Source organism: Rhodococcus sp. OK519, assembly GCF_003051005.1.
Taxonomy (GTDB): Bacteria; Actinomycetota; Actinomycetes; order Mycobacteriales; family Mycobacteriaceae; genus Prescottella.
The window spans coordinates 455,648-513,318 of the sequence record NZ_QAOW01000003.1; the positions used below are offsets into that span (position 1 = coordinate 455,648).

55 protein-coding genes and 1 riboswitch (2 of these 56 running past the window's edge) are annotated in these 57,671 nt (G+C 67.4%); of the genes, 16 read left to right on the top strand and 39 right to left on the bottom strand.

Going from position 1 to position 57,671, the window contains the following annotated elements; translation table 11 throughout:
• The 8 genes from C8K36_RS12155 to C8K36_RS12190 form a co-directional block, all read right to left on the bottom strand.
• Nucleotides 1-2,178, bottom strand: partial view of an ATP-dependent Clp protease ATP-binding subunit gene (locus C8K36_RS12155; RefSeq protein WP_107984720.1) — the 5' portion only. Its footprint begins 375 nt before the window's first position; only the first 2,178 of its 2,553 coding nucleotides appear in the window; it begins with the start codon at nt 2,176-2,178; its stop codon lies off the left edge, out of view.
• 268 nt (nt 2,179-2,446) lie between these two features.
• The gene (locus tag C8K36_RS12160) at nt 2,447-3,700 is read right to left on the bottom strand and encodes an acyltransferase family protein (RefSeq protein WP_107984721.1); all 1,254 of its coding nucleotides are present in this window, start codon (nt 3,698-3,700) and stop codon (nt 2,447-2,449) included.
• The gene (locus C8K36_RS12165; RefSeq protein ID WP_107984722.1) at nt 3,697-5,547 is read right to left on the bottom strand and encodes a hypothetical protein; all 1,851 of its coding nucleotides are present in this window, start codon (nt 5,545-5,547) and stop codon (nt 3,697-3,699) included. The genes C8K36_RS12160 and C8K36_RS12165 overlap by 4 nt, the downstream gene beginning before the upstream one ends.
• A 96-nt stretch (nt 5,548-5,643) precedes the next feature.
• Nucleotides 5,644-6,591: an esterase/lipase family protein gene (locus C8K36_RS12170; protein ID WP_420910874.1), complete on the bottom strand. Its 948-nt coding sequence runs from the start codon at nt 6,589-6,591 to the stop codon at nt 5,644-5,646.
• A 67-nt stretch (nt 6,592-6,658) separates the two neighbouring features.
• On the bottom strand, nt 6,659-7,012 hold the full coding sequence (locus tag C8K36_RS12175; RefSeq protein ID WP_107984723.1) for a histone-like nucleoid-structuring protein Lsr2: 354 nt from the start codon (nt 7,010-7,012) through the stop codon (nt 6,659-6,661).
• Nucleotides 7,013-7,140: 128 nt separating this feature from the next.
• Nucleotides 7,141-8,652 carry a lysine--tRNA ligase gene (gene lysS, locus C8K36_RS12180; RefSeq protein ID WP_107984820.1) on the bottom strand — a complete coding sequence of 504 codons (1,512 nt, stop codon included), beginning with the start codon at nt 8,650-8,652 and terminating at the stop codon, nt 7,141-7,143.
• An 11-nt stretch (nt 8,653-8,663) separates the two neighbouring features.
• A complete protein-coding gene (locus C8K36_RS12185; RefSeq protein WP_107984724.1) occupies nt 8,664-9,167 on the bottom strand; it encodes an anthrone oxygenase family protein in 504 nt (167 codons plus the stop codon).
• Nucleotides 9,164-9,997 (bottom strand): NmrA family transcriptional regulator, encoded by an 834-nt coding sequence (locus C8K36_RS12190; protein WP_107984821.1) that lies wholly within the window; start codon nt 9,995-9,997, stop codon nt 9,164-9,166. Before C8K36_RS12190 ends, C8K36_RS12185 begins: the two co-directional genes overlap by 4 nt.
• Before the next feature lie 80 nt (nt 9,998-10,077).
• Here C8K36_RS12190 and C8K36_RS12195 point away from each other — a divergent pair, with 80 nt between their 5' ends.
• The gene (locus C8K36_RS12195; protein WP_107984725.1) at nt 10,078-11,043 is read left to right on the top strand and encodes an AraC family transcriptional regulator; all 966 of its coding nucleotides are present in this window, start codon (nt 10,078-10,080) and stop codon (nt 11,041-11,043) included.
• Here C8K36_RS12195 and C8K36_RS12200 read toward each other — a convergent pair.
• From C8K36_RS12200 to C8K36_RS12265, 14 genes are all read right to left on the bottom strand, one after another.
• Nucleotides 11,004-11,426, bottom strand: a complete 423-nt coding sequence (locus C8K36_RS12200) for a rhodanese-like domain-containing protein (protein WP_107984726.1) — start codon at nt 11,424-11,426, stop codon at nt 11,004-11,006. The two genes, C8K36_RS12195 and C8K36_RS12200, sit on opposite strands and share 40 nt — an antisense overlap.
• Nucleotides 11,423-12,010 carry a cysteine dioxygenase gene (locus C8K36_RS12205; protein ID WP_258195386.1) on the bottom strand — a complete coding sequence of 196 codons (588 nt, stop codon included), beginning with the start codon at nt 12,008-12,010 and terminating at the stop codon, nt 11,423-11,425. Before C8K36_RS12205 ends, C8K36_RS12200 begins: the two co-directional genes overlap by 4 nt.
• 152 nt (nt 12,011-12,162) lie before the next feature.
• Complete coding sequence (locus C8K36_RS12210) at nt 12,163-12,975, bottom strand: type III pantothenate kinase (protein ID WP_107984727.1); 813 nt, start codon at nt 12,973-12,975, stop codon at nt 12,163-12,165.
• Between the two features lie 4 nt (nt 12,976-12,979).
• A complete protein-coding gene (gene panD, locus C8K36_RS12215; protein WP_107984728.1) occupies nt 12,980-13,402 on the bottom strand; it encodes an aspartate 1-decarboxylase in 423 nt (140 codons plus the stop codon).
• A gap of 33 nt (nt 13,403-13,435) precedes the next feature.
• Nucleotides 13,436-14,371, bottom strand: coding sequence for a pantoate--beta-alanine ligase (gene panC / locus C8K36_RS12220; protein ID WP_181319517.1), 936 nt, complete (start codon nt 14,369-14,371; stop codon nt 13,436-13,438).
• Between the two features lie 5 nt (nt 14,372-14,376).
• A complete protein-coding gene (locus C8K36_RS12225; RefSeq protein WP_107984730.1) occupies nt 14,377-15,303 on the bottom strand; it encodes a Rossmann-like and DUF2520 domain-containing protein in 927 nt (308 codons plus the stop codon).
• A 123-nt stretch (nt 15,304-15,426) separates the two neighbouring features.
• Entirely contained in the window at nt 15,427-16,449 is a 1,023-nt protein-coding gene (locus tag C8K36_RS12230; RefSeq protein WP_107984731.1) for a DUF6779 domain-containing protein, read from the bottom strand.
• 93 nt (nt 16,450-16,542) lie between these two features.
• Nucleotides 16,543-17,010, bottom strand: coding sequence for a DUF3180 domain-containing protein (locus C8K36_RS12235; RefSeq protein ID WP_107984732.1), 468 nt, complete (start codon nt 17,008-17,010; stop codon nt 16,543-16,545).
• A complete protein-coding gene (folK, locus tag C8K36_RS12240; protein WP_107984733.1) occupies nt 17,010-17,522 on the bottom strand; it encodes a 2-amino-4-hydroxy-6-hydroxymethyldihydropteridine diphosphokinase in 513 nt (170 codons plus the stop codon). Before folK ends, C8K36_RS12235 begins: the two co-directional genes overlap by 1 nt.
• Complete coding sequence (gene folB / locus C8K36_RS12245) at nt 17,519-17,911, bottom strand: dihydroneopterin aldolase (protein ID WP_107984823.1); 393 nt, start codon at nt 17,909-17,911, stop codon at nt 17,519-17,521. Before folB ends, folK begins: the two co-directional genes overlap by 4 nt.
• 25 nt (nt 17,912-17,936) lie before the next feature.
• On the bottom strand, nt 17,937-18,761 hold the full coding sequence (gene folP, locus C8K36_RS12250) for a dihydropteroate synthase (RefSeq protein WP_181319528.1): 825 nt from the start codon (nt 18,759-18,761) through the stop codon (nt 17,937-17,939).
• A gap of 32 nt (nt 18,762-18,793) precedes the next feature.
• Nucleotides 18,794-19,411: a GTP cyclohydrolase I FolE gene (gene folE / locus C8K36_RS12255; RefSeq protein ID WP_107984735.1), complete on the bottom strand. Its 618-nt coding sequence runs from the start codon at nt 19,409-19,411 to the stop codon at nt 18,794-18,796.
• An 84-nt stretch (nt 19,412-19,495) separates the two neighbouring features.
• Nucleotides 19,496-21,841, bottom strand: coding sequence for an ATP-dependent zinc metalloprotease FtsH (gene ftsH, locus C8K36_RS12260; RefSeq protein ID WP_107984736.1), 2,346 nt, complete (start codon nt 21,839-21,841; stop codon nt 19,496-19,498).
• 261 nt (nt 21,842-22,102) lie between these two features.
• The gene (locus C8K36_RS12265) at nt 22,103-23,461 is read right to left on the bottom strand and encodes an amidase family protein (RefSeq protein ID WP_258195387.1); all 1,359 of its coding nucleotides are present in this window, start codon (nt 23,459-23,461) and stop codon (nt 22,103-22,105) included.
• Between the two features lie 153 nt (nt 23,462-23,614).
• On the opposite strand from C8K36_RS12265, the gene C8K36_RS12270 reads away from it, so the two are divergent.
• Nucleotides 23,615-25,903 carry a serine/threonine-protein kinase gene (locus C8K36_RS12270; protein WP_107984824.1) on the top strand — a complete coding sequence of 763 codons (2,289 nt, stop codon included), beginning with the start codon at nt 23,615-23,617 and terminating at the stop codon, nt 25,901-25,903.
• Here the strand turns inward: C8K36_RS12270 and hpt are convergent.
• Genes hpt through dacB form a run of 4 tightly spaced genes read right to left on the bottom strand, consistent with a single transcriptional unit; the run spans nt 25,864 to nt 29,900 of the window.
• The gene (gene hpt / locus C8K36_RS12275; protein ID WP_107984738.1) at nt 25,864-26,418 is read right to left on the bottom strand and encodes a hypoxanthine phosphoribosyltransferase; all 555 of its coding nucleotides are present in this window, start codon (nt 26,416-26,418) and stop codon (nt 25,864-25,866) included. The two genes, C8K36_RS12270 and hpt, sit on opposite strands and share 40 nt — an antisense overlap.
• A 12-nt stretch (nt 26,419-26,430) precedes the next feature.
• Nucleotides 26,431-27,411: a tRNA lysidine(34) synthetase TilS gene (gene tilS, locus C8K36_RS12280; protein ID WP_107984739.1), complete on the bottom strand. Its 981-nt coding sequence runs from the start codon at nt 27,409-27,411 to the stop codon at nt 26,431-26,433.
• The gene (locus tag C8K36_RS12285; RefSeq protein WP_107984740.1) at nt 27,408-28,460 is read right to left on the bottom strand and encodes a zinc-dependent metalloprotease; all 1,053 of its coding nucleotides are present in this window, start codon (nt 28,458-28,460) and stop codon (nt 27,408-27,410) included. The genes tilS and C8K36_RS12285 overlap by 4 nt, the downstream gene beginning before the upstream one ends.
• A gap of 33 nt (nt 28,461-28,493) precedes the next feature.
• Nucleotides 28,494-29,900, bottom strand: a complete 1,407-nt coding sequence (dacB, locus tag C8K36_RS12290) for a D-alanyl-D-alanine carboxypeptidase/D-alanyl-D-alanine endopeptidase (RefSeq protein WP_107984741.1) — start codon at nt 29,898-29,900, stop codon at nt 28,494-28,496.
• A 179-nt stretch (nt 29,901-30,079) separates the two neighbouring features.
• On the opposite strand from dacB, the gene C8K36_RS12295 reads away from it, so the two are divergent.
• Together C8K36_RS12295 and lexA are read left to right on the top strand one after the other, a co-directional pair.
• The gene (locus C8K36_RS12295; RefSeq protein ID WP_107984742.1) at nt 30,080-30,571 is read left to right on the top strand and encodes an inorganic diphosphatase; all 492 of its coding nucleotides are present in this window, start codon (nt 30,080-30,082) and stop codon (nt 30,569-30,571) included.
• 100 nt (nt 30,572-30,671) lie between these two features.
• Entirely contained in the window at nt 30,672-31,334 is a 663-nt protein-coding gene (lexA, locus tag C8K36_RS12300; RefSeq protein ID WP_107984743.1) for a transcriptional repressor LexA, read from the top strand.
• A 203-nt stretch (nt 31,335-31,537) separates the two neighbouring features.
• Here lexA and C8K36_RS12305 read toward each other — a convergent pair whose 3' ends face one another.
• Nucleotides 31,538-32,116 carry a hypothetical protein gene (locus tag C8K36_RS12305; protein ID WP_146176490.1) on the bottom strand — a complete coding sequence of 193 codons (579 nt, stop codon included), beginning with the start codon at nt 32,114-32,116 and terminating at the stop codon, nt 31,538-31,540.
• A 357-nt stretch (nt 32,117-32,473) separates the two neighbouring features.
• A complete protein-coding gene (locus C8K36_RS24545; RefSeq protein ID WP_146176491.1) occupies nt 32,474-32,980 on the bottom strand; it encodes a hypothetical protein in 507 nt (168 codons plus the stop codon).
• Nucleotides 32,981-33,202: 222 nt separating this feature from the next.
• On the opposite strand from C8K36_RS24545, the gene C8K36_RS12315 reads away from it, so the two are divergent.
• Nucleotides 33,203-34,804, top strand: a complete 1,602-nt coding sequence (locus tag C8K36_RS12315) for an ATP-dependent nuclease (protein WP_107984746.1) — start codon at nt 33,203-33,205, stop codon at nt 34,802-34,804.
• Nucleotides 34,801-35,883: a UvrD-helicase domain-containing protein gene (locus tag C8K36_RS12320; protein WP_107984747.1), complete on the top strand. Its 1,083-nt coding sequence runs from the start codon at nt 34,801-34,803 to the stop codon at nt 35,881-35,883. Before C8K36_RS12315 ends, C8K36_RS12320 begins: the two co-directional genes overlap by 4 nt.
• 52 nt (nt 35,884-35,935) lie before the next feature.
• Here C8K36_RS12320 and C8K36_RS12325 read toward each other — a convergent pair whose 3' ends face one another.
• From C8K36_RS12325 to C8K36_RS12340, 4 genes are read right to left on the bottom strand one after another with little or no spacing between them, the layout of a single operon-like run.
• Nucleotides 35,936-37,627, bottom strand: coding sequence for an MDR family MFS transporter (locus C8K36_RS12325; RefSeq protein ID WP_107984748.1), 1,692 nt, complete (start codon nt 37,625-37,627; stop codon nt 35,936-35,938).
• 32 nt (nt 37,628-37,659) lie between these two features.
• Nucleotides 37,660-38,490 (bottom strand): crotonase/enoyl-CoA hydratase family protein, encoded by an 831-nt coding sequence (locus C8K36_RS12330; RefSeq protein ID WP_107984749.1) that lies wholly within the window; start codon nt 38,488-38,490, stop codon nt 37,660-37,662.
• 38 nt (nt 38,491-38,528) lie between these two features.
• Nucleotides 38,529-38,966 (bottom strand): carboxymuconolactone decarboxylase family protein, encoded by a 438-nt coding sequence (locus C8K36_RS12335; protein WP_107984825.1) that lies wholly within the window; start codon nt 38,964-38,966, stop codon nt 38,529-38,531.
• A gap of 30 nt (nt 38,967-38,996) precedes the next feature.
• The gene (locus C8K36_RS12340) at nt 38,997-39,350 is read right to left on the bottom strand and encodes a VOC family protein (protein WP_181319518.1); all 354 of its coding nucleotides are present in this window, start codon (nt 39,348-39,350) and stop codon (nt 38,997-38,999) included.
• Nucleotides 39,351-39,646: 296 nt separating this feature from the next.
• On the opposite strand from C8K36_RS12340, the gene C8K36_RS12345 reads away from it, so the two are divergent.
• The gene (locus tag C8K36_RS12345) at nt 39,647-40,168 is read left to right on the top strand and encodes a 2-oxo-4-hydroxy-4-carboxy-5-ureidoimidazoline decarboxylase (RefSeq protein ID WP_107984751.1); all 522 of its coding nucleotides are present in this window, start codon (nt 39,647-39,649) and stop codon (nt 40,166-40,168) included.
• On the opposite strand, the gene C8K36_RS12350 is transcribed toward C8K36_RS12345, so the two are convergent.
• Nucleotides 40,162-40,770, bottom strand: coding sequence for a TetR/AcrR family transcriptional regulator (locus C8K36_RS12350; protein ID WP_107984752.1), 609 nt, complete (start codon nt 40,768-40,770; stop codon nt 40,162-40,164). The two genes, C8K36_RS12345 and C8K36_RS12350, sit on opposite strands and share 7 nt — an antisense overlap.
• Nucleotides 40,771-40,862: 92 nt before the next feature.
• On the opposite strand from C8K36_RS12350, the gene C8K36_RS12360 reads away from it, so the two are divergent.
• The 7 genes from C8K36_RS12360 to C8K36_RS12390 all read left to right on the top strand — a co-directional run bounded on the left by C8K36_RS12360 (nt 40,863) and on the right by C8K36_RS12390 (nt 47,027).
• Nucleotides 40,863-41,969, top strand: coding sequence for a hypothetical protein (locus tag C8K36_RS12360; protein WP_420910875.1), 1,107 nt, complete (start codon nt 40,863-40,865; stop codon nt 41,967-41,969).
• Between the two features lie 15 nt (nt 41,970-41,984).
• Complete coding sequence (locus C8K36_RS12365) at nt 41,985-42,458, top strand: YbaK/EbsC family protein (protein WP_107984753.1); 474 nt, start codon at nt 41,985-41,987, stop codon at nt 42,456-42,458.
• Between the two features lie 121 nt (nt 42,459-42,579).
• Nucleotides 42,580-43,134: a flavin reductase family protein gene (locus C8K36_RS12370; RefSeq protein ID WP_107984754.1), complete on the top strand. Its 555-nt coding sequence runs from the start codon at nt 42,580-42,582 to the stop codon at nt 43,132-43,134.
• Between the two features lie 79 nt (nt 43,135-43,213).
• Complete coding sequence (locus C8K36_RS12375) at nt 43,214-43,999, top strand: alpha/beta hydrolase (protein ID WP_107984755.1); 786 nt, start codon at nt 43,214-43,216, stop codon at nt 43,997-43,999.
• 80 nt (nt 44,000-44,079) lie between these two features.
• Nucleotides 44,080-45,381 carry a serine hydrolase domain-containing protein gene (locus C8K36_RS12380; RefSeq protein ID WP_107984756.1) on the top strand — a complete coding sequence of 434 codons (1,302 nt, stop codon included), beginning with the start codon at nt 44,080-44,082 and terminating at the stop codon, nt 45,379-45,381.
• A gap of 65 nt (nt 45,382-45,446) precedes the next feature.
• Complete coding sequence (locus tag C8K36_RS12385; RefSeq protein WP_107984757.1) at nt 45,447-46,232, top strand: oxidoreductase; 786 nt, start codon at nt 45,447-45,449, stop codon at nt 46,230-46,232.
• A gap of 36 nt (nt 46,233-46,268) precedes the next feature.
• A complete protein-coding gene (locus tag C8K36_RS12390; protein WP_107984758.1) occupies nt 46,269-47,027 on the top strand; it encodes a methyltransferase domain-containing protein in 759 nt (252 codons plus the stop codon).
• A gap of 15 nt (nt 47,028-47,042) precedes the next feature.
• On the opposite strand, the gene C8K36_RS12395 is transcribed toward C8K36_RS12390, so the two are convergent.
• The 4 genes from C8K36_RS12395 to C8K36_RS12405 form a co-directional block, all read right to left on the bottom strand.
• Nucleotides 47,043-47,678 (bottom strand): LLM class flavin-dependent oxidoreductase, encoded by a 636-nt coding sequence (locus C8K36_RS12395; protein WP_107984759.1) that lies wholly within the window; start codon nt 47,676-47,678, stop codon nt 47,043-47,045.
• Nucleotides 47,679-47,723: 45 nt separating this feature from the next.
• The gene (locus C8K36_RS25440) at nt 47,724-47,807 is read right to left on the bottom strand and encodes a putative leader peptide (RefSeq protein ID WP_420910879.1); all 84 of its coding nucleotides are present in this window, start codon (nt 47,805-47,807) and stop codon (nt 47,724-47,726) included.
• A gap of 74 nt (nt 47,808-47,881) precedes the next feature.
• Nucleotides 47,882-49,195 (bottom strand): aminotransferase class V-fold PLP-dependent enzyme, encoded by a 1,314-nt coding sequence (locus tag C8K36_RS12400; protein WP_107984760.1) that lies wholly within the window; start codon nt 49,193-49,195, stop codon nt 47,882-47,884.
• 54 nt (nt 49,196-49,249) lie between these two features.
• Nucleotides 49,250-49,364: riboswitch (SAM riboswitch) on the bottom strand.
• 253 nt (nt 49,365-49,617) lie between these two features.
• A complete protein-coding gene (locus tag C8K36_RS12405; protein WP_107984761.1) occupies nt 49,618-50,322 on the bottom strand; it encodes a YciI family protein in 705 nt (234 codons plus the stop codon).
• A 215-nt stretch (nt 50,323-50,537) separates the two neighbouring features.
• Between C8K36_RS12405 and C8K36_RS12410 the strand changes: the two genes are divergently transcribed.
• Complete coding sequence (locus C8K36_RS12410) at nt 50,538-54,458, top strand: Pls/PosA family non-ribosomal peptide synthetase (RefSeq protein WP_107984762.1); 3,921 nt, start codon at nt 50,538-50,540, stop codon at nt 54,456-54,458.
• A complete protein-coding gene (locus C8K36_RS12415) occupies nt 54,455-55,771 on the top strand; it encodes a M1 family metallopeptidase (RefSeq protein WP_107984763.1) in 1,317 nt (438 codons plus the stop codon). Before C8K36_RS12410 ends, C8K36_RS12415 begins: the two co-directional genes overlap by 4 nt.
• On the opposite strand, the gene C8K36_RS12420 is transcribed toward C8K36_RS12415, so the two are convergent.
• Complete coding sequence (locus C8K36_RS12420; protein WP_107984764.1) at nt 55,757-57,025, bottom strand: MFS transporter; 1,269 nt, start codon at nt 57,023-57,025, stop codon at nt 55,757-55,759. The two genes, C8K36_RS12415 and C8K36_RS12420, sit on opposite strands and share 15 nt — an antisense overlap.
• Nucleotides 57,022-57,671, bottom strand: the 3' portion of a protein-coding gene (locus tag C8K36_RS12425) for a GntR family transcriptional regulator (RefSeq protein WP_107984765.1). It continues 4 nt past the right edge of the window; the window shows 650 of its 654 coding nt (coding positions 5-654); the start codon falls outside the window, past its right edge — the gene reads right to left on this strand; its stop codon occupies nt 57,022-57,024. Before C8K36_RS12425 ends, C8K36_RS12420 begins: the two co-directional genes overlap by 4 nt.

Consider the following 57,671-nt stretch of genomic DNA (forward strand, 5'->3'; position numbering starts at 1 on the left):
GATCTCGTCGCGAGACAGCTGGTGGAAGACGATGATGTCGTCGATGCGGTTGAGGAACTCGGGGCGGAAATGCTTCTTGAGCTCGTCGTGGACCTTGAGCTTCATGCGCTCGTAGTTCGACTCGGTGCCGGTTCCCGAGGTGAAGCCCAGGCCGACAGCCTTCGAGATATCCGAAGTACCGAGGTTCGAGGTGAAGATCAGCACCGTGTTCTTGAAGTCAACCGTGCGACCCTGACCGTCGGTGAGACGACCGTCCTCGAGCACCTGCAGGAGGGTGTTGTAGATCTCCTGGTGTGCCTTCTCGATCTCGTCGAACAGGACCACCGAGAACGGCTTGCGGCGCACCTTCTCGGTGAGCTGACCGCCCTCTTCGTAGCCGACGTAGCCGGGAGGGGCACCGAACAGACGCGACGCGGTGAACCGGTCGTGGAACTCGCCCATGTCGATCTGGATGAGTGCGTCGTCGTCACCGAACAGGAAGTTGGCGAGCGCCTTGGACAGCTCGGTCTTACCGACACCGGACGGGCCGGCGAAGATGAACGAGCCGGACGGACGCTTCGGATCCTTCAGGCCGGCGCGGGTGCGGCGGATCGCCTTGGAGACGGCCTTGACGGCGTCTTCCTGGCCGATGATCCGCTTGTGCAGTTCCTCCTCCATGCGGAGCAGACGCGTGGTCTCCTCCTCGGTGAGCTTGAAGACCGGGATACCGGTCCAGTTGCCCAGCACCTCGGCGATCTGCTCGTCGTCGACCTCGGCGATGACGTCCAGGTCACCGGAACGCCACTGCTTCTCGCGCTCGGCACGCTGCGCGACGAGGGTCTTCTCCTTGTCGCGGAGGTTCGCGGCCTTCTCGAAGTCCTGCGCGTCGATCGCAGATTCCTTCTCGCGGCGGGCGTCGGCGATCTTGTCGTCGAACTCGCGCAGGTCCGGCGGAGCGGTCATCCGGCGGATGCGCATTCGGGCGCCGGCCTCGTCGATGAGGTCGATGGCCTTGTCCGGCAGGAAGCGGTCGTTGATGTACCGGTCGGCCAGTGTGGCCGCCGCAACCAGCGCGCTGTCGGTGATCGAGACGCGGTGGTGCGCCTCGTAGCGATCGCGCAGGCCCTTGAGGATCTCGATGGTGTGCTCGACCGTCGGCTCGCCGACCTGCACCGGCTGGAACCGGCGCTCGAGGGCGGCATCCTTCTCGATGTACTTGCGGTACTCGTCGAGGGTCGTGGCACCGATGGTCTGCAGCTCACCGCGAGCCAGCTTCGGCTTGAGGATCGAGGCCGCGTCGATGGCGCCCTCGGCCGCGCCCGCACCGACGAGGGTGTGCAACTCGTCGATGAACAGGATGATGTCGCCGCGGGTGTTGATCTCCTTGAGCACCTTCTTCAGGCGCTCCTCGAAATCACCGCGGTAGCGGCTGCCGGCAACCAGCGAACCCAGGTCCAGCGTGTAGAGCTGCTTGTCCTTGAGGGTCTCCGGGACCTCACCGTTGACGATGGCCTGCGCGAGGCCCTCGACGACGGCCGTCTTACCGACGCCCGGTTCACCGATGAGGACAGGGTTGTTCTTGGTGCGGCGGCTCAGCACCTGCATGACGCGCTCGATCTCCTTCGAGCGGCCGATGACCGGGTCGAGCTTGCCCTCGAGGGCGGCCTGCGTGAGGTTGCGGCCGAACTGATCGAGAACCAGCGACGTCGACGGGGTACCGGCCTCGCCACGGGTGCCGCCCGCTTCGGCGGGCTCCTTGCCCTGGTAGCCCGACAACAGCTGGATGACCTGCTGACGCACACGGTTGAGGTCGGCGCCGAGCTTGACGAGCACCTGAGCGGCGACGCCCTCGCCCTCACGGATCAGACCGAGGAGGATGTGCTCGGTGCCGATGTAGTTGTGGCCGAGCTGCAGCGCCTCACGGAGGCTGAGCTCGAGGACCTTCTTGGCACGCGGAGTGAAGGGAATATGACCGGACGGGGCCTGCTGGCCCTGGCCGATAATCTCCTCGACCTGGCTGCGGACACCTTCGAGGGAGATACCCAACGACTCCAGCGACTTCGCCGCCACGCCTTCACCCTCGTGGATGAGGCCCAGCAGGATGTGTTCCGTGCCGATGTAGTTGTGGTTGAGCATCCTGGCTTCTTCTTGGGCCAGGACGACGACGCGCCGCGCGCGATCGGTGAACCTCTCGAACATCGCTCTCCCTCACACTCTCCGGCAAACAGTTCCGAGACCTGCGTCTCGACACTCCCCGCCGCGTTTCGCTCCGGCACAACAGGCTGACGGCCCCCGGAACCGATGAAGGTTCCACGACCCCACCTCATACTCTAGTGGGCTGCCTTCGGACCTGCCGCTCCTCCACCCGTCAAATCGGTGGACCGGACCTGCTCGAAGTGTTCAACGCCGCAGGTCGCGGATTCGTTTCCCGCGCGCTGTACGCCTGAAGCGAACACTCCCGCGCGCGTCACCGTCGCAGATCTGCAACCTTCGCCGACGACCCCGGGTCGTGCGGGTTCCTCCGATCACGGCTCGGCTCGGGCATCCCGGCATCGTCGGCGACCCCCGCGTCGCGCGAGGCGATCGTCATCGCCCGCCGTTCCTCGCGCGGGCCGGTGGGCAGCAGCCGTTCCGACGTCCGGTGCAGCGCCCACGCGATCGGGACGGAGAAAGCCACGGTGACCACGAAGACTCCGACGGTCGAACCCTGGAACGTGCGGTAGCCGAGCATCTCGACGACGAACTCCATCACCACCAGATGCACGAGGAACACCTCGTAGGAGATCTCCCCGAGCCACACCACCGGCGCCGACGAACACAGGCGTCCGAGCGGGCCGGGACGATCGCCGATCACGAGCGGTGCCATCAGCGCCGTCGCGAACAGCAGGTAGAGCATGGATTTCGTCGATGCGGCGACAGCGTCCGCCGGGACGATCGTCGCCTCCCCCGCCAGCGGCGTGCAGGCGAGCAGCAGGAAGTAGATCGCCAGCAGTCCCATCCCGTACGGATTGCAGCGCTTCACCGTGACCGAGGCCAGCGCGAGGAGCATGCCGCCCGCGAACCACGCGACGAAACCGGGCAGCCACAACCGGGCGGTGAAGGTGATGTCGGTGTGGTGGGTGATCAGCGTCCACAGCGGGCTGATCGCGACGAGGACGAGCAACGCGACCGCCAACCGGACCGGATGCCAACGTCGGCGGCACACGACCACCACCACGAACCAACCGATCAGCGGCAGCAGCAGGTAGAACGTCGCCTCGACCGCGAGACTCCACATCTGCGTCAGGCCCGTGTGCAGGTGACCGGCCCCGTAGATCTGGGTCAGCGTCATGTTGCGCGCGAACCCCGACCAGCCGAGACCCGTCTCACCCGCATCGTCCCGGAACAGGTAGATCACGTACGTCACAATGACGGTGATCCAATACGCGGGCAGGATGCGTCGCACCCGATGCCACAGGTAGGTCCGGGTCGACGGCAGTTCCCGCTGACCCGCCGCCGTCCGCAGCCACGGACGGAACAGCAGAAATCCGGACAGGACGAAGAACACCGCGACGCCGATCTCGAGCCGGGAGAACGCGCCGCCCGCGAGATCCGGCGTGTACCGGCCCGTCCAGAAGGCTGCGTGGGCGCCGATCACGAGCAGCGCCGCGACCGCGCGGAGACCGGTCAGCGCGGGGAGATAGCCGACCTCCGCGCGACTGGAGGGCCGAGTGTCCCTCACGATCCCGCCTTCGGCGCCCCGACGACGGATCCGATGGGCCCGGCGCCCACACACAGTTCCAGCCCCGGAGTTCCGGGCGTGACGCGAAGCGCCTCGCCTGCGCCGTACAAACGCACGAACACCTGGCCCAGCCCGGCCTCGACGGGCACCGTCACGGTGTCGTCGCTCCGGTCGAGGCCCACCTCGACGACACCGTCGGCGCTCGCGAAGTAGTTGAGCTGGGCCGTCCATTCCCAGTCGATGAGCGGACCGTCGAGCGGCACCTCCGCGCCTCCGCCCTCGATCCGGTACCCGCAGCCCGGCTCCGGGCCCTGCCCGATATTTCGGGTCGCGGTCACGGCTGCGGGGATCAGGCGTCCCGAATCGTCGAGCAACTGAAGGTAGTCGGTGTGCCTGGCGAACTCGGGACGGTCACGCAGCGGACCGAAGAGGTGACTGGTCGTGTTGTGCGGGTACGCGACCGGCAGGAGCACCCAGATCGATACCGGCTGATCGAGCAGCGGTGTGTCCGGGTTGGCGGCCAGCGACTGCCTGGCATGCGCGAGATAGTCGACCGTCGGGTTGTCGCGCCAGCGTTGGACGAACGTGATCGTCGACCACAGGCTGCTCGCGACGAACAGCACGACCAGCGCGGCCACCACCACCGGAGGGACCTTCGACAGCGGTCGGACGTGTTCGCGACGCGGAGCCCGCACGATCAGCGCCCAGCCGATCGCGAGCACGACTCCGCTGTCGGCGACGTACCGAAGCGTCTGGGCCAGTTCGTAGGCGGTGTCCGGACCGGACCTGGTCAGCACCATCGCGGCCTCTGAGGCCGCGACGTACGCGACCATCGACAGCCACACCACACCGGTGCGTTTCCGGTAGCGCAGCGACCACCCGAGCGCCGCCGCGACCGCCACCCAGCCCAGCACGACCAGCACTGTCGGCGGCGTCGTCCACGGCGGACTCGGCGGCCAGCGATCCCAACCCCACGGCCCACCGAGCAGCGTCGGGATCAGGCCAAGCGACGTGCCGTGGTGCACCAGTCCGACGGTTTGCGTCGCACTGGGCAGCACGAAGCGCGACTCGGTGAACACGAGGTACGACGCCGCCCAGCACGCGACGACGGCGACGAGCGGAATCCACAACGCCCGACCCTTCGACAGCGCCGAGCGGACCGGCCGCGCCACCCCGTCGACGCGGTACATCAGCACCACGACGGCGAATGCGACGAGCGGGACCAGCACCGACTTCTCGAAGAACGCCAACGACAGTGCGGCGACGACGGCGCCGGACACGGCGAACCTCGGTCGTCCGGTCCGGCACAGGCGGATCGCGTCACCCGCCACCCACGCGAGACCGATCTGCATCGGCAGCGAGTTCAGGCCGGCCGCCCACCACGCGAACGACGGCAGCGTCAACGGCGAGAATAGGTAGAACGTGAGCGGCAGCAACAGGACGGCGCGGGTCCCCATCAGCAGACGCAGCACCCGCAGCACCGCGAGCGAGGCCCCTGCCTGCAATACGAGCAGCATGATCGCCGGCACCGCCCAGTTCAGCGGCGCCACCGTCGTCGCGATCCAGGCCGCGAGGAAGGCGGCCGGCATGAAGTGTCCGTCGTGGTCGTAGAAAAGGAAGGCACCCGACGGCATCGAGGCCTGGCCGGAGCGGCTGACGAGGATCAGATCGTCCCAGTAGAAGTCCCCCGCGAAGGCGACGACACCGCGCACCACCAGTTGCAGCGCGACGAGCGCGACGGCGAGAGCGAGCACGTGCCGCGGGGAGAGTGGCCACCACCGGTTGCGCGATGAGCCGACCGACGTTTCCGTCGCGTCGCCCGTGCCTGCCTCCGGAACCGCTCGCACGCACACACTCCTTCCCGCCGGCCCGATCGCCGGAGCGGAACCTTACCCATGCAAATTAATGGGTCTCTGAGGGTCCGCGAGAGGCCCGGTGCGGCGTCAGCCTCCCGTGATCGGCGCGACGAACACACACGGCACCGGACGCGGATGATCCGGATCCAAGGCATTGAGGACGTGAGCGGCGGCGACCGGTTCGGCGGCAATGGCCGCGTGCTCACCGTAGTTGGAACTGCATTCGTCCTGCACGACGACGTTGGTCGCATTCGGCGCCTCGAGGAACCCACTCGTATGGGGCACGACCAGTTCGTCGTAGCGCGTCATGATGTTCGTGTAGGTGATCTTGGATGCGTAGATCCCGTCCGCCTGCAGTGCATTCAGAAAATCGGACCCGGTCACCATTTGCGGGCACGCCTGGCAAACGGCACCGATGCCTTCGTCGATCAAAGCCCCGGCACCGAGCGTTCGGGCCCCCTCGACGAGTTGGGCCGCGCCGAATGCGTCGGTCCCGTTCCACAGCGGCGCCAGCGACACATACTTGTCGACCTTGTCCCCACCACCGAGATGTTTGACGTAATAGGTCGGCATCAGCGTGCCCTGTGAATGGCCCACGAGATCGACTCGGTGGGCGCCGGTCGCAGCGAGAACGCGGTCCACGAAATCGCGCAGTTGTCCGGCGCTCTGCACGATCGTCTTCATACCGCCGACAGCGGATATCGGCCACGGCAGATCGTCGAAAGCACCGTAGGTCAGCGAGAAGACGCAATATCCCTCGTTGGCCAACAGCGGAGCATACGTGCCCCAATTGTCCTGGCGGTTGCCACCGGTGCCGTGAACCAGGACAACAGGATTCGGATGCCGGTCCGGCGGTTTACATGCCCAATCGTTCGATCCCGGCGCAGACCCACCCGGATTGCCCAATTCCAACGGTATTCCCGCAAGGAAGTTATAGGAAACCGGACGGTTTTCTTGTGCTGCTCCCGGCCCCGCCGCACAAACCAGCGGGATTACCGACAGCACCACGCCCGCAAAGATTCGCCTCAGCCGCACATCGCGGACGCTATCAGCGAGTCTTTACGGGCGTACCCGATTCGACGGAGCCGTGCTCCTGCCGTAATCAGTGGGCCTTGTTGTAGGCCTCGGTGATTTCCGCAGAGATGCGTCCGCGCGAGGACACCGTGAACCCGTTGCGGCGCGCCCATTCACGAATCGCCGCACTCTGCTCACGATCGACAGACGGCCGCGACGACGTGGTAGCGGCGCCGGCAGCGCCCTTTCCTGCACGACGACGATTGGTCACCTTGCGCGCATGCGAAACCCACACCTCGAGTTGCTCGCGCAGTTTTGCGGCATTATCCGAGGAGAGATCGATCTCGTACAGAACCCCATCCAGGCCGAACTCGACGGTTTCATCGGCAGTCGCGTCCTGATCGACGTCGTCGATGAGCGTAACAGTGACCTTCTTTGCCATGGGGTCAATTCCTTCCGAATCCCGCGCCTTACTAGGACGCGAAGCGCCCGATCGGCAACTCGAAAGCAATAGTACCCCGAATCATCGAATTCGATGACTCGGCAAAAGAAGTATTACGAAACCGCCGGTCAGCGCACAGAAGGTCGGACAATTGGGAACAGGATCGTTTCCCGGATTCCCAATCCGGTGAGCGCCATGAGTAGACGGTCGATTCCCATACCTGTTCCGGTGGTCGGCGGCATACCCTGTTCCATTGCCGCCAGGAACTCTTCGTCGAGAACCATGGCCTCGTCGTCACCGGCCGACGCCAAGCGTGCCTGGTCGACGAAACGCTCACGCTGGATGATCGGATCCACCAACTCGGAGTAGCCCGTGGCCAATTCGAATCCGCGGACGTACAGATCCCACTTCTCCGTCACACCCGGCAGGCTGCGGTGCTGACGGGTCAGCGGTGACGTCTCGACCGGGAAATTCCGGACGAAGGTCGGCTCGAACAGCTGATCACCGCACTGGTGTTCCCACAGTTCCTCGACGAGCTTGCCGTGACCGTATCCCTTGTCCTTCGGGATCTCCAGACCCACCTGCGCGGCGAGCGCCAGCAGTTCCTCGACACCGGTGTCCGGGGTGACCTCGACGCCGATTGCGGCGGACAGCGACGGGTACATCTCCATCGTCTTCCACTCACCGCTGAGGTCGTACTCCGTCCCGTCGGCGAGGGTGACGACCTGCGTGCCGAAGGCCGCCTGCGCAACCTCCTGGATCAGCTCGCGGGTCATCTTCGCGGAGTCGTCGTACGTGCCGTAGGCCTCGTAGGTCTCGAGCATCGCGAATTCCGGCGAGTGCGTCGAATCGACACCCTCGTTGCGGAAGTTGCGGTTGATCTCGAAGACCTTCTCGATGCCGCCGACGACGCAGCGCTTGAGGAACAGCTCCGGCGCGATGCGCAGGAACAGGTCGATATCGAGTGCGTTCGAATGGGTGACGAACGGTCGCGCAGCGGCACCGCCGTGGAGCGTCTGCAGCATCGGCGTCTCGACCTCGAGGAAGCCACGGCGCTCGAGCGCGTTGCGCAGCTCGCGCACGACTGCCACACGCTTGCGGGCCGTCTCGCGGGCCTCCGGGCGAATGATGAGGTCTGCGTAGCGCTGACGCACGCGGGACTCTTCGCTCATCTCCTTGTGCGCGACCGGCAGCGGACGCAGTGACTTCGCCGCCATCTGCCACGCGTCGGCCATGACGCTCAGCTCACCGCGACGCGAGCTGATCACCTCGCCGTGCACGAACACGAAGTCGCCGAGGTCGACGTCCGACTTCCACGCGGCCAGCGCGTCCTCGCCGACGTTCGCGAGGCTCAGCATGGCCTGCAGCTGCGTACCGTCGCCCTCCTGGAGCGTCGCGAAGCACAGCTTGCCGGTGTTACGGACGAAGATGACGCGGCCGACGACGCCGACCTGCTCGCCGGTGCTCGTGTCGGGCTCGAGCTCGGGGTACTTCGCGCGGATCTCCGCGAGGCTGTGAGTGCGCGGAACGGAGACCGGGTACGGCTCCTGTCCCTGGGCGAGCAGACGCTCCCGCTTCTCGCGGCGGATCCGGAGCTGCTCGGGGGTGTCGTCTACTGGCTGCGCGGGTGCTTCACTCACGGGGTCCAAGACTATAGGGCGCCGTCTGCCGAGCGTGTCGCCGGTAGGACGGCAGCGACCGCGAGCACCGCGCCAGACGCGCAGTACAGGCCGACCCGCACGTGATTCCAGAGTGACCAGCCGGTTCGGTAACGGTGCCAAGCGGCCGCATCGGCCACGTCGGTGGACGCGAACGCGTTGTTGCGCGGAACGTGATAAATCACGGTGACCGCGAACGCCGCGAGCACACCGATGCAGCCGAGAACCGTCACCGCCCAGCCGTCGGCCCGCACGACCGAAGACCAGATTCCGGCGACGCATGCAGCGAGCGCCGACCCGACCAACGGCAACATCAACGCGCTGCGTGGCGCCTCGACATTGAACGCCTCCATCGACGCTATGGCGGCGCGCGCATCCACCGAGCGCAGGGCCGGCATCACCACGGCAGAGAATGCGAACAATGCGCCACCCGCGACGACCGCGCCGAACGCAGTCACCCCGACGACCGACTGCAGAACGATCTCGGAGCCCTTCACGACCAGGCCCCCGTTCGCGCGGCCTCGGCCGCAAAGACAGCGAAGTCGCGCGCAGGCCGTTCCAACACCTCTTCGACAACGCCGGTGACGAATCGATTTCGGCCGTCGAGAACCTCGGAGAACAGGTAGGAGAGAAGGTCGACCATCCCGTCGGGGACACCGCCTGCTGTCATCTCTTCGGAAAACTGCTCCAGCCCAATTGTTTCGAACGTCACGGCGCGGCCCGACGCCAGCGAGATCGCGGCGACCGCCTCGGCGAAGGACAGCGACCGTGGACCCGTCACCTCGAAGACTCGACCGAGAAGATCGGCACGTGTCAGGGCGGCGACCGCCACCTCGGAAAGGTCGTCGAGGTCGATGAAGGGTTCAGCCACGTCACCTACCGGAAGTGCCAGGTGCCGCGTACGAATCGGTTCGCGTAGATAGCCCTCACTGAAGTTCTGAGCGAACCAACTCGCGCGCACCACTGCCCATTCCAATCCGCTGCAGGACAGGGACTCCTCGGCCTTCTCCGCTGCCGGTTCACCCCGCCCGGACAGGAGCACGACCCTACGAACGCCCGCGGCCAGCGCGAGATCTGCGAACTCCGCAATGTGCGAACTCGATTCCGGAACAGCAAGATCCGGCGCGTACGTCACATACGCGGCGTCGACACCGGACAGAGCCGGCCCCCACGTCACGCGATCGTTCCAGTCGAAGACCGTCCCCGCGCTCCTCGACGCGATTCGGGTGCGCACCCCCTTCGCCGTCAACCCCCGTCCAACGCGCGCACCGGTCTTACCGGTACCACCGATCACTACCGCCGTCTGAATCTCACTTGTCGAGGTCATGTACCCATTCGAACGCCAGTCGTCGATACGATCCATAGTCGAAAGTCGCAGAAACATACGCCAGCGTCTAACTTCGTGTCATGGATGCACTGTCGATGATGCTCGCCGGATCGAGGGCGGAGGGCGCATTCCTTCTGCGCTCGCTGCTCGATCCCCCGTGGTCACTGCGCATCGAGGACCACGCTCCCGTCACCGTGCTGGTTCTTGTGCGCGGATCGGCAATCGTCGTCTCGGACACCGGTCAGAGCGAGTACCTCGAGGCAGGCGACGTCGCACTCCTTCGTGGACCCGACCCGTACACGGTCGCCGACCGGCCGGACACGCCGCCACACGTGATCATCGACGAGAGCCAGAACTGCCACGCTGCCGCCGGAGCACCCGCCCTGCGCATGACCGGCCTCGGCGTCCGGACGTGGGGCAACGCGTCCGGCGGATCGACCGCGATGCTGACCGGCACCTACCGATTCGACAGTGTTCTCAGCCGGCAACTGCTCGACAGCCTCACCCCGATCGCGGTGGTGCCCCGCAGCTCCGGCACCGAACCGATGATCGCCCTTCTGGCGCAACAGATCACGCTGGACAGGCCCGGCCAGGACGCCCTGCTCGATCGGCTACTGGATCTCGTCCTGATCGCATCGCTGCGGGAATGGTCGGCCCTCAACCCGTCACGGTCGCCGAACTGGATCACAGCCTACGACGACCCGATCCTCGGGAATGCCCTGAAGCTGATCCACAATCAGCCGGAGCGGCCGTGGACCGTCGAGAGCCTGGCCCGCGAATGCAATTGTTCCCGCGCCGCTTTCGCACGAAGGTTCTCCGAGCGCATGGGCATCGGGCCGGTCGGCTACCTCACCGAATGGCGCCTGTCCGTCGCCGCCGACCTGCTGTCGAACCCCGAACGGACCGTCTCGACGATCGCCACCGAGGTGGGCTACTCCAGCCCGTTCGCGCTCACTGCCGCGTTCACCAGACACCACGGGGTGAGCCCCCGGGAGTTCCGACGCCGTCAGTGCGCCGAGACCGCCGCGAGCTCGCGGGTGCAATGACGCTCACCCATGAGTGCGCCGAGCAGACCCGCAGCCTTGACGGCCTTGTAGCCGCCCACCAGGTCGGTGGCCTTGTGTAGCCCGAGCTGCCGCAACGATGCCGCAGCCAGGCTCGAGGTGTAGCCCTCGGAGCACACGATCACCCACTCGACATCGTGATCCACGGCCAACGCGAGGTTCGCGTTGCTGGTCGGATCGAGGCGCCACTCGAGGACGTTGCGCTCGATGGCGAGCGCACCGGGCAGCGTGCCCTCGATGGCGCGCTGCGCCTGGGGGCGGATGTCCACGAAGATCGCGCCGCGCCGGTAGGCCTCGGTCAGTTCGAAGACGTACATGCGGTCGATCTGCGAACGAGCGTCGTCGAGCATCTGGTCGATGGTCACTTGGATTCCCCTTCGGGCAGATCGGTCAGCTCGGTACGGGTGCGGCGCAGCGCACCGTGCTCGGTGACCTCGTAATAGGACATGGCGGCGAGCGGCGGCGAGTACGCGTGCACGCTCAGAGTGGGTTCGGAGATGTCGGTGACGGGTCCCGGTGCACGCATCACGTCGTGCACCCACCCGAGCGGGAAGGAAGCCTGATCGCCCGCGTCGAGCGTCCGACGACGCAGTTCGCCGCCCACCCAGCGGTATTCGGCCAGACTGCCGCTCAGCACCGTGAGTGCACCGAAAGACCCTGCATGGTCATGTAATTCGGTGGAGCGGTCGGGAACCCAGCTGATCAGCCAGACGTCGACGTCGTCGTCGGAGTGCAGGCGCGTGGACCAGCGCTCGGCCGTCGGGAAGGCTGCCGGCAACAGGTGATCGTGCCGACCCTCGATGACGTCGGCGGCACCCTGATCGGTGATCCGGAGCAGGTCGGCGGGGCGCAGGCGCGTCGGCAACGACGAACCGAGACGACGGACGTCGGGATGAGCGGCAAGATCGAGTGCAGACGTGGAAACGTCAATGGAATATGCAGAATGCATGAGCAAAGCTCCAAGAAGTGAAATTGGTCAAGGCAGCGTTCAGCCTCGACAACACTCCTGGGCGCTCATGCAACGGAACATGTCGAACAGTGTGACACAACATCGCCGGCGACGAAACCCCGAAGGCGCCGTGAGACCCGCGACTTCGACCCTCAGACCTCGCTGCGCCGCGCTCCGCGACGCGCAAGGTTACGTTCGTAGACCAGGCGCAGGCCCTCGAGCGTGAGTTCGGGTTCGTGGTGCTCGACGGTCTCGCACTCCGGCATGATCAGCAGCGCGCGGTCGCCGGTTGCGATGACGGCGACGTCGTTACCACCGAATGCCGTGAGCTCCGCACGAACTCGACGCACCAGACCGTCGACCAGGCCGGCGAAGCCGAACACGGCACCGGACTGCATGGCTTCGACGGTGTTCTTGCCGACCACCGACCGCGGGCGCACCAATTCGACCTTGCGCAGCGCCGCGGACTGTGACGCCAGCGCGTCCGTGGAGATCTCGAGTCCCGGAGCGATGGCGCCGCCCAGGAATTCCCCCTTCGCGGACACCACGTCGACACACGTCGACGTACCGAAGTCGACGATGATGCAGGCGCTGTCATAGAAGTGATGCGCGGCAAGGCTGTTGACGATGCGGTCGGCCCCGACCTCCTTGGGGTTGTCGACCAGCAGCGGCACCCCGGTACGCACGCCGGGCTCCACCACTACGTGTGGGACGTGGTCCCAGTAGCGCGCGAGCATCACCCGGATCTCGCGCAGCACCGACGGAACGGTCGACAAGGCCGAGACACCGGTGACCTGTTCGGCATTCGCACCCAGCAGACCCCGGAACGTGAGCGCCAACTCGTCGGCGGTCATCCGCGCATCGGTTCGCATCCGCCAGTCCTGCACCAACTTCGAGTGCGCACCGCTGCCGGTGAACAGTCCGAGAACGATGTTCGTGTTCCGGACGTCGACGGTGAGAAGCACCGCCCTACACCAGACTGGAGAGCATCCGCGGCGTGATCAGACCGGAACCCTCGGGCGCGTGCGCGGGGTCCGAACCGAGCTCGACCGGCTTGTTGTCACCGTCGACGAACACGACCCGTGGCGCATACTCGCGGATCTCCTGCTCGTTCATCACGCCGTACGCGATAAGAATGACGAGGTCTCCGGGATTCACCAGATGCGCTGCGGCACCGTTGATCCCGATGACACCCGAGCCTCGCTCGCCGGTGATCACGTATGTCTCGAGGCGAGCGCCGTTGTCGATGTCGACGATTGTGACCTGCTCACCCTCGAGCAGATCTGCCGCCTCCATCAGATCCTGGTCGACGGTCACCGACCCCACGTAGTGCAGGTCGGCGTGCGTGACCGTCGCCCGGTGGATCTTCGACTTCATCATGGTGCGCAACATGTTCGGCCCTTCGATATTTCCGTGGAGAGGAGGTCAGTAGATGTCTGCGACGGTCGGATCGCCTGCCTGCGCGTCGCGTTCGAGGAAGCCGGTGCCCACCGCGACGCCGACATTGTCGATCAGCCGGGTGGCGCCGATCCGGGCGGCGACGAGGAGGCGGCCGTCGCCGCGCTCGGGGGCAGGGCCGAGGTCGACGCCGCGGACCTCGAGGTAGTCCACCTCGACCTCGGGCACGGCCGCAAGGACCTGTCGCGCAGTCGCGAGGATCGCCTCGGCGCCACCGGATGCGGCATGCGCGCCCGCGACGAGCGCCGCCGACAGGGTGGTGGCGAGCTGACGCTGCTCCGCATCCAGGTACCGGTTGCGCGACGACAGCGCCAGCCCGTCCTGCTCGCGCACCGTCGGGACGCCGATGATCCGGACGTCGAAGTTGAGGTCGCGGACCATCTGCCGGATCAGCGTCAGCTGCTGGTAGTCCTTCTCCCCGAAGAATGCGCCGTTGGGCGCGGCGATCTGCAGCAGCTTCGCGACGACGGTGAGCATGCCGGCGAAGTGCGTCGGCCGGCTGCCGCCCTCGAGCTCGGCGCCCAGGGGGCCGGGCAACACCGTGGTGCGCGGGCCGTTCGGGTACATTGCGGCCACAGTGGGAGCGAACACCAACTCGACGCCCTCGGCACGCAGCAGCGCCAGATCCGCGTCGAGCGTGCGCGGGTACGCGTCGAGATCCTCGCCCGCACCGAACTGCAACGGATTGACGAAGATCGACACGATCACGACCGCACCGGTCAGCTTCGCCTGCCGCACCAGCTCGATGTGCCCGGCGTGCAGCGCACCCATCGTCGGGACGAGCGCCACCTGACGGCCGACGCCGCGCAGCGCCTTCGACACCCGCGTCACGATCGCAGGGTCGTGGTGCACGGTCAGTTCGCCGCGCTTGTATCCGCCCTGCAATGCAGAAGCTTCGGTCACAGTGCTCACCTTCGGTCCTCGAGTACTTCCATCAGTTCGGGCTTGGATCCCGTACGTTGTGCGGTCCGCAGCGACAGCGCGCGATAGCCGGCGGCCAGTTGCGGGTCGACGTCCTCGAGAACCTCGAGGTGCTTCGCGACGGCTGGTGCGTCCCCGCGGGCGACGGGTCCGGTCAGCGCCGCCTGTCCACGCCGCAGTGCGTTGTCGAGTGCCGCCGACAGCAGCGGTTGCAGGACACGCTCGGGCAGCCCGTTGGGGTCCTGCCCGATCAGTTCCTGTCCCAGCAGTTCCTGCCCTTCGAGCGCGACCCTCAGCGCCGCGACCGCGTCGACGACCAGAGTCACGAGGTGATTGCTGCCGTGCGCGAGGGCCGCGTGGTAGAGCGGACGGAGGTCCTCCCGGACGCGAACCGGCTCACCGCCGATCTCGAGGACGAGGGACTGGCCGATCGCGTAACCGATGTCGTCGGCCGCGGTGATCCCGAAGCACGCGTCGGACAGGCGCGCGGTGTCCTCGGCGTGGCCGGTGAAGGTCATCGCGGGATGGATCGCGAGCGGTACGACGCCCTGCGCGGTGAGAGGCTCGAGGATGCCGATGCCGTTGGCGCCGGAGGTGTGCACGACGATCGTGCCCGGCCGCACCGAATCCGTGGCGGCAAGGCCCTTGATCAGACCTGCGAGTTCGTCGTCGGGTACGGCGAGGACGAGCAGTTCCGCGCGGGCGGCCACCTCGGGCACCGACAGGATCTCGCTGTCCGGCAAGCGGGTCTCGGCGCGGTGGACGGAGGCGTCGGACACCGCGGAACAGGCGACGACGAGATGACCGACTCGCTCCAACGCGGAGCCTACGGCTGTTCCGACCCGCCCAGCGGAGACGATTCCTACCGTCAATCGCGCGGGCGCAGGTCCATTGGTGATCCCGAAAGAGGTCACACTTGTCCTCTCGTTCGTTCCAGTCCCGCTCGGCGGGTACCAGACGTCCTGCGGAGAGAATAGCGCCGCCGGAAGAGGCGACGCCACGGGCTGGCGACGTGATCTACAGCACGGGGTGAGTCGTCACTCTGCGCGGCGGCGCCGACGCGGCGCGCCGTCGCCGGCTTCGGCGGTCTTCATGTTGGCCATTATCTCGGCAACCGACAGTCCGCTCGAGTGTGCGCCGGCGCTCTCGGAATCCTCGGAGAGTCGTCGCGAGCGCCGCGACCCGGGAGTCGCCTCCTCGTCGACGGAAGTCGCCTCCTCGTCGATGGGGGTCGCCTCCGGTTCAGACACCTCCGGTTCAGGATTCTTCTCCGGTACCACCTGCACTACGGGCTGTTCCACGTCGTCGTCGTCGACCGCCTCGACATCGAGCGGTTCCGGCTGGACCGGTTCCGGCTGGACGATGGTCGTCTCGGCGGTCATCGGCTCGTCGTACGGGGTCGCGAGGGAGGGGCCGTGCGGCGCAGGGGTCTGTGTGCTGTTCCGGGCGGTGTCGTTCCGGCCCGAGCCGTTCCGGTCCGTGTCGTTCCGGCCCGTCTCGTTCCGGCCCGTGTCGTTCCGGCCGGGCTCGTTCCGGCCGGGCTGGGCCCCGGGGACGAACAGTCCCGATGCGGCCGGTTGGTAGCTGCCGGAAAGCTCCTGCACCCGAGTCGACTCGGCCCGCAGTGCGACCCGGTCCTCGGGCAGCAGTCCGTCGAACAGAACCTCGAGGTTCTTGCGCAGGGCAGCAAGCTCCTCGCGCAGCGCCGCGATGGTCTCGGCCTCGGCGCCCAGTTCGCCACGCACCCGCACCTCGACGCCGAGTTCGTACTCGCGGCGCGCAGAGATCTCGCGCTCCAACTGCAGCTCGTACACCTTCTGCAGGTCGCGGACCTTGGCCTTGTCGAGTGCGGACTCCCGGCGGAACTTCGTCATCGCGATCGCGCCGAGCGTCGCGGCCCACAGCGCGACGACCAACCCCACACGCAGGAGTTGGACGCTTTCACTGAAGATCAAGAGGAGCGACGCGACCACGGCGAGTACGACGAGGCCGGCGACGATCATCTGGCTCGCACTACGCCGGTTACGGCGTACTGACTTGGCGCGACCGGGAACCGTCATGCGATCAGGGTAACTGGACCGCAGAGGTTCCCCGGTTCGGACACAACGGTGGCCACAATCCGTTATGCCCGATTGGAGCGGGGCGGGTCGGGGTCAGTGCGCGGGTTCGTCCGGGTGGTCGTCGGGAGTCCGGCAGCAGTGCTCGAGCCACAGCGCGGCGGCCACCAGCAAAACGGCCGCAACCAACCCGACGATGACGCCCGGGCTGTCGGACACCGCCGCCCGCAGGTGCGATCGCTGCGGCCACAGGTACACGAGGAAGCCCGCCCAGACGCCGGCACTCGCGGCTCCGACCAGTGCTGACGCCTTCGCGAGTGCGACCGCGCGGGCGGCGGTGATCGGGTGCAACTGCCGCGGGCCGTCGCCGATGGCGTGCCCCCGCACCCGTGAACGGACAACGAACGCGAGAATCGTTTCGATGAGGGCAACCGGGTACAGCGACGCTCCGGCATAGACCGGAATCGGCGGGATCGAACCATAGGCGACCCGCAGCAGCAGCCACGTCGCCACTGCGGCCAGCAGAGCCAGCGACAGCAGGTCCCAGATCCGGGTCGGCTTCATCACAGTGACCGTAGTTCCAGTCGCTGCGCCGTCCGACGAACTCCGTCCCTTTCACTCACGTCCAATTTCGCGAGTGCGTCCTCCACCCGGACCGTTGTCCCGGCAACCGCGAGCGTCGCGTCGGGTTCGACGGCCAACCACGGCACCAGCACGAAGGCCCGCTCGTGCGCCCGCGGATGCGGCAGCGTCAGTTCCGGATCATCGCTGCGGATTCCGTCGCACACCACCACGTCGACGTCGAGTGTGCGCGGACCCCACCGCTGCTCGCGGACGCGATCGGCGGCCACCTCGAGTTCCTGCCCGCGGCGCAGCCATCCCAGCGCGTCCGTGTCGGGATCGTCGACGACGACGATCGCGTTGAGGAAGTCCTGCTGGTCGACGCCGCCCCACGGCGCCGTCGCGTACACCGGCGACACCGCCACCACCCAGTTCTGCAGACCGTCCACGACGCCCTGTAGGTGGGCCAGGCTGTCGCCGATATTGGACCCGATGGACAGGACGGCCCGACTCATCGCGGTATCCCCGAGCCGGAACGGGACCGCGTCGCCACCACCGCGACATCGGCGAAGGTCAGCGGAATGGGCGCGGAGGGCTTGTGCAGCACCACTTCCACGCCGCTTACCCGCTCGTCGAGCATCACGTCGTCCGCGATCTCCGCGGCCACGGTCTCGATGAGGTCGCGCACCGGACCGCCGACGATTTCGGCCGCGCGCTGCGCCAGATCGCCGTAGTCGAACGTGTCCTGCAGGTTGTCGGACGCGGCCGCCGGAGCGAGGTTCATCCACAGCGTCACATCGACGTAGAAGTCCTGCCCGTCCCGTTTCTCGTGGTCGAAGACCCCGTGGTTGCCACGGACCTTCAGTCCGCGCAACTCGATGCGATCGCCGCCGACATCACTCACCGCCACCTCCTGGCACGAAAGACAATCAACTCTGGGAAGTACGAGCCTGAGAGCCGCGGGCCCACGCCCCGGCGACCGCGATCGCGTCGAGCGACGCCTGAGCGTCGTGCACCCGCACCCCCCACGCGCCGTGGGAGGCCGCGAGCGCCGAGATCACGGCGGTCGCGGTCTCGCGTCCGGCGGGCGGACGCACCGTTCCGTCCGCGTCCGCCAGCAGCGATCCGAGGAACCGCTTGCGCGAGGCGCCGATCAGGACGGGGAAGCCGAGTTCGACCAACTCGGGAAGCCGGTGCAGCAACTGCCAGTTGTGGTCGGGGTCCTTGACGAAGCCGAGGCCCGGGTCGAGCACGAGGGCCGACGGGTTCACTCCCGCCGCGACCGCGGCGTCCACCTGGACCATCAGTTCGTCGCGCACGTCCCGGACGACGTCGCCGTAGTGCGTCGAGCCGCCGGCGTGGACGAATCCGTCAGCGGGCCGCCAGTGCATGAGCACCCAGGGCACTCCCGCATCCGCGACGACGCGGGCCATGTCCGGGTCCGCGCGCCCACCCGAGACGTCGTTGATGATGGCGACACCGGCCTCGATCGCGGCCTGGGCGACGGACGCCCGCATAGTGTCGACACTGACGGTCACGCCCTCGGCGACGAGCGCCGCGATCACGGGTGCGACCCGCGCGGCCTCGATCTCCGGTTCTACCCGCGCCGCGCCCGGCCGGGTGGACTCACCGCCGACATCGACGATGTCCACGCCGAGCCGATGCAGATGCACCCCGTGCGCGACGGCCGCGTCCCGGTCGAGAAACTGCCCGCCGTCGGAGAAGGAATCGGCGGTGACGTTGAGGACGCCCATCACGACGGGCCGACCGGGGCGCGGTAAGGCGATCACTTGCGCAGGATCAGATCCAGCGCCTCGGCGCGCGAAGCGGAGTTCGACTGGAACAGGCCCCGCACCGCCGACGTCGTCGTGCTGGCACCCGGCTTGCGGATCCCCCGCATCGCCATGCACAGGTGCTCTGCTTCGACGACCACGATGACGCCGCGCGGATCGAGCTTGGTCATCAACGCATCGGCGACCTGGGTGGTGAGCCGCTCCTGCACCTGCGGACGCTTGGCGTACAGATCGACCAGCCGGGCGAGCTTCGACAGACCGGTGACCCGGCCTTCGGCGCCCGGAATGTAGCCGACGTGCGCGACACCGTGGAACGAGACGAGGTGGTGTTCGCACGTGGAGTACATCGGAATGTCGCGCACCAGCACGAGTTCCTGATGTCCCTCGTCGAACGTCGTGTTCAGGACGTCGTCCGGGTTGGTGTACAGCCCCGCGAAGACTTCGCGGTAGGCGCGCGCCACACGGGCCGGGGTGTCCAACAGACCCGGGCGGTCGGGGTCCTCGCCCACCGCGATCAGCAGCTCACGGACAGCCGCTTCGGCACGTGCCTGATCGAAAGGCCTCCCCGTCATGAGGGCGACCGACTCACTCCCCAACTGATTCACCGACAACCGACCGCACCTCCAGTATCGGGGCTGACTGCCCTGGCCCACCCCGATAGGGGTGAGCCAGGGCCAAGCCTAGTTGCGAGCCGACTACTGCGAGCCGCTCGGCCCCTCCCAGGCCTGCGTCCGAGCATCGTCATCAGACCGTCCGGTCCCTTCATCCCCAGGTCGCTTACCGTGCGTACCCCCGGGCGCGCCCGGGTTCTGCTGCGGCGGTTCCCATTGCGGGTACTGCTGCCAGCCACCGTGCTGGGTCCGGTTGCGGTCCTCGGCGGTGTCCTTCGGCGGCCACCCCGGTGCCGACCACCCGGCTGGAGCGCCGTAGTCAGGAGTGGTGCCCTGCACGGGCGGCTGCGCCGGGGCGGCCGGGTAGGACGGCTGCGGCTGCGCGGCACGATTCGGTTCCGGGGTGTCGTACCCGTTGACCGGGGCAGCGGCGTCCAGTGAGTCCCGCTTCGCGAACGTCGGTTGCGGCATCGCCTGCGTCGGCTCGGTGGCCGGCGGCCACGTCTCGCCACGCTCGACGGCGAGTTCCCGGGGCGTCTTGATCGGCGGCTTGGTCGACGGCTTGCGATCCCCGAACACGTTGAACGCGGTGATGCGGGGGCGCTTCTCGACGCCCGTGAAGATCTGCTCGAGATCCTTCCGGGTGAGGGTCTCGCGTTCGAGCAGCTCGCGGGCCAGGATGTCGAGGACGTCGCGGTACTCGTCGAGGATCGACCAGGCCTCGGTGTGCGCGGCCTCGATCAGGTTGCGCACCTCCTCGTCGATCTCGCGAGCAACCTCGTGCGAGTAGTCGGAGTTCATACCCATCGACCGGCCCAGGAACGGGTCGCCCTGCTCCTGTCCGTAGCGGACCGCACCGAGCTTGGCACTCATGCCGTATTCGGTGACCATCGCGCGAGCGATCTTGGTGGCCTGGTCGATGTCCGAGGACGCGCCGGTCGTGGGCTCGTGGAAGACGAGTTCCTCGGCGGCACGGCCACCCATCGCCATCACCAGACGAGCGATCATCTCGGACCGCGTCATCAGGCCCTTGTCGTCCTCGGGCACAGTCATGGCGTGACCGCCGGTACGTCCGCGGGCCAGGATCGTGACCTTGTAGATCGGCTCGATGTCCGGCATCGCCCAAGCCGCGAGCGTGTGGCCACCCTCGTGGTACGCGGTGATCTTCTTCTCGTGCTCGGAAATGATCCGGCTCTTGCGGCGCGGACCACCGATCACACGGTCGACGGACTCCTCGAGCGCCGCCTCGTTGATCACCGTGCCGTTCTCGCGGGCCGTCAGCAGCGCGGCCTCGTTGATGACGTTCGCCAGGTCTGCACCGGACATACCGACGGTGCGCTTCGCGAGACCCTCGAGGTCTGCGTCCGGCGCGATCGGCTTGCCCTGCGAGTGGACCTTGAGGATCGCGCGGCGACCGGCGAGGTCGGGGGCGCCGACCGGGATCTGCCGATCGAAACGGCCCGGGCGCAGCAGCGCGGGATCGAGGATGTCGGGACGGTTGGTCGCGGCGATCAGGATGATGCCGGTGCGGTCGCCGAATCCGTCCATCTCGACCAGCAGCTGGTTGAGCGTCTGCTCGCGCTCGTCGTGGCCGCCGCCCAATCCGGCGCCACGCTGGCGGCCGACGGCGTCGATCTCGTCGACGAAGATGATGCAGGGACTGTTCTGCTTGGCCTGCTCGAACAGGTCGCGCACGCGGGACGCGCCGACGCCGACGAACATCTCGACGAAGTCCGAACCGGAGATGGTGAAGAACGGCACGCCGGCCTCGCCGGCAACGGCGCGGGCCAGCAGCGTCTTGCCCGTGCCGGGAGGGCCGTAGAGCAGCACGCCCTTGGGGATCTTGGCGCCGAGGGCCTGGTAGCGCGCGGGGTTCTGCAGGAAGTCCTTGATCTCGTAGAGTTCCTCGACCGCCTCGTCGGCACCCGCGACGTCCGCGAAGGTCGTCTTGGGCATGTCCTTCGACAGCTGTTTGGCCTTCGATTTACCGAAGCCCATCATTCCGCCGCGACCGCCGCCCTGCATGCGGTTCATGACGAAGAAGAAGATGCCGAGCAGGATGATCATCGGCAGCACGAACAGCAGGATCGACGTCAGCCAACTCTCCTGCGTCACGCTGGTGTTGTACTCCTGCGCGCCGGACGCGGCGACCTTGTCGAAGACCTGCTCGGAGGCCGCGCTCGGGTACTTGGCGAGGACCTCGGTCTTGCCGTCGGTGGCGTCACCGTTCTTGAGCCACAGGCGCACCTGCTGCTCGCGGTCGTCGATCTGCGCCTTGTCGACGTTCTTGGCGTCGAGTTGGGCGATCGCCACCGAGGTGTCGACCGACTTGAAGCCGCGTGTGTCGTTGCCGAAGTAGCTGAAGGCATAGATCACCAACAGGACGCCGGCGACTATCGCCAGGTTGCGGAACACAGTCTTGCGGTTCATACAGGTTCGGCCACGGCGGCCGGTCCTTTCGATAGTGCGGGCTACGCTCGTGCAGATTCACGGGTCTTCAGTCCAGCGAACCGGACAAATCGACTCCCGGCTGTCCGGACATCTCAGATTACCGCGAACGATGATGCTCGACGCCTGGTAGCAGCCATCCACTCCGAGAAGTGGCGTCATTGCGTTCAACGCACGACGGTGCCGTCCCGGTTCCCGATGCCCGCCGATCGACACCCACGGTCACCCGATTCGTGCCGCAACTCACACGTTCGCGTGCCGCGGCCAGCCCTGCCGACGTTCGAGTTCGGCGGCCACCGCGAGGATTGTCGCCTCACCCCCGGGGGGCGCGACGACCTGCACGGCGATCGGGGTTTCCGACCCGCTGTGTATACCGACCGGCACGCTCGCGGCGGGCCATCCGAGGACGTTCCAGAGCGCACTGAACGGTGCATATCGTACATTTGCGACCACGTTGGACGCCCAGGACTTCTCACTCCATGCGAGCGCGCGGATCGGTGGCTGCGCGAGCGACGGTGTCAGGATCACGTCGTGGTCGGCGAAGAATCCCCGCATCCGCGCGTCCAACCGGTCCACCTGGGACTGCCGGACCAGGCCCGCCCGCTCGATCACTCGGCCGATCGCGGCATGCCGTCGGGTCCGCGGCTGCAGCAGCGTCGGGTCCAGCCCGTCGGCGTCGGCCGCGGTGCCGGCGAGCCAGCGCACGAACGCCGCAGACATCAACGGCGGGTACGGCACCTTCACCGTGCGGGTGTGGTGGCCGCCTTCGCCGAGCAGCGCGGCCGTCTTCGCCACCCCGCGAGCCCATTCGCCGTCCAACGGCACGATCGGCGACGGCGTGTTCGTGTCCACGCCGATCCGCAGCGGCCGTGGAGTCGACAGAGACACCTCGGCCAGGTCCGGCCGCGCGGCCAGCACCGACAGCATCAGGGCCGCGTCCCGCACGGTCGACGCGATCGGTCCGTTCTCCGACATCCCGAACCACGAATGCACGCCGAGTTCGGCCGGGACCAGGCCGCGGCCGGGCTTGATACCGAAGACGCCGCAGGCCGCCGACGGGATCCGGATCGACCCCATTCCGTCGGCGGCCAGGGCGATCGGCACCATCGCGTCGGCGACCGCGGCCGCGGAACCACCCGACGAGCCGCCCGGCCCGTAGGACGTGTTCCAGGGATTCCGGGTGATCCGGCCCGGCGAGTCGACGGCGCCCCACACACACAGTTCGGGAACGGCGGTCAGACCGATCGGGATCGCGCCGGCGGCGCGCAGGCGCGCGACGGTCGGGTGATCGTGGGTGGAGGGCGACGGGTCCGTGGCCAGCGAACCGTCCCGCATCGGTTCACCGGCGACTTCGACGTTGTCCTTGATCGCGACGGGAACGCCGGCCAAGGGCAGGTCGGCCAGGTCCGGCCGCGCGGCCAGCGCCCGCGCCTCCTCGACGGCCCGATCCCGCATGACCCGCACGAACGCATTGATCCGCGGATCGCGCTCCTCGATCCGGCGCAACGCGTCCTCGACGGCGGTGACCGGCGACAGCTCGCCCGAGCGGACCCGGGTGGCGATCGACACGGCGGTGAACTCCTCGACCAGGTGATCTCGCACCTGACGAGTATCCGTCCGTCGGCGATAGTATTTCGAGTACCCCGAGGGGTGAGTTCCTTCCACCCTTCTGCACTCCCCCTCCTCGGACGGTGACGAGTGATGGACGGTTCAGTCGAATCGACCGCCGATGCCGCGAACTCCGCATCGACGGTCATGGGCGGGCCTTCGAACGACCTGGGCACGCAGACCGTGTCGTTCCTGGCCGACGTCGTGGCCCGGTTCGCCTCCGCTTGGGAGTCGGCGACCGACGGCACGACTCCGGACCTGGACACCTTCCTTCCCGGAGGCCTGCCGGTCGGTGACGCGTTGCGCCGCGCCGCGCTCGTCGAGTTGATCAAGGTGGATCTCGAGTACCGGTTGCTGCACACCGATCAGCCGAGGCCGCTGTCGTCGTACTGCGCACAGTTTCCGGAACTGCGGACGAAGCCGGTGCCGGCGGATCTCATCTACGAGGACTTCCATCTGCGTCGCCGCGGGGGGCACACCGTCGATGCCGTGGACTACGCGCGTGAGTTCCCCGAGCACGCGGGCCGGTTGGCGGATCTGCTCGACGGCACCGGCGACTATCGCAGCACGCTCGTGGCGCAGCCGGGCGCGCAGCACGCGCTCGACCAGGTGGACGTCGGCGACAGCATCGACGACTTCGACCTGCTCACCGGGCTGGGCCGCGGCTCGTTCGCCCGCGTGTTCCTGGCCCGGCAGCGTTCCATGCAGCGGTTGGTGGCAGTGAAGATCTCGCACGACCACGGCACCGAACCGCAGACCCTCGCCCAGCTGGACCACGACTACATCGTGCGGGTGTTCGACCAGCGACTGCTGGCCGACCGCGAACTCAAGCTGCTGTATATGCAGTACGTCCCGGGCGGCACCCTGCTGGACGTCCTGCGCCGCGTCCGCGAGCACCCGGCCGATCCCCAGCACCCGCTGTCGGGTCGCGTGCTACTCGAAGCGATCGACGCGGTCCTCGAACGCAAGGGCGAGATCCGGCCGTCGGATTCCAGCGTCCGCGACGAGATCGCGACGCTGAGTTGGCCGGAGACGGTCGCCTGGCTGGGCCGACGTCTGGCAGACGCTCTCGACTACGCGTACGAGCACGGCGTGCTGCACCGCGACATCAAGCCCGCGAATGTGCTGCTGACGTCGGAGGGTGTCCCCAAGCTCGCAGACTTCAACATCAGTTTCAGCGACCGGGTGGCCGGCACCAGTCCGGTCGCCTACTTCGGAGGGTCGCTCGCCTACATGTCGCCCGAGCAGTTGGAGGCGTGCCACCCGGAGCTGTCGGGCTCGGCGACCGACCTGGACGCCCGCAGCGATATCTACGCGCTCGGCGTGATGCTGTGGGAACTGCTCACCGGACGCCGGCCCTTCGAGGACGAGCAGGGAGCGGGCGAGTCGGCGACGTCGCTCGAGCGGATGCTCGCCCTGCGCCGCCGCAGCATCGACCCGCAGTTCCAGGAGGAATTGCCCGACGACTGCCCCGCGGCCCTGCGCCGCGTCCTGCTGACCTGCTTGGCCCCCGACCCGAGCGATCGGTGGACGACCGGGGCGGAGCTGGCGCAGCAGTTCGACCTGTGCCTCGACGCCCGTGCCCGTGACCTGGTCGATCCGCCGCCGACCAGCTGGCGGTACCGGCTGCGGCCGTGGATGATCCCGATCGTCGCGCTGGGTGTGGGTGTGCCGAACACGCTGGCCGCGATCTACAACTATCACCACAACAAGACGCTGATCATCAGCGAACTCTCCCCCGACGCCCAGCAGCGGTTCGTCCAGATCTCACAGGTGATCAACAGTGTCCTGTTCCCGTTGGGGTTCTTGTTGATCATCTACTTCTGCCGCTACGTCATCTCGGTGCCGCGCGGTCTACGGAAGGGCCGCAGCTACGACGCCGCGACCCTCGCTCGTGCCCGCGCCGACACCCTGCTGATGGGTGACCGGATCGTCGCGGTCGTCTTCGCGCTGTGGCTCTTCGCGGGGATCGCGTTCCCGGTCTCGATGCAGATCGCCGCGGGCAGCATCCCGCAAGGCGCGTACGTGCACTTCCTGGGGTCGCAGATCGTGTGCGGCGCGATCGCCGTCGCCTATCCGTTCTTCCTGGTCACGTTCTATGCGGTTCGATGCCTGTATCCGTCGCTACTCCCGCACGGCATCGCCAGCAGCAGCGACGAACGCCGACTCCGCGGACTGGACCGGCGCAGCACCATGTACCTGGCGGTGGCCGCCTCGGTGCCGCTGATCGGAGTCGCCGGGGTGACGTTCCTTTCCCCCGACGAGATCTCCGTCGTGATCTACGCGGTGCGGGTGCTCTGCGTCGGCGGCGTCATCGCGTTCGTGTTCGTGTACTGGCTGTTCCGCCTGCTCGAGGAGGACCTGCGGGCGCTCGAACGCGTCGTGTCCCAGGGGACCTATCCGCCGTACACCTTGGGGTCGAGGGTGCCGATGTAGGGCAGGTCGCGGTAGCGCTCCGCGTAGTCGAGGCCGTAGCCGACGACGAACTCGTTGGGGATGTCGAAACCGACGTGCGCGACCTCGACGTCGACCTTGACGGCGTCGGGCTTACGCAGCAGCGTGACGACCTCGAGCGACGCCGGGTTGCGGGTCCGGAGGTTGCGCATCAGCCACGACAGCGTCAGACCGGAGTCGATGATGTCCTCGACGATCAGCACGTGGCGGCCGGCGATGTCCTTGTCGAGGTCCTTGAGGATCCGCACGACACCGGACGACGACGTCGACGAGCCGTACGAGCTGACGGCCATGAACTCCATCTGGGTGGGGATAGGCAGCGCCCGCGCGAAGTCGGTCATGAAGAAGATCGCGCCCTTGAGGACACCCACGAGCAGCAGATCGTCCTGCATCGGTTCGTCGGCATAGCGGGCCGCGACGGCCTCGGCCAGTTCGGCCGTGCGCTCCTTGATCCCGTCCTCGGAGATCAGTACCGATGCGATGTCGCCCTCGTACACGGAGCATTCCCTTCAGTCGTTCACGAACCCCGCCGACAGCCTGCCACGCCGCCGGGAAGCAACCAACCTGACTCCCACCCTGCCGCCGCCGAGCGCGACGCCGCCTTGGCCCCGCCAGCGGCCGATCAGCTCGTCGACGGCACGTAACTGCTTGTCGGTCAATGCTTTCGCTCCACTGTCGAGCAGCCACAGCCGCAGCGCCCGTCGGCGCACAGCGACGGGGACGTCGACGAGGTACTCGATCACGAGGTCGTCTCCGTCACGTGCGGACGCGGCGGTCTGTTCCGCGAGGGCGTCGAGCACCTCGCCGTCCTCGCGGAGGTGCTCGGCGGTCCGCGCGAGGGCCGCGGCGACGCCGCCACCGAGGGCGGCCTCGAGCAGCGGCAGCACCTCGTGACGCAGGCGGACGCGGGTGAATGCGGGGTCCGAGTTGTGTGGGTCCTCGTGCGGCGCGAGGCCGAGTTCGGCGCACGCCCGGCGGGTCACATCGCGGCGCACCCCCAGCAGCGGGCGCCCCCACGGCGCGTCGTGGCCGGCCATTCCCCGGATCGACCGTCCGCCCGATCCGCGGGCCAGACCCAGCAGGACGGTCTCGGCCTGGTCGTCGAGGGTGTGACCGAGCAGCACCGGGTGCCCGGAGCGGGCGGCGTCCAGGGCGGCGTATCGCGCGGACCGGGCGGCTGCCTCGAGTCCCCCGGGCCCGCTGACGTCGACAGGCACGACGTCGGCGCCCGCGCAGCCGAGGTCGAGGGCCCGCGCGGCCGCAACCGCGGCAACCTTCCCGGACCCGTCCTGCAGTCGGTGGTCGACGACGACGGCGCGCACCGACGGCGCCTCGGCGACGGCCGCTGCGGTGAGGGCGAGCGAGTCGGCGCCGCCGGAGAGGGCCACGACGACAGCCCCGGCGGGGTGATGCCGCGACAGCCAGGCGCGCACCGCGTGCCGGACGTCGAGGATTGCGGGTTCCTCCGGGAGCACGACCCGCGCGGTCACCCCAGGACCCGGGTGATCCACAGGTCGGGATCGTCGATCTCCGCGGCGACGGGCATCGTGTCGGGGCCGGACCAGATCGCGTTGAACTGCTCCATCCCGACCTTCGCGACGACCGCGTCGACGAAGGCCTTGCCGCGCACGTACTGCGCCATCTTGGCGTCCATCCCGAGCAGCGCGCGGACGAGACGCTGGACGGGGTTGCTCTTGCGGTGGCGGCGCGCGTCGAACGCCTTGCGGATGCGGACCACCGACGGCACCACGTCGGGACCGACGGCGTCCATGACGTGGTCGGCGTGGCCTTCGAGGACGGTGCCCAGCATCAGCATCCGGTCCAGGGCCTGGCGCTGCGGTTCGGCCTGCGTCGCGCGCAGCAGTCCGACGACGCCCCGCTGGTCGGCGGGCAGGTCGTCGCCGCGGCGCCGCTCCCGCAGCGCGCCGGAGAGCCTGGTGACCATCTCGGTCATCGGTTCGTCGGTGGACTCTCCCAATGTCGCGACCGACTGCCGCATGTAGTCGCCCATCCACGGCGCCGACGAGAACTGCACGCGGTGCGTCACCTCGTGCAGGCACACCCACAGCCGGAAGTCGGAGGGCGGGACGCGCAGGGTGCGCTCGACCTGCAGCACGTTGGGCGCGACCAGGAGCAGTGCGCCGTGCTCGCCGGTGAAAGGGTCGTACTGGCCGAGGATGGCCGACGACAGGAACGCGAGCATCGCGCCTGCCTGCAAGCCGGCGGGCTTACCGGCCAGCAGTGTCCGCTGCCCGGGATCGAGTTCGGAGCCGGTGAGCTGCGCCATCGACTGCGCAGCCGCGTGAATCCAGCCGGCCCGGTCCAGTACCTGTGCCTCGGGGATCGGCAGGCCGTCCGCGAGTCGGGTGACGTCCCGGACCGGTCCCTCCGCCCGGATCGACGCCTGCGCGAGTTCCGCGACGACGGCCTCCGCGGTGTAGCGGGACGTGGCGGGTCCGGCCGGAGCCAGCCGCGCGCCGGCGCGCGCGGCGATACCCCAGTCCACCGTGTTCGCGAATCCGTGCTCAGATTCCGTCACGTCCCGACCCACCTCCGGTTGTTACCCGCTCATTCACCTGCATCCGCACAGACGCAGCGCGCCCGCCACCGCGTCGAGTGCGGGACGGCTCACCTCTGGCGGACGATCGTTCGACATCAGCGCGAACGTCAGTACCCGGCCGTCCACGTCGACGACGTACCCCGTCAACACGCTCGCGACGGAAAGAGTTCCCGTCTTGGCGCGCACCCAGCCCGCGCCTGAACGATCGCCCGACGCGTACCGGTCGGACAGCGTGCCGGTGGCACCGGCGACGGGCAGGTCGTCGAGCATGGGGCGCAGTTGCGGCTTGGTGTCGCCCGCCGCGGCGGTCAGGACGTCGGCGAGCAGTCGCGACGGGATGCGGTCGTCGACCGACAGCCCGCTGCCGTCGTGCAGGGTCAGCCCGTCCATCTTGAAGCCCGCGTCATACAGCGCTTGGCCGATGGAGGCGGTAGCACCCGCGAACGACTGTTCGGCGTTCTCGGCGACGGCGACCTCGCGGGCGATGGCCTCGGCGAGCACGTTGTCGGACCTGCGCATCATGACGCCGAGGCGGTCGCGCAGTGGCGCGGACAGCACGCTGGCGACGGGCGCGGCACCCGATTCGGCCTTGCCGACGGTGACGCGGGCGGGGTCGATGCCGAGGGCCTGCGCGAGGACGCGGCCGGTGTCGAGCGCGGGGGTGGCACTGCGCGGCGACTCGTCGGCGAAGGGGTCGATCCGCGCGCCGTCGATCATGAGCGACTCGATGGGCGCGATGTAGCCGGCGGCGACGTCCTCGGGCATCCAGCCCTGCGCCATCGTCGGGCCGGTGTAGGCGCTGGTGTCGACGACGATGCTGTCCACCTCGGTGCCGGCGCGGCGGATCTGTTCGACGAGGTCGGCGACGCGGGGCGCCCCCGGGTAGTAGCTGGGTTGCCCGACGGGCTGCGCCGTCAGGGTGGGATCTCCCCCGCCGACCAGCACGAGTTCGCCCGGACGCGAGCCCTGTACGACGCGCGTCTCGACGCGGTGCTCCGGGGCCAGGGACAGCATCGCGGCGGCCGCGGTGAGGATCTTGGCGGTGGACGCCGGCGTCATCGGGGCGTCGGGGTTCTGGCTCCACAGCGTCGTGCCGGTCTGCGCGTCGGCGACGACGCCGGTGAACGCACCGAGCGCCGGATTCGACACCAGCGGGGCGAGGACCGCACCGAGCGCCTCCCGCGTGGGCATCGGGGCGTCGTCGGGGACGGGCACTACCTGCGGTGTCGCGGTGACCGGCGACGGCTGCGCGGATGTCGCGGCGCCGTCGGAGGCGGTGGCGGTGTCCCGCTGGACGAGGACGATCGCCAGTCCGGCGACCGCGAGGATCAGCACGACGGCAAGCGAAATCAGGATCCGAACATTTCGGCGTCGGCGACCGGCCAGCGCGCCGATCCTCTTCTTTCCCTCGCCCGCCAACGTCCCTCCGAAATCTCTCGCCGCCGTTTCGACGGACTATCCAGATCGTCTCGAGCGAGGTCCCACAAGGTTCCGGCACCCGCATCACACAGTATCGCCGACCCGCTACCCTTTTCCCGAACCGTCTACCCAGGCGGCAGAGGCAGACAGCCAGAAGACCCAGACAGTGAGGACATGACGTGGAGTTCGACGTCACCATCGAAATCCCCAAGGGCCAGCGCAACAAGTACGAGGTCGACCACGAGACCGGCCGCGTGAAGCTGGATCGCTACCTCTACACCTCCTTCGGGTACCCGGCCGACTACGGCTACATCGAGAACACCCTCGGCGAGGACGGCGATCCGCTGGACGCGATGGTGCTGCTGCCCGAGTCGGTCTTCCCCGGTGTCCTCGTCGAGGCACGCCCGGTCGGCATGTTCAAGATGGTCGACGAGGCCGGCGGCGACGACAAGGTCCTGTGCGTTCCCGCGGGTGACCCGCGTTGGGATCACATCCAGGATCTCGCGGATGTCGCACAGTTCGAGCTGGACGCCATCCAGCACTTCTTCGTGCATTACAAGGATCTCGAGCCGAACAAGCACGTCACGGGCGCCGACTGGGTCGGTCGCGCCGAGGCCGAGAAGGTCATCACGGAGGCTGTCGAGCGCCTGAAGGCCAACGGCGGACACTGACGCTTTCCAGGTGAAGGGGTGGGACCACGATCGTGGTCCCACCCCTTCACTGTCGCTGCTGTTTTCGGGGCCGTCCGACTCCCCCACTACGATTTGCCGGGTGACCGGTTACGACGATCTCGACATGTTCGGCGGCCTCGACGCCTCCACCCTGCCGTCCCGCCAGCAGCGGATCCTGGTGACGATCCGCGACTGGGCGGACGCCCACGGGTGCCCGCCGAGTACCCGTGAGATCGCGGACACGGTGGGGTTGCGCTCGACGTCGTCGGTGTCGAAGCATCTGAAGAGCCTGGAGGACAAGGGGTTCCTGCGCCGCGGCGGCGCGATGACCCGACAGCTCGACGTCCGCCCGTTCCTCGCCGGTTCGGCCCCGGGCCGCGCGTCGGAGAACACGGTGACCGTTCCCGTCGTCGGCGACATCGCGGCCGGCGCACCGATCCTCGCGGAGGAGCACACCGACGAGGTGCTGGCGCTGCCGCGCGAACTCGTCGGCTCGGGCACCGTCTTCGCGCTGCGGGTGCGCGGCGAGTCGATGGTCGACGCCGCGATCTGCGACGGCGACACCGTCGTGGTGCGCCGCCAGGACGAGGCTCACTCTGGCGAGATCGTGGCCGCGATGATCGACGGCGAGGCCACTGTGAAGGTGCTGCGCCGACGAAACGGCCACGTGTTCCTCGAGCCCCGCAACCCCGCCTACGAGGTCATCGACGGCGACGAGGCCGTCATCCTCGGCAAGGTGGTCTCGGTGATGCGGCGGATCTGAGCGCGCCGCGTCCCCCTTCGAATGCTCGTTCCTCGGTTCGCGAGCCTGTCTACATCACATGGAGACCGTTAAACGGTACGGCGCAAAAAGGCGACTGGCAGATGATCACGAGAAAATGACGCACTACACTACGGCCACGTTCAACGACGATCCGCTTTGCGTCTTCAGTTCCGTGCATATTTGGTTTGAAGCCTCCTAACGTCTCACCCAGGTACCCGCCATGCCGTGACAGAGTCGCTTTCCGCAATTGGAGGCAATTTCGTGACCGTGAAGCCACCGCCACGGCCCCCCCTCCAAACACTGTATCGACGACCACGCTCGGTCTCGATAATGACCGGAAAGTTCCCCCTCCCCTCGCCCGCCCGCCGTATGGATACTATCGCCCTCTCTGGTAGCGGATACTCGTCCGTCAGCGCGTCAACGTACTCGCGGTAGCTGGACCCAGGGTCACTCAATTCAATGACAGCCTGAGCTGCCTGAGCCTGTCCCTGATCTAGACTTCCAATATCGGTGAGGATCGCGATCTGGGTCGCCAGCGCCTCGATCTTGTCGTGAGTCTTCTCGGTATCTTTCGCTGTGAGGATGTAGATGACCACAGCAAACGACAAAGCGCACACAGTCGCCCAGAATCCAGCCAACTCGAAGACCCCGCGAGCGTTGAACCACCAGAAAGCAGCAGTTGGCACCGCCGCGACGACTGCAGACCCCCCGATAACAAAGCGTCGCTTAGTCACTTGCTCGGAGAACCATTCTTGCGCTTTGCCGCTCCATGGATGCTTCAATGACTTCTCCCGAACTCCCCGGACACTAAAATGGCCCTCTCCGTCAATTGCAGGACCATGCCCCGCTACTCACCTCGTGCAAGGTAGCGCCGAATCGGGCATTCTGCTCATCGGCCTTCTCCGGCCGCATTCGGCCACCCCGACTGAGCCCTGGCCGGTTCCGTTTTGCACTGTCCGGCAAAGCGGCGTTCGGGCGTCGACCCGATACGGATATCAAGTCGATTGAAGTGGCTGGCCGGCACGACGGGTGGACCGAGGTTGCGAGACCGCGGGTCGCCTGCACGCGAATCCATCCACATCTCAAACCATGCCACTCCGCGCGTACGCACTCTGGAAGGTCACCGAAGGATGACTCAACTAGGAAATCGGGTCCCTCCCCCGATCCGCACAGATCTGATTGCAGATCTCCCGCACCTCGTCAGGAACCTCGGAGATCAACATCAGATAGGTATCACCTGTGGCCCCGAGTGCGCCGGACCCGAACTCTCGGTAATGGTCATCGCACAGATATGCGCCCCCGCTACGGTCGCCTATCTGGATTTGGGCGTCATAGCGCGCGGTCACACCACAAAAATCGCACTTGGGTAGGCTCGATAGGAACGCGACTGTACCTAGCCGGGGGTTGACCATAAGATCTACTTCGTCAGCGAGTTCGTACGAGTGAGCCAATTCATGAAGGACGTGTTCGGGAGGCGGCGGCACCAGATTTCCACTAGCGTTCCTGGCTGGCCACGCCATCGCGTGGAGATTCATGTAGTCGTACACCGCCTCGAATGCGGCGTGAAGTCGCTCGTCACCAGTCAAGTCCGAGGGCAGATTGAGCGAAGCGTTCGGCATCCGCAAGAACGGATCTGGGGTCGTCATGGCCGAAGTCTGCCTTGAGCGAGCTACTGCCGAGGCAGTTTCGATGCCGCTCACCGCAGCCTTCTCCAGTCAGACGTGATCCCACGTATCGCACTTTCTTCTATCAGCAATTATCTTCGCCACTCCCGGCGATTCGCAGCATCGCCTGCCGGAATCCCGTGCTTCAATGCAAGATTGCTGGATGGGCGCCGACGCCCAAACAGGGGACAAAGAGGTCAACACATGATTGAGCGCATCGTCGTCCGGGGCTACCGCCTCTTGCAGGACTTCGAGATGGAGCCCTCGGCGGGACTCAATATCGTCGTGGGCGGCAACGAGGCTGGCAAGTCGACCCTCCTGGAGGCGATCAGTCTGGCTCTCACGGGGCGTGTCGACGGCCGCTGGGCTGAAGAACAACTCAACCCGTACTGGTTCAACCAACAATTGGTGGCCGACTACTTCACTGCGCTTACCGGCGGGAGTTCCCCCGAGGCCCCTGAGATCCTCATCGAACTCTTTCTCAGCCAGTCGAACCCGGACATCCACGTCCTCCGCGGCGTCTACAATTCCCGAGCCACGGACGCACCAGGCCTGCGCGTCCACATCAAGCCGTCGACCGACTACGCCCAGGAATTCACCGACTATCTCAATGCCCCAGACCGACCCGACATCATCCCTGTCGAGTACTACGAGGTGGAGTGGCAAGATTTCGCCGGTGCAACAATCCGCCGCCGCCCGAAGGGACTGGGGGTCTCCTTCATCGACTCGCGAACTATCCGGTCGACAACAGGTGTCGATTACCACATGCGCGAGATGCTCGGTGACTTCGTCGAGGCTAAGGAGCGAGCTGCAATCTCAGTAGCGCACCGTAGCGCACGGCACAACATTTCGGAGACTGCGCTTTCCGAGGTGAACCAACGCATCGCCACTGCTAGCACCAGACTCCATGAAAAAGATCTCGCCCTGCAGATGGATCAGTCATCAAGCGCATCTTGGGAAGCGGGCGTTGTCCCACACGTTGGTGAGATCCCGTTTGCCCTTGCGGGCCAGGGTCCGCAAGCCGCGATCAAGGTGGCGCTCGCGATGAACCGCTCGGCTGGTACCACGGCTTACGTTCTGATCGAGGAGCCGGAGAATCACCTGTCCCACACCAGCCTTACAAGCCTGATCGCTCGCATCGAGGCGCTTGCAGGCGAACGGCAGGTTTTCATCACCACACACAGTTCCTACGTTCTCAACCGGCTTGGGCTCGACAAGCTCCGACTCCTGCACGCGGGAACACCGACAACGTTCTCTGCGATCACTGCAGACACCGTTCGCTACTTCAAGCGTCTCTCCGGCTTCGATACCCTCCGGATCGTTTTGGCGGACAAACTCGTCCTCGTGGAGGGCCCGTGCGACGAGATGCTCTTCGAACGCGCCTTCCGCGACAAGCACGGCAAGGCACCCATCGAAGCTGGGATCGACGTACTGTCCATGGCCGGGGTTGCCTTGGCTCGAGCCCTGGAGCTCTCCGCAGCAGTCGGCCGTCAGGTCGCTGGGATCCGAGACAACGACGGTCAGCCGCCAAGTCACTGGGAGGAGAAGGTTGCAGCCCATCTCCTCCCCGGGAAGCGGGAACTATTCATCGGGGAACCTGCCGATGGCAAGACCCTCGAACCTCAGTTGATTCACGCCAATGGCGACGCCGTCTTGCGAGCACTTCTGCCGATTGCGGATGCCACGAAATCCACCCTCGACTGGATGACCGGCCACAAGACCGACGCTGCCTTGACACTGGCCGAATCGGAAACTTCGATCACGTTCCCGGACTATCTGATGAAAGCGATCGAGTTCGTCGAATGAACCGAGTCACTCTCGCCGTCGCTGGCTCCCGCAAGACGCAGTCAATCGTCGATGCCTGCGCAGGCGGAGCACCGAACGTACGCCGCCTCGCATTGACATTAACCCAAACCGGACAAGCCGAGCTCCAGGGACGACTCCGGCAAGCCTGTACACCAGGAACAGCACCCGAGGTCATGGGTTGGTTTACGTTTCTACTTCAACACTGCATCCGCCCGTATCTACCGCTGCAGTTTCCTGAACAGCGCCTCCGCGGCTTCAACTTTGACGGCCAGCCCGTAGGCGGAAGATACGCCGAGGGACCGGCGCGATTCTTCGACGCAGAGGGGCGAGCGTATCGGCTCCATCTGTCGAGGCTGGCCTGCGACGTGTCCGCGGCGAGCAATGGCGCTGTCGTCGACCGCCTTTCCCACATCTACGACGAGATCTACATCGACGAGGTGCAGGACCTGACCGGGTGCGACCTCCTCATCGTCGAACAGCTCATGAAAGCCGCCGACGTCGACGTCCACATGGTGGGCGACGTTCGGCAATCGGTGTTCGATACCAACCCTCGGGACCCGAATCTCAAGAAGTTTCGAGGCGTGAAGATGCTCGACTGGTTCGAACTGCACCGCGCCTCAGGTCTTCTCGACGTCCAGCACAACCAGGAAACCTGGCGCGCCAACCAAGTGATCGCCGACTTCTCCGACACACTCTTCCCAACCGAGTTCTGTTTCGAACCGACAGTCTCGAAACAGACAGAGCTCACCGGCCACGATGGGGTGTTCGCTCTCACCGAGGCCGACACGGCCGCTTACTTGACGCGGTTCAAACCGCAGGCGTTACGAGACAGCATCGCCACAGCACGTAACGTCGATCTGCCGTTTCGCAATTTTGGGACGGTGAAGGGGCTGACCTTCGATCGAGTAGTCGTGTATCCGCCGAAGTCCGTCACTGACTTCCTCACAAAGGGGACTGAGCTCAAGCCGAAAACCGCGTGTGGGCTCTACGTGGCCGTAACCCGTGCCAAGCACTCGGTTGCATTCGTAGTCCAAAACCCGACGGCCACGCAGCTGACACCTTGGAGCGCATCAGGGTAGGAACGACGCCAATTTCGATGTTGAGCGACTCTGCCAACGAAATTGACCAGCACTAATCGCCGCCTGCTCGAGTGACACCCGATCCACTGTCGTCGACACCCGACTTCTTCCGCAGCGGCACCTCGCGCCAGATGAGGATCAGCACCAGCGCGACGACGGCGAGGACGACAACCGGCGGATAGATCGCCTCGAAGGCCGCCGCGAAGCCGTCCTTGAACGGTGCCGCGAGGGTGGGATTCAACTGTTCGATGAAGGATGTGTCGTTCATCGCGGCACTCGCCGCGCTCGGGTCGCCGCTCATCAAGCCGCGCGCGATTTCGGCCTCCACCGGGTTCGAACTGTTCACGCCGGCCGCGACGGCCTGCTGGAACTCCGGTGACGCGGCGGCGTCGTGCAGTTGAGTCGTGATCGCCGGGGTCAGTTGCGCGAAGAGGATCGACAGGAACAGCGCGACACCGAGCGTGCCGCCAATCTGCCGGAAGAACGTGGCGGCGGCCGTCGAGACGCCCATGTCCCTGGGCGGCAACGCGTTCTGGATCGCCAGGGTCAATGGTTGCAGCAGATTTCCCAAGCCCAGTCCGAGCACGAAGATGAAGGTCATGAACATCGGCAGGCTGGTCTGCGCGGTCACCGTGTGCAGCAGCAGGGCCGCGACCGCGATCAGCACAGCACCGACGATCGTGAAGATGCGATAGCGGCCGGTCTTGGCGATCAATTGACCGGACAGCACCGACCCGATCGCGATGCCGAGCACCGCGGGCAGCATCTGGAAGCCCGCCACGGTGGGACTCGAGCCCTTCACCACCTGCAGGTACTGCGGGATGACGGTGATGGCACCGAACATCACGGCGCCGACGAGGAAGCTGATGAGCACGCCGAGCGCGAACGTCTGGCCGCGGAAGAAGTGCAGCGGGAACAGTGCCGCGTCCTTCATGAAGTATTCGACGACGACGAAACCCAGCACGCCGACGACGCCGATCGCGTAGCAGGTCAACGACTTCGGGCTGGTCCAGCCCCACTCGCGCCCCTGCTCTGCGACCACCAGGATCGGAACCAGGCCGATCGCGAGGACGAGCGCGCCCCACCAGTCGATCCGTATGGCCCGGTGCACCGGCGGCAGGTGCAGCACCCGCCACACCACCGCGAGCGCGAGCATGCCGATGGGGACGTTGACGAGGAACACCCACCGCCACCCGGCGATGCCCAGGATCGACGGCTGTCCCGCCAGCACGCCGCCGATCACCGGGCCGAGCACGCTCGACGTGCCGAACACAGCGAGGAAGTAGCCCTGGTAGCGGGCGCGTTCCCGGGGCGAGACGATGTCGCCCACGATCGCGAGCGCCAGCGAGAACAGGCCACCGGCGCCCAGGCCCTGGATGGCCCGGAACACCGCGAGCATGTACATCGACTGGGCGAACGTGCACAGCACAGAACCGAGCACGAAAAGCACGATTGCGGCCATGAAGAACGGTTTGCGGCCGTAGATGTCGGACAGCTTGCCGTACAGCGGGGTGACGAGGGTCGCGGTGATGAGGTACGCGGTGGTCACCCACGCCTGCAGGGCATAGCCGTCGAGGTCGTCGGCGATCGTGCGCATCGCCGTCGCGACGACGGTCTGATCGAGCGCGGCGAGGAACATGCCGAGCAGCAGGCCGCTGAGGATCGCCAGGATCTGGCGGTGGGTGAACGAAACCTGCGGCCCGGACGCGGCGGCGGGATCGATGTCTCGAGATTCCTCGGTCATGTCCGACCCCGCCGTCGCTCGTCACATCGCGGTCAGTGCCCCTTGAACTCTGGGGGACGCTTCTGGAACACCGCCGTGATCGCCTCGGTGAGGTCCTCCGACGGCAGGAAGGCCGCATTCCACGCGGCCACGTAACGCAGGCTGTCGTTCACCGCCGCGGAACGACTGTGGTCGAGCACGTCCTTGATGCCGTGCACCACGAGCGGCGGGTTGGCCGCGATGTCGGCGGCGGTCGCGTGTGCCGCGGCGAGCACCGCGTCGGCATCCTCGAACACGTCATTGACCAGTCCGATCTTCTCCGCGCGGGCCGCGTCGATGTCTTTGCCGGTCAGCGCCAGTTCACGCAGATGCCCGTCGCCGATGATCGCCGGCAGGCGGGCGAAGCTGCCCATGTCGGCGACGATAGCAACCTTGACCTCGCGGATGCTGAACTTCGCGTCGGCACTTGCGTATCGGATGTCGGCGGCCGTGATCAAGTCGACACCGCCGCCGATGCACCAGCCCTGGATCGCGGCGACGACGGGCTTGCGGCAGTCCGCGACGGCGTTGATGCCGGACTGCATGCGCTTGATCAGGTTGTGGAAGTCGGTGCGCGGACCGGCCTGAGCCTTGTCCGCGAGCACGGCGCCGAAGCCCCCGCTCATCGCCGGCAGGTCGAGGCCGAACGAGAAGTGCTTGCCCGATCCCGCCAGTACGACGGCACGGACCTCGGGGTCCGCGTCGAGTTCGGCGAAGATGCCGGGGAGTTCCTCCCAGAAGTCCGGCCCCATCGCGTTGCCCTTGCCGGGGCCGATGAGCGTCACCTGCGCGACGTGGTCCTTGCGCTCGACCGTGAACGCTTTCCAGCTCTGCTGTTCCGTCATTACCGAAGAGTAACTTGGCGGCGTCGGGCACACCAGAGTCAGGGAGCGACGGGATAGTGGCTGGTGATCGCGACGCGGTTCCACGCGTTCATCACGATCGCGAGCCAACTCACCGCCGACACCTGCTGCTCGTTCAGCGAACCGTCGTCCCACACCCGGGTGTCCGGCACCGACAGCCGGGTCACCTGCTCCGCCAGAGCGAGCGCGGCACGCTCAGCCGGCGTGAAGTACTGCGATTCCCACCAGGCCGCGATCACCGCCAGCCGGTCGCTCGTCTCCCCCTGGGATATGGCGTCGCGGGTGTGCATGCGCAGGCAAAATGCGCACCCGTTGAGTTGCGACACCCTGATCTTGACCAGTTCTCCCAGGAGCGGGTCCAGCCCCGACGCTTCGATTGCGGCATCGGCCTGCCCGTTGAGGACGATCAACTGCTTGTAGGCGTCCGGGTGCTGCTTGCTGAGGTTCACCGAACTCATCTGCACTCCTCCGATTCGCTTCGGGCGTCGTCAGTCGCGATGCCGCACGATGTTCAGGATGTTGCCGTCCGGCGCACGGACGAAGAATCTGCGCACACCCCACGGCTCGGTGGTCAACGGGTACACGATCTCGTACCCGAGTCTGCGCGCCTGCGCGTATGCAGCGTCGACGTCGTCGGTGTGCACCGACACCACAGAATCCTCGGGCGCGGACGCATCGCGCGTGACCAACTGGACGCTCACCCCGGTGTCCGGTGACGCGAAGCGGGCCACCCAGCCCATGTCGAACTCCTCGGTACTCAAACCGAGATAGTCCGTGTAGAAGCGTTTGGCCGCACCGACATCCGGAACACGAAGATTGGCCGTGATGCGTGTGACGCGCATGTCGTCCTCCAGTCGCACTCGACGCGGACACCGAAATCCTCCCAGCCCGAGGCGAACCTAGTGGCGATACGCGCGATCTCATCCCGTTCGGACTCCCCGCCCGATCTACCGCTCGAGCCTCGCCGGACGGGTGACCGCCAGGACGACGCCGGCCATCCCCGCGGTTCTCCACCGATCCACGCTCGACTCGTTAAATGTGCGCAAAATCCGCGCAGACCGGCTGGCTTCAACCCTCGAGAGGTGCATGATCGAATCGCCCGCACGTGGCATCTCCGCGACGTCGAGAGAGGTTGCGCATGCTTATGCACCAGGGAATCGGTCTCGATCGGTTCAACGATCTGCCCCGCAGTCGAGCCGTGCACGCGCTGTTCGAATGCTGCTGCTGCCTGCCGTGGTCGGCACGGATCGCCGACGGCCGCGCGTACGCGTCGCACAGCGAACTCCTCGCGTTCGCCGACTCCGAGTTGCACGCGTTGCCCGAGTCCGAGATCGCGCAGGCGCTGCAGGGCCATCCGCGGGTCGGGGCGCGGGCGGGGAGCCTGGCGTCGTTCCGGGAGCAGTGCTCGGTGTGGGTCGAGGATGTTGCCGTGATGAGCACGCTCGACCAGGCATCCGCTGCGTACGAAGCGCGGTTCGGTTTCCGGTACGTGTGGTGCTCGGACGGACGTAACGGCCGGGCGCTGCTCGCCGACTTGACGGCACGTATGACGAACACCCTCGACACCGAACGGCACGTCAGGACAACGGAACTCGCACGAATCACCTGCACTCGACTCGACCGGATGCTCGGCCCGGAGGGCGGGTTCCCGACCTACTGAGGACGGTCGGCGCGCGCCACGGCCCCGGCGAACAACGCGGTCACGGCCTCGCCCATCGTGCGTTCGTCGACTTCCTCAGGGTCGACGGAATGTTCGAGGACCAGCCCGGAGATGAGTGCCATCAACGAGATCGCGGTGGTTCGGACGTCGATGTCGACAGCCCACTCGCGCGCCCGTTCGCCGATCAGCTCGACGAGTTTGCCGCGCAGATAACGACGTTCGCGTAGATACGCCTGTTCGACGATCGGGTCACGGCCCGCCTGGACCCCGAACTCGAGGACGAGTAGCGACCATCCCGGATCGGCGGTGAGCGCCGACGCGATCTCGGCACCGCCGCGCCCGACGGCGTCTGCCAGGTCGAGGCCGGAGATCTCGGCGAGGACCCGGCCCGCGAGTTCGAGGGAGCGCTGCGCGAACAGTTCCGCGAACAGGTCCTGTTTGGACTCGAAGTTCGAGTACACGGCCCCTTTGGTGAATCCGGCGCGGCGGGCGATCTCGGCGAGTTTGGCACCGGCGAACCCTTGCTCGGCGAACTCGTCGGCGGCGGCGTCGAGGATGCGCGTTCGCACCACATCGCGCCCTGGCCGCGCTACTGCGGGCATCTCGTCTTGACGACTACCAGTCACGATACCTAGGGTATTCAATACCCACGGTATCGACAACCGCGCGGAACCACTCCGACTCGAGGACACCCGTGACCACATCGACCACCACCGAACCCGACTCCGCCGCACAGGCCCCGACATCGGCCGCACCGCTGCCCACAGGCCCGCTCGAGCGGTTCGGCAGCCGCAAGGTGATGGCCGCGCTGGTAGTCGGAGTGCTCGCGCTGCAGCTCGGATTCATCCTCAGCTACGTGGCGGCGTTCCATCAGCCGACACCGCGGGACATCACGGTCGCCGTCGTCGCCGGGCCTGGACTGCCCGACGGCATCGGTCAGCAGTCCGTCGACAAGCTCAACGCGCTCGACGGCCATCCCGTCGACGCCCGCACCGCATCCGACACCGCGGAGGTGCGGCGTCTGCTTCGCGATCGGGAGATCCAGGGCGCGTATGTGATCGAACCGACCGGTACCGACACACTGATGACCGCGAGCGCGGGCGGCAGTTCGATCGCGTCGGCGCTCGAGTCGATCTTCGAGCAGGTCTCGGAGACCCAGCACCGCCAGATCGTGGTGCGCGACGAGATCCCCGTCGGCGCCCACGACAACCGCGGACTGTCGGGCTTCTACCTGTCGATCGGCTGGGTCGTCGGCGGCTATCTGCTGGCGGCAGCCATCGGACTGATCATCGGAGCGCCGGCGACACTGCGGCAGGCGTGGGCCCAGCTCGCGGTGATGTTCGGGTACGCCGTCGTCTCGGGGGCACTCGGCGCGCTCATCACGACCCACGGACTGGGCACCTTTGCCGGTCATTGGTTCCCGCTGTGGATCCTGGGTACTGGCGTGGTGTTCGCAACGGGCGTGTTCACGCTGGGCCTACGCGCCGCCGTCGGCATCCTCGCCGTCCCGCTGGCCATCGCGGTGTTCGTGGTGCTCGGCAATCCGAGTGCCGGCGGCGCATTCGGCGCCAATGTGATCCCCAGCTTCTACGCGGCCATCGGCAAGTGGATCACGCCCGGCGCCGGGACCGAGGGCGTGCGCAGCATCGTGTACTTCGACAACGTCGGCCTGGCGCAGCCGGCGGTGGCGGTGGCGCTCTACACCGTGCTCGGCGCCGTCCTGCTCCTCGGCTTCACCGCGTTCCGGTCACAGAGGATCACCGGTTCGACGGCCGATACGCCTGCCCCCGCCGCGAAGTAGTCCTACTCTGAATCCATGCCCAGGCTGCTGCATCCCAATGCGGCGCACGTCGCCGACACCTTGATCGCGCGCGGTCACCACGGTGTCATCGTCACGCAGCCTGCCCCCACTCACAGCGCCGAGCAGGCCGCCGAGGCGCTGGGCGCGGATCGGGGCGCGATCGTGAAGTCGCTGATCTTCCTACTCGACGACGAACCGGTGTTGCTGCTGGTCTCGGGCGCGCACGAGGTGAATCTCGACGCGACCGGCGCGCGACTCCAGGGCACCCTGACGCGTGCCCCGCTGGACGTCGTGCGGGAGGTGACGGGGCAACCGATCGGCGGTGTGGCGCCGCTGGGGCACCCCACGAATCTGCCGACCTACATGGACACCGCCCTCGCCGCCCATCCGGAACTGTGGGCGGCCGCCGGCCATCCTGACACCGTCTTCCGCACCACGTTCCCCGAACTTCTCCGTGTCACGGCGGGTCTGTCCATCGACATGGACTGACCGGTCACGGCGCCGAAGGACCTCGATACGTAGTTGCCCGCTCAGTGAACGAGAACCTGGTCGCTCGGTGAGCCTGGCCTTATAGTGGCGGCAGTCCACCAGGTTCGAATCGGAGAATGCCTTGTCACAGTCTGTCGAGAACGCGCCCGAACTTGCTGTTGCTCCCGCCGACGGCTCGAAGGGCATCAGCAACGACGAGTACAAGGCCGCGATGCGCCGCCACCCGGCCGGTGTCACCATCGTGACCCTCGATTCGGAGAACGGTCCGGTCGGATTCACCGCGACGTCGTTCGCGTCGCTGTCGATGAACCCGCCGCTCATCTCGTTCAACATCGCGCTCAGCTCGTCGAGCATCAACGCGTTGCACGCAGCCGATTCGGTGGTCGTGCATCTGCTCGGGGAGCACCAGCAGCACCTGTCGCAGCGCTTCTCGCGCAGCGCCGATCAGCGGTTCAGCGACGAGTCGCTGTGGTCGCGGCTCGAGACTGGTGAGCCCGTGCTGCACGGCACCCCCATCTGGATGCGCACCACGGTCCACCAGTTGATCCCGGCCGGCGATCACACCCTGGTGATCGGCCTGATCACGCGCCTCCACAACGAGAACGACGACGAGGCCGCCGCCGCCCCACTGCTGTACCACGAGGGCCGCTACCACCGCGCTACACCGATGGACTAGCACTTCCGCACGTCCACCCGGCCCGGTTCGTCGTCGACGAACCGGGCCGGAGTCGTTCACTGGGCGCACACTGGACTGGATGCTCGAAGTCATCGACCGGGGACGCTCCACCAGTCGGCACCCGACTCCGGTGCTGTGCGTCCACGGCGCGTGGCACGGCGCCTGGTGCTGGGACGAGCACTTCCTGGAGTATTTCGTCGCCCGCGGCTACCGCGCGGTCGCCGTGAGCCTGCGCGGTCACGGCGGAAGTCGGACGTCCAAGCCACTGCACTCACTCTCGGTGGCCGACTACGTCGATGACGTCCGCAAAGTGGCGGACCGTCTGCCATCCGGCCCGATCCTCCTCGGTCATTCGATGGGCGGGTTCGTGGTCCAGAAGTACCTCGAGAGCAACACCGCACCCGCCGCGGTCCTCCTCGCGTCGACGCCGCCGCGGGGCGCGTCACGGTCACTGGTGCGCCGCGCCCGAGTCCATCCTTGGCTCTACGTGAAGGCGGCCGTCACCGGGCGATCCCTGCACACCGTCAGTCTCCCGGCGGTAGCCCGCGAGGCCTTCTTCCCTGCGGGCATGTCCGACATTCTGGTCACCCGGTACGCGTCCCGGCTCACCGAAGAGAGCCGACGGTCAGTCCTCGACACGTTGTTCCTCGACCTGCCCCGCCCGGAACGCGTGACGGCGCCGATCCTGGTGCTCGGCGGGTCCGACGACAGGGTCTTCTCCCCTGCCGAGATCCACGCCACCGCTCGGGCCTACCGGACGACTGCCGAGATCCTTCCACATACAACTCACAACATGATGCTCGGAACACAGTGGCGCCCAGTGGCCGAACACATCGCCATGTGGCTCGATGCCCGCGGTCTGTGACCCGGCCGGCCGACACTCTCGGCTACCCGACAACCGCGCCAAAGCCGACCATTTCGGACCGTTCGTTGTATTTTCGCGATATGAATTCGCGACGCGGGGACCGCGACGGACGCTTCACCACTGCACGACGTCGAATCGCGGTGGCCACGGCGGCGTTCGCACTGGGTGCCTCCCTCGCGGTGAGCGTGGGTACGGCGCCGGTCGCCGGAGCAGTCGCCCCCACGTTCAACCCGGGTTCCCGGCCCGGCAACGCGTCGGAGGTAGCGGCAGTCACCGAGGCGGTCCGAAACCACCTGGCGGGCACCGCGGGAGCGGCCATCGCCATCGTGAAGCCCTCGCCCGACAATCCGGCGGTCTCGATCACCACCACCTACTACTTCGGCGACGCGGACAAGTCGGGCCCGATCGCGGTCGGACCCCAGACCCGGTTCGAGATCGGCTCACAGACCAAGACATTCACCGCGGCCCTGCTCGCCCAACAGATTCAGCAGGGCAACTTGGCCCTCAACGACAACGCTCAGCGCTTGGTGCCCACGGACGCCGACGTCACGGTGCCGAGCCGCGACGGCAAGCAGATCACCCTCCGAGAACTGGCCGCCCACCGCTCCGGCCTGCAGCGCGACCCCGCGAACATGGGAGGCGGCTGCGCTGCCGAGGCGAACTACGACGCCGCGAAGCTGGCCGAGGGCCTGAAAGATCCCGGCGCCCTGGACTTCACCCCGGGTACCGACTGGCTGTACTCCAACTGGGGATTCGGCCTGCTCGGGTCGCTTCTGACCAATGCGTTCGAGCCCGGCAAACCGGCCTATGGGGAGGTCGTGAAGCGGGAGCTCACCGTTCCACTCGGCATGTCGCACACCGAGCTCGAACCGGCTGCGAATCCCTCACTGGCCGTGCCGTACAGCGGGGGCGTTCCCGTCTGCTACCACGACAACACCGGCACCATCGCGGGCGCCGGCGGACTGGTCAGCACGGTCGAGGACATGGCGATCTGGGCCGAGGCGACAATGGGCAGGGGATCAAACCCGCTGGCCCCGACCCTGAAGACGACACTCGATCGCATCGCCTCGGGCCCGGCGGGTAACGACATGCAGATGGGCATGGCATGGCAGTTGTATCCGGCTCTCCCGACATCCGAGTTCCCGGCGTACGCCTACAAGGACGGCACCACGCAGGGCTCCCAGAGTGCCACCGAACTGGTGCCGTCCGAGGACTGGGCGGTCACCGTGCTCACCAACGAGCGGAACGCGAATCCCAGCGCCGTCGCCGACCAGCTGCGTGAGCAACTGGCAACCGCGGGCAGCGACGAGCCCGTCCCCGCCGGATCGTCCGGCAACACCGGATCTTTCTGGAACATAGGGCGAATCCCGTTCGGGAGCTGACACCTACGCGCGGCCACTGGGTAGAATCGGGACCGGCCACATCCGATCCACAGGATCGAGAAGTCATGGACCTGCATCTGACCGGTAGGTGTGCCGTCGTCACCGGCGCAAGCAAGGGCATCGGACTCGCGGTGACCAGTGCGCTGGTCGCAGAGGGTGCTCACGTCGTCGCCGGATCCCGCACTCGCACTGCGGAACTCCAGTCGATGGAGGCGGACGGAAATGTGACGTTCGTGGCGTGCGACCTGTCCACCGCGGAGGGCCCGGTGGCCCTGATCGAGGCGGCCGCCGCTCGTGGCGGAGTGGACGTCCTGGTCAACAACGCCGGCGCCGTCACGCCGCGCACCGGCGGCTTCGCGAGCGTCTCCGACGACGACTGGATCGCCTCGCTGACCCTGACGTTCCTCTCCGCGGTGCGCACCACCCGCGCCGCGCTCCCCCAGATCGTCCGCCGCGGCGGCGGGTCGATCGTCACCGTCAGCTCGGTCAACGCGTTCCTCCCGGACCCGGGGGTGGTCGACTACTGCGCTGCTAAGGCCGCGCTCACCAACTTCTGCAAATCGCTGTCCAAAGAGGTTGCCGGTCAGAATATTCGAGTCAATACGGTCAGCCCCGGGCCGGTGACCACCGCACTGTGGCTTGCCGACGACGGAGTCGCCTCCACTGTCGCCCGGGTCAGCGGCAGCACAGCCGAGTCGGTAGTCGAGGCGGCCGCCGCCGGCTCGGAGACGGGACGGTTCACCCGCCCCGACGAGGTGGCCGATCTCGTCGCCTTTCTCGCGAGCGATCGTTCCGGCAACATCACGGGCGCCGACTTCGTCATCGACGGCGGACTGATCAAAACCCTCTGATCTCGAAACCCTTTGATTGCAGGGACAATCGGTGCCATGGACCGCACATTCGACGAACTGGTCGCGGAGGCCGAGGCCGCTCCGATGGAGGGCTGGGAGTTCTCGTGGCTCGACGGGCGCGCCACCGAACAGCGCCCGTCGTGGGGCTATCAACGAGTCCTGGGCACACGCCTGGCGCGAGCGACGGCCGCCCTCGACATCGAGACCGGCGGCGGGGAAGTCCTTGCGGGCGCCGGCGCGATGCCGCGAACCATGGTGGCGACCGAGTCGTGGCCGCCCAACATCGCGAAGGCGACCGCGCTGCTGCACCCGATGGGTGCGGTGGTGGTCGCGGCTCCGGACGAGCCACCACTGCCGTTCGCGGACAACGCCTTCGATCTCGTCAGCAGCCGTCACCCCAATACCGTGGCGTGGGCGGACATCGCGCGGGTGCTCGTCCCCGGTGGAACCTATCTGGCCCAGCACGTCGGCCCCGAGAGCGTGTTCGAACTGGCCGAGTTCTTCCTCGGTCCACAGCCCGAGGCACGACGCCTCCGGCATCCGGACACCGAGTCCGCCGACGCGCGCTCCGCCGGACTGGAGATCGTGGACCTACGGTTCGAGCGACTACGCGTGGAGTTCTTCGACATCGGCGCGGTGATCTACTTCCTGCGGAAAGTGATCTGGATCGTTCCCGGATTCACCGTCGATGCCTATTCCGAACGCCTGCGTGACCTCGATCAGCACATCCGGGCGGAAGGGATGTTCGTCGCGCACTCCACCCGTTTCCTCATCGAGGCCCGCAAACCGTACTGAGCCTGGTCACGGACTTCAGGACGCGTGGGCCGGCCTGGCCCGGCCGAAGCGGGCGAGGGCCTCGTCGACGGTGTCGGACGCGACGGCCAGGCCTCGACGCTCGAGCCAGGGCAGGGTTCCGTCCACGATGCGCTCGAGCACCTGCGGGAGGGCGAGCGGCAACAGCGTGACGCCGTCCGCGACGTCGGCGGCCTGGATGTCGGCGATCAGGCCGGCGAGTCCGTGCGGCGTCCCCACGTACGAGAGTGTCGTCGGCTGGTGCGGAACTCCGAGTGTCTCGTCGAGCAGCGCCAGTTCGGCACGCGCGCTTCGGGAGTCGTCGGCGATGAGAGTTTCGATGTCGACGAGGACGGTGACGCTGTCGGGGTCACGCCCCTCAGCGGCCACCTGCGCACGGATGCGACTGCGGGTCTGCTGCGCCTCACGCAGATCGACGGCCTGGACACGGTGGACGACGGCGGGCGAGGCGGCGAGATCGAGCGCGTCGGGTCCGACGGTCAGGTCGACCCAGTAGTCGGGCCCGGTGAGCGGGACGTTACCGGCAATACGCGAGGACGCAGGATGACGGCCGGCGCCGGACAGTTCGACGGCCACCCGGAGCGGACGTCGCGGTGTGATGGAACGGATGGAAGCAAAGACGGACTGGGACATGATGATTCCTCGGGAAGAACGGAGTGTGGTGGGCGGCGCGAAAGGTCAGCGCCGACACATTTCCGAGGAGGTACGGCACAGGTCGACATGACGGCGGGACCACTGCCCGCTCCGATCGATCGACTCCATGCGCGTCACGCTATCCCCCGTCGCTGTCCCCCACCACAGTTCGGATCACGAAGATCCGAGTCGATTCGAATCGATTACACGCACTCGGCGGCACCGTCGATGGTGCTCGAGAAGCCACGGGTCTCGGGGACCGGGTTCCACAAGCCGTCGGTCTTGCCGTAGTTCCAGGTCTGCTCGCCGGCAACCAGCTGGCGGACGGCGGCGATGAGGCGCTCGACGTCGTCGGATCCGGTGCCCAGACCCAGGCTCGCGCGCACGGCGCCACCGGCGTGGCCGATGCGGTTCAGCAGCGGGTGGGCGCAGAAGCGGCCGTCGCGCACGCCGATGCCGTGCTCGGCCGACAGGTACGCGGCGATCTGACCGGGCTCGTAGCCGTCGATCGTGAAGGTGACGATGCCGACGCTGTCCGGGGCGTCCGACCACAGGCGCAGCAACTGCACGCCCTCGATCTCGCCGAGGCCCTCCGCGAGACGCGTCGACAGGACGCGCTCGTGCTCGACGACAGTGTCGAAGTCCAACGCGGACAATGCATCACACGCCGCAGCGAGGGCCGCGACGCCGAGGACGTTGGGGCTGCCGGCCTCGTGACGAGCCGGAGCCGGTGCCCAGAACGTCTCGTCGACCGTCACCTCACGCACGGCGCCACCGCCGGCGAGGTACGGCTCGGCCGCATCGAGCCAGTCGCGACGACCGACGAGCACACCGGCACCGAACGGCGCGTACAGCTTGTGCCCGGAGAAGGCCAGGTAGTCGACGCCGCTCTCGGACAGGCTCACACGGCGGTGCGGGGTGAGCTGCGCGCCGTCGACGAGGATGCGGGCGCCACAGCGGTGCGCGATCTCGGCGAGCTCGGCGATGGGGAGGACCTCGCCGGTGACGTTGGAGGCGCCGGTGATCGCGAGGAGTGCGGCAGGCTTGACGCTCAGCTCGGCAACGATGCGGCGAATGGTCTCGGCCACGGTGTCGGCTGCCTCGACGACGCGGGAGTTCTTCCACGGCAAGAAGTTTGCGTGGTGCTCGATGTCGAGGACCACGACGTCACCGGGAACGCAGGTCGCGAGGAGGTTGAGCGAGTCGGTGGTGTTGCGAGTGAAGACCACTACCTGGTCGTCATCGGTGTCGACGAAGCGCTCGACGGACCCGCGGGCACTCTCGTACGCCTCGGTGCTCACACGGGAGGCGTAGCCGGCACCGCGGTGGACGCTCGCGTAGAACGGCAGCAGCTCCTGCACACGGTCGGTGACCTGCGCCAGAGCGGGAGCGCTGGCTGCGTAGTCGAAGTTTGCATAAACGCAGGTTCCACCCCCGACGAGCGGAACCTGCAAGTCACAGCCGGAAACCCGGGCGATCGGGGCGGTGGCACAGGCGGTGGTGAGTACAGCAGTCATCACAAAATCCTTCGGGTCCGGGACCCGTCGGCAGTGAAGACTGAATGCCACCGGAGTCCGCGCTTGCCGTGGCCTCATGGCGCACAGCCTGGTCGTCACCCGGAGCACCCCACCGCGGTTGGAGGGTTGCCGACCAGCTAGCCGGGGCTTGATGCTGGTACTCGTGACCTGGCAACGAGGATGTCAGAGCCCTCCGCGCGATGTCAACCCACCGTCAACCCTTCCATCATGAGACGGTCATCACACTCCAGCTCGGCTCCTCGCGGCACCCAGTTGGCCGACAGCCTCCAGCCCGCGATCGGGGCCGTCCCGAAAACCCACCGCCACAGCATGATTGATTCGAACCGCCGGAGACGCACGCAGTGCGAGCAGCCGAACGTACGCACGGACGATCCCGGACCAGTCCGTGGACGGGAGCTCTCTCAGTCGGCAACGATCTGCCGGAGTTCGACGCACCCCTTGGGCCCGAGGGGGATCTTCGACGCGAGCGCCACCGCCGCTTCCCGATCGGGCGCGGACAGCACGTAGATGCCATTCGCGATCTCGTTGTCCTCGGTGAACGGCCCATCCGTCAGCAGCATCTCCCCGTCGCGCAGCCGCACGGTCGTCGCCGACGCCGGCTGGAACAGCGCCCCGGAACCCTTCACCCGATCGCCGGCGATCTCGCCGAACCGCTGGTGCTCGGCAACCCGTGCCTCCCACTCCGCCGACCCCGGTTCGCTCGCCGATCCCCGCGGTTCGCGCAGCAGCGCGGCCCACCACGTGTCCGTCGGTTCTTCCGCGGAGTTCCAGAACACCATCGGCCACAGTTCCACGTGCCCGGTCGACACCTCTGGAACCTGCCGCACCAGCGACAGCGCGGCGTCCAGGTCCGCGGCGTCGAACACGTAGTAGCCGCCGACGGCCTCGGTGACCTCCGCGAACGGCCCGTCCGTCACGAGCGTGTTCCCGCCGTCGTGCCGGATGGTCGCGGCATCGGACGTGGGGTACAGCCCGCCACCCGCGACGGCCTCCTGCGCCTTGGTCCAGAACTCCTGATGCCGCTGCATCGACGCGGTGTACGCGTCCGTGCCGGGAATCGACCCGGGGCCGCCCTCCTCGGCGGCGAGCAATGCCAGGTAGTACATGTCGTCATCCTCCCTCCGACATCCTCCCTCCGACGCGGGGCCGATTACCCCGCTTTCGTGAACACGACGTGCCGCGGGCGCGGATTTCGACACATCCGGTGGAGAATCGTCAGGAAGAAGCGATTCGCCTGCCGGGCGGGTGTTCATCCTCCGGACACCTGGACGTGAGACAACTCGATGTCCGCCCGACCAGGCACAGAGAGGGACGTCCCGGATTGTCTGCCCAGCCAGCAACAGACCAGTCGGATCAGCGGTCTCCGCACCGGATACCCGCTGAGTTCCTTCGATCGGCCCTCGCGCCCGCACCACGCACCCTCGTCGACATCCTCGAGGCCACCGCAGCGGCCCATCCGGACGCCACCGCGATCGACGACGGCACCGCACCGCTCACCTATCGCGAATTGCTGGACGAGATCGCGACCGGCGCCCGTTGGCTCGCCGACGCCGGCGTCGGCGCGGGAGAGCGGGTCGGCGTGCGGATGCCGTCGGGCTCGCGCAACCTGTACGTCGCGATCCTGTCGGTGCTCGCCGCCGGCGCCGCGTACGTGCCAGTCGACGCCGACGACCCCGACGAGCGCGCCGAACTGGTGTTCAGCGAGGCGCAGGTAGCGGCAATCCTCACCGCCGACGGCGTGCAACCCGGCACCGCGCCGCGCCGCGCCGCACCGGACGTCCGGCCCCCCACGCCGGACGATGACGCGTGGATCATCTTCACGTCAGGCTCCACGGGCACTCCCAAGGGCGTCGCGGTCACGCACCGCAATGCGGCAGCGTTCGTCGACGCCGAGGCTCGGATGTTCCTTCAGGGCGATCCGATCGGTGCGGAGGATCGGGTACTGGCGGGGCTGTCGGTGGCTTTCGACGCGTCGTGCGAGGAGATGTGGCTCGCGTGGCGGCACGGCGCCGCACTGGTACCCGCACCCCGATCGCTGGTGCGCAGCGGCATGGATCTCGGACCGTGGCTGGTCTCGCGCGACGTCACGGTCGTCTCCACCGTTCCGACGCTCGCGGCGCTGTGGCCGGCCGAGGCGCTCGAGGCGGTGCGGCTGTTGATCTTCGGCGGCGAGGCCTGCCCGCCGGATCTGGCCGAACGGCTCGCCGTGCCCGGTCGCGAGGTGTGGAACACGTACGGCCCCACGGAGGCCACCGTCGTCGCGTGCGGCGCGCTCATGGACGGCACCGGGCCGGTGCGCATCGGACTGCCCCTCGACGGCTGGGACCTCGCCGTGGTCGACGCGTCCGGTGAACCGGTCGCCGACGGTCAAGTCGGCGAACTCGTCATCGGCGGGGTCGGGCTCGCGCGGTATCTGGATCCCGCGAAGGATGCCGAGAAGTACGCACCGATGACGACGCTCGGCTGGGACCGCGCCTACCGCAGCGGCGACCTGGTCCGCCTCGATACGGCGGGTCTGCTGTTCCAGGGCCGCGCCGACGATCAGATCAAGCTCGGCGGACGCCGCATCGAACTCGGTGAGGTCGACAACGCACTGCAGAACCTCCCCGGGGTCAGCGGTGCCGCCGCCGCGGTTCGCAAGACCGCGGCGGGCACCTCGATCCTGGTCGGCTACATCGCCAGCACCGACCCCGACTTCGATCTGAAGGCGGCTCGGGATCAACTGTCCGAGCACCTTCCCGCGGCCCTCGTGCCGCGGCTCGCACTGGTCGACGAACTACCGACCCGAACGTCGGGCAAGGTCGACCGCAACGCATTGCCGTGGCCGCTGCCCGGTGCCCGCGAAGACACGGTCGATCCGGCCCTCAGCCTCGACGGCACCATGGCCTGGGTGGCCGGGCTGTGGGCTTCGATCCTCGGCGCGAGCGTCACCGGACCCGACGACGACTTCTTCGAACTCGGCGGGGGCTCACTGTCCGCCGCCCAATTGGTGTCGGCGCTGCGTGCGCGGTTCCCCCAAGTAACCGTGGCACAGCTGTACGACCATCCCCGACTCGGCTCCCTCGCCGGATTCCTCGACGACCTCGCCCCCGCCGCGGCCACCACGGCCCGGCACGTCGACCCCGTGCCGCGGCGGGCCCAGGCCGCGCAGATCGCGGTGACCGTGCCGCTGATGACGCTCACCGGACTGCAATGGGCGACGTGGTTGGCAATTACCGGCAACGTCCTCGCTTGGTTCGACGTCTCGTGGGCGCCGACACTGTCGTGGTGGTGGGTGGCGCTCGCGTTCTTCCTGTTCATCACCCCTCTGGGGCGGATGGGCATCGCGGTGATCGGGGCTCGCACGCTGCTGCGGCGGCTGAAACCGGGCACGTACGCGCGCGGCGGCCCCGAGCACCTGCGGCTGTGGATCGCACTGCGCCTCGTCGAGGCCAGCGGCGCCGACAACCTGTCCGGCGCACCGTGGATGCTGTACTTCGCCCGCGCCCTCGGCGCCCGCGTGGGACGCGGCGTCGACCTGCACACCCTCCCCCCGGTCACCGGGATGCTCGTCCTCGGTGACGGCTGTTCCGTCGAACCCGAGGTGGACCTGGCGGGCCACTGGATCGACGGAGACGTCGTGCACATCGGTGAGATCCGTATCGGCGACGGCGCCGCGATCGGCGCACGTTCGACGCTCCTGCCGGGCGCCCGCATCGGCCGGGGCGCCGAGGTGGCCGCGGGCTCGGCGGTGTTCGGCAAGGTCAAGGCGGGACAGCACTGGGCCGGCTCGCCCGCGGTCAAGGTCGGCAAGGCCATGCACCCGTGGCCCGATCGTGTGCCGCAGCGCGCTGTCCACTGGGTGCCCATCTTCGGCGTCACGTCCATCGTATTGGCCGGTATGCCGATCTTCGGCCTCGCCGCGGGCCTGCTCCTGATCGGCCGGCGAGTGCGTGACGCGTCCGATCGCGGCGACGCCTTCTGGCGCGCCCTGGCGATCCTGCCGGTCGCGACCGTGCTGAGCCTGTTCGTCTTCGCCGCGCTGACGGTGATCGCTGTGCGCCTGCTGTCGATCGGGCTCGACGAGGGCTACCACCCGGTGCGCAGCCGCATCGGGTGGCAGGCGTGGGCCACCGAGCGGCTCATGGACTCGGCCCGCACGTTCCTTTTCCCTCTGTACGCGAGCCTGCTGACGCCTCTGTGGCTGCGACTGCTCGGTGCGAAGGTCGGACGGGACACCGAGATCTCCACCGCCCTCGTGCTGCCCAAGTTCACCACCGTCGCCGACGGCGCCTTCCTCGCCGACGACACCATGGTCGCGAGCTACGAACTCGGCGGCGGCTGGATGCGCATCGAACCCGCGAAGGTCGGCAAGCGCGCATTCCTCGGCAATTCCGGGATGGCCGGGCCGGGGCGCCGCGTCCCCAAGAACGGCTTGGTCGCGGTCCTGTCGGCAGCGCCGAGCAAGGCCAAGTCGGGTTCGTCGTGGCTCGGGAGCCCGCCGGTCCGGCTGCGCCGGGCAGCGACCGCGTCCGACGCCTCCCGAACCTTCGCCCCGCCGCTGCGGCTGCGGATCGCCCGCGCGATCGTCGAGACGTGCCGGCTCATCCCGGTGATGGTGACGTTCGGGATCGGCCTGGGCGTGCTGTTCACGCTCGCGTGGCTGGTGTCGGTCGGCGGATTCTGGCTCGCAGCCCTGTGCGGGGGCGTGGTCCTCATGATCGCGGGCGCCGTGGCGGGAGCCGTGTCGGTGGCCGCGAAGTGGCTCGTCGTTGGCCGGATCGGCACGGTCGAGCATCCGCTGTGGAGTTCGTTCGTATGGCGCAACGAGGTGTCCGACGCGTTCGTCGAGACCGTCGCCGCACCGTGGTTCGCACGGGCCGCGAACGGCACCGCCGTGATGAACGTGTGGCTGCGCGGGCTCGGGGCGACCATCGGCCGCGGCGTGTGGTGCGAGACCTACTGGCTCCCCGAGGCCGACCTGGTGACCCTCGGCGACGGCGCCACTGTCGAGCGGGGGTGCGTCGTGCAGACGCACCTGTTCCATGATCGGATCATGTCCATGGACACCGTCACGTTGGGTGCGGGCGCCACCCTCGGCCCGCACTGCGTCGCGCTGCCCGCCGCCGGTCTCGGCGACGGCGCCACCGTCGGCCCGGCGTCGCTCGTCATGCGGGGCGACGTCGTCCCGCCGTCCACCCGCTGGCAGGGCAATCCCATTGCGCCGTGGACGGATTCGACGTCCGACGGAGACGCGCGATGAAGCCCGGCAAGACAGCGGACGACCCGATCGACCCCTACCTCCCGCAGGCCGGAAACCGCGGATACCGGGTGTCCCGGTACGAGTTGGACCTCACGTACAAGGTGCACAGCAACCGCCTGTCCGGCAAGGCGACGATCACCGCGACCACCACCGACGTCCGGCCCCGCTTCTCCCTCGACCTCGCGCCGACGTTGCAGGTGTCGAAGCTGTCGGTGAACGGCCGACGGGTCGCGAAGTACACGCACCGCGACGGCAAGCTGACCATCACCCCGGCGCAGAAGATTCCGGCGGGCGGAGTCCTGTCGATCACCGTGCAGTACTCGGGTAACCCGCAGCCTGTCGCGAGCATGTGGGGCGACGTCGGCTGGGAGGAACTGTCCGAGGGCTCGCTCGTCGCGAGCCAACCGAACGGAGCCGCGTCGTGGTTTCCGTGCGACGATCACCCGAGTTGCAAAGCGAGCTATCGCATCTCGATCACGACCGACTCGCCGTACCACGCCGTCGCGAACGGCAGCCTGGTCCGCAAGCAGACCAAGGCCAGCTTGACGACGTGGGTGTACGAGCAGACCGAGCCGATGTCGACGTACCTGGCCACCGTCCAGATCGGACCGTACGAGCGTCGCCGTATGGACAGCGGCCGCGTCCCGATGCACGCAATCCACCCGCAGGACCTACGGAACCGTTTCGACCACGACTTCGGCCGCCAGTCGCAGATGATGGACGTCTTCGAAAAACTGTTCGGCCCCTACCCGTTCGACGACTACTCGGTCGTCGTCACCGGCGACGACCTGGAGATCCCGATCGAGGCCCAAGGACTGTCGATCTTCGGCGCCAACCACTGCGACGGCCACCGCGGCTCCGAACGTCTTGTCGCACACGAGCTCGCGCACCAGTGGTTCGGCAACAGCCTCACCCTCGGGGTGTGGAAGGACATCTGGCTGCATGAGGGATTCGCGTGCTACGCCGAGTGGCTGTGGTCGGAGAACTCCGGAGGACCCGACGCCCAGACCCTCGCCCTGCAGGCGCACCGCGGCCTCGCCGGCAAGCCGCAGGACATCCTGCTCGGCGACCCGGGGCCGCGACTGATGTTCGACGACCGCATCTACAAGCGCGGCGCCCTCGCACTGCACGCGCTGCGGCGAGAGATCGGCGACGACGCCTTCTTCGCCCTGCTGCAGAAGTGGACTGCCCAGTACCGGCACTCGACGGTGTCGACCGAGCAGTTCACCGGCCTGGCAGCACAATTCACCGACAAACCGTTGCGCCCGCTGTGGGATGCGTGGCTCGCGGCGAAGCCGCTACCGAACCTCTGACACTTCCGGCAGGTGCCGTCGCCACTTGACGATGACGAGCGCCAGACTTGCCGCGGCCACGACCGCGCCGATCACGAACATCATCGGATACGTGAACGACGGGTTCGCCTCCGCGATCACCGCCATCGCGGCGGGCACCGCGAATCCGAGGTAGCTGAGCGAGTAGAAGACGGCGGTAAGTCCGGCCAGATCGTCGGGGCCGGCGATCCGCTGGATCTCCTGCAGTCCCGACACCAGTGCGAGGCCGTATCCGCACCCCAGGATTGCCGCCGCGATCATCGACATCGGGACCGTCAGCACGTTCGACGCGACCGCCGCCACCGACATGCCCAGCACAAGCACCGCGAGTGCCACGGCAACAGCGCGGGCATTCGACGGGCTGTCGATTCTGCGCCCGACGGCCTGGATCGCGAATCCTGCACCCAACCCGATCATGCACAGCAGCGCCGAGAACGCGACCGGCGCACTGCCACTGCGACCGGTCATGAGCGCAGGCATCACCGCGTACGCGGATGCCGCCGCACCGAACACCCATGGGGCGACGGGAGCGACGACGTACAGGAAGCGGCGGTGCGCGACGGCCGGAATCTTCAGATCCTGCGTCAGCGAACGACGCTCGTTCCTCGGTACGGCGGACCTCGTCTCCGGTGCCCGCAGCAGCGCAACACCGGCCGCGAGCGCGATCGTCGAATGCACGGCGTAGGCGAGCGCACTCGGCCACGGCGCCCACTGTGCGAGTGTCCCCGCGACACCCGCGCCGATGCCGAACCCGGCGGTCAGGCTCATCGCAGCACGCCTCGCACCGGCACCCGGCCGGGCCGACGGATCCCGATCCGCCGTCGACAGTTCCTTGAGCCAGCTACCGCCGACAGCCATACCGAGTCCCAATGCGACGCCGGACAGGATGCGTCCGGCGACCAGCCATGCCGCCGAATCGGGTCCGGCCGCCAGGACCAGCGATCCGGCCACCGCGATGAACGGAGCCGGCAGCATCAGCGGACGTCGACCCAACCGGTCCGAGAGCGGACCGCCGATCAGCAGCGCCGGCACGATGCCGAGCACGTACGCAAACAGGAAGGTGTCGACCACGACCTGCGTGAACCCGTGGTCGAGTTTGTACATCACGAGCAACGGCGTGAACTCGTTGCCACCCCACGCCACCGCGAACATGCCTGCGGCGACGAGCATCCACGGACGCAGGCGGCTGTGCGTCGCAGGAGCAGCCAGCGCGACGGAGTCCTCGACAGCGGTCATCGCCGGCTTCCTTCACCGAGCGCGTGGACCTCCCGCATGTGCCGACGGAGCGTCGACGCGAACCCGCCCGCGTCGCCGGCCTCGAGCAGGTCCGCGAGTCGGGTGTGATCGTCGATGATCTTGGTGATCTGTTCCGGATCACGGGCCAGCGAATGGGCCGTCATCCGGCGCTGACGCTCCCGCAGTCCGTCGTAGAACGTCTCGAGCAGTGGGTTACCGCCGGCGCGCACGAGGGCGCGGTGGAAATCGGCGTCCAGTGCGCTGAACTCCGCGGCATCGCCGGACGAGGCGACATGCTCACGCTGCCGACGCAGGTTGTCCCGGAGTGCCGCCACGAGCAGATCCCGTGTCCGGGTGCCCGGCATGACCGACTCCACGGCATGTACCTCGACGAGAAGACGCGCGTCGATCACGTGTTCCGCCTCGCCGTCGGCAACGGGAACGATCAGCGCGCCCCGCTTGGGGTAGAGCCGCATCCAGCCCTCCGCTTCGAGCCTGAGGAAGGCTTCGCGGACCGGCGTCCTGCTCGATCCCATGCGCGTCGCGATCTCGCCCTCACTGATCAGCTCACCGCCCGGCAACGCGCCGGACAGGATCATCTCCTTGACCTCGCGGTACGCCAGTTCTGCCGCTGAATACAACTTAG

Bases quoted from the DNA above. Each gene is read 5' to 3' on its own strand.
- C8K36_RS12330 (WP_107984749.1), bottom strand. From the start codon at position 38,490: ATGACGGAACAGCAGAGCTGGAAAGCGTTCACGGTCGAGCGCAAGGAC.
- C8K36_RS12175 (WP_107984723.1), bottom strand. From the start codon at position 7,012: ATGGCAAAGAAGGTCACTGTTACGCTCATCGACGACGTCGATCAGGAC.
- C8K36_RS12380 (WP_107984756.1), top strand. From the start codon at position 44,080: ATGAATTCGCGACGCGGGGACCGCGACGGACGCTTCACCACTGCACGA.
- C8K36_RS12190 (WP_107984821.1), bottom strand. From the start codon at position 9,997: ATGACCTCGACAAGTGAGATTCAGACGGCGGTAGTGATCGGTGGTACC.
- ftsH (WP_107984736.1), bottom strand. From the start codon at position 21,841: ATGAACCGCAAGACTGTGTTCCGCAACCTGGCGATAGTCGCCGGCGTC.
- C8K36_RS12335 (WP_107984825.1), bottom strand. From the start codon at position 38,966: ATGAGTTCGGTGAACCTCAGCAAGCAGCACCCGGACGCCTACAAGCAG.
- folP (WP_181319528.1), bottom strand. From the start codon at position 18,761: ATGGGCGTCCTCAACGTCACCGCCGATTCCTTCTCCGACGGCGGGCAG.
- C8K36_RS12340 (WP_181319518.1), bottom strand. From the start codon at position 39,350: ATGCGCGTCACACGCATCACGGCCAATCTTCGTGTTCCGGATGTCGGT.
- C8K36_RS12315 (WP_107984746.1), top strand. From the start codon at position 33,203: ATGATTGAGCGCATCGTCGTCCGGGGCTACCGCCTCTTGCAGGACTTC.
- C8K36_RS12345 (WP_107984751.1), top strand. From the start codon at position 39,647: ATGCTTATGCACCAGGGAATCGGTCTCGATCGGTTCAACGATCTGCCC.
- C8K36_RS12415 (WP_107984763.1), top strand. From the start codon at position 54,455: ATGAAGCCCGGCAAGACAGCGGACGACCCGATCGACCCCTACCTCCCG.
- C8K36_RS12325 (WP_107984748.1), bottom strand. From the start codon at position 37,627: ATGACCGAGGAATCTCGAGACATCGATCCCGCCGCCGCGTCCGGGCCG.
- C8K36_RS12390 (WP_107984758.1), top strand. From the start codon at position 46,269: ATGGACCGCACATTCGACGAACTGGTCGCGGAGGCCGAGGCCGCTCCG.
- C8K36_RS12230 (WP_107984731.1), bottom strand. From the start codon at position 16,449: ATGACGGTTCCCGGTCGCGCCAAGTCAGTACGCCGTAACCGGCGTAGT.
- panD (WP_107984728.1), bottom strand. From the start codon at position 13,402: ATGTTGCGCACCATGATGAAGTCGAAGATCCACCGGGCGACGGTCACG.
- C8K36_RS12385 (WP_107984757.1), top strand. From the start codon at position 45,447: ATGGACCTGCATCTGACCGGTAGGTGTGCCGTCGTCACCGGCGCAAGC.
- C8K36_RS12375 (WP_107984755.1), top strand. From the start codon at position 43,214: ATGCTCGAAGTCATCGACCGGGGACGCTCCACCAGTCGGCACCCGACT.
- C8K36_RS12400 (WP_107984760.1), bottom strand. From the start codon at position 49,195: ATGACTGCTGTACTCACCACCGCCTGTGCCACCGCCCCGATCGCCCGG.
- C8K36_RS12270 (WP_107984824.1), top strand. From the start codon at position 23,615: ATGGGCGGGCCTTCGAACGACCTGGGCACGCAGACCGTGTCGTTCCTG.
- C8K36_RS25440 (WP_420910879.1), bottom strand. From the start codon at position 47,807: ATGGAGTCGATCGATCGGAGCGGGCAGTGGTCCCGCCGTCATGTCGAC.
- C8K36_RS12320 (WP_107984747.1), top strand. From the start codon at position 34,801: ATGAACCGAGTCACTCTCGCCGTCGCTGGCTCCCGCAAGACGCAGTCA.
- C8K36_RS12405 (WP_107984761.1), bottom strand. From the start codon at position 50,322: ATGTACTACCTGGCATTGCTCGCCGCCGAGGAGGGCGGCCCCGGGTCG.
- C8K36_RS24545 (WP_146176491.1), bottom strand. From the start codon at position 32,980: ATGACGACCCCAGATCCGTTCTTGCGGATGCCGAACGCTTCGCTCAAT.
- C8K36_RS12365 (WP_107984753.1), top strand. From the start codon at position 41,985: ATGCCCAGGCTGCTGCATCCCAATGCGGCGCACGTCGCCGACACCTTG.
- C8K36_RS12350 (WP_107984752.1), bottom strand. From the start codon at position 40,770: ATGCCCGCAGTAGCGCGGCCAGGGCGCGATGTGGTGCGAACGCGCATC.
- C8K36_RS12235 (WP_107984732.1), bottom strand. From the start codon at position 17,010: ATGAAGCCGACCCGGATCTGGGACCTGCTGTCGCTGGCTCTGCTGGCC.
- C8K36_RS12420 (WP_107984764.1), bottom strand. From the start codon at position 57,025: ATGACCGCTGTCGAGGACTCCGTCGCGCTGGCTGCTCCTGCGACGCAC.
- C8K36_RS12205 (WP_258195386.1), bottom strand. From the start codon at position 12,010: ATGCATTCTGCATATTCCATTGACGTTTCCACGTCTGCACTCGATCTT.
- folK (WP_107984733.1), bottom strand. From the start codon at position 17,522: ATGAGTCGGGCCGTCCTGTCCATCGGGTCCAATATCGGCGACAGCCTG.
- C8K36_RS12195 (WP_107984725.1), top strand. From the start codon at position 10,078: ATGGATGCACTGTCGATGATGCTCGCCGGATCGAGGGCGGAGGGCGCA.
- C8K36_RS12395 (WP_107984759.1), bottom strand. From the start codon at position 47,678: ATGTCCCAGTCCGTCTTTGCTTCCATCCGTTCCATCACACCGCGACGT.